Raw genomic sequence first — 57,671 nt, forward strand, 5'->3', positions numbered from 1 at the left:
TTAAAGGTATTTATATTTTAATTTATTGTACCTTATAACAGACGTAAGTGCTGTATCTTAGCTATTAAAAGGATTTGCTCTGAAGCTGGGCGTAACATGGCTCAAGAGCGAGTGGGATTCATAGGTGTGGGATCTGTAGGAATCAGTTCTCTGCGTCTGATGTTGAAATGTTTGCCACATCCAAAAGAGATAATACTTTGTGATATTTATAGTAAGCTCGAATACCTTAAAGAAATTCGGCAAGAACTATTCAGAGATTTAGGGTTTCAAGGAGACGTGCGTATAGCAGGAACGCAGACAAAAGTTCCGCCAGAAATTTACGATGCAACTTTTCTACTTTCTTCTTGTTTTGAGAACCTAGAACCGACTATTGGAACCTTTGACTGGAAGACATCTTTTAAACATTATGAACTTCTCAGTAATTTAGGATTTATGTCTGCTGACTTACATTGTGGAGACTACGTGCTACCAGAAAAATTAATTTGTAACTTCCGGCATCGTTTTGGCAATTAATTAAAAATCCATAGAAATAGGTGGATGTGTAAGAGGATGTTTGAAAAATTCTGTTGTCGGTCGTGGTTTTGAGGCTTTGTATGCAGAGAGGTTTAAGTGATGAGGGGGATGTGGTTCGACTTCGCTCACCAACCGGGAGATGAGGGAGAGGCAGAGGGGCAGGGGGAAGGGTGCAGAGGAGAAAGATGTAATTTTGTATTCTCTCCCCTGCTCCCCTGCTTCTTCTCCATGCCCAATTCCCAATGCCCAATTGATGAAAAAATACATACCTTGACGAGTTTCGACTACTTCGACTTACCTCGACTCTGCTCAGTACAAGTTCGCTCAACTCTCGACCACTCAGTTGGTTGAGCGAAGTCGAAACCAACGGCTATGGTAAATTTATTACTACTAGAATTCACCTAAAGTCGTAATGGTGTTAAACCAGAATTCAGAATTCAAAATTCAAAATTCAGAATCAATTTAGTGGGGGATTTAGACCCGCCACTTTCTTGTTGACCACCAAATTAAAAATTTGGTGGGGGACTTAAACCCACTTATTCATCCGCCAGTCATACAGAATACCTTTCCTGTATTCTGACTCCTGACTCCTGAATTCTTTCTTGTTAAAAATTAATTATTTTTGGACTAAAACTCGATACACTATCCCAATAATTAACCTGGTTAATATTCACCTTAAGCAAAGCAAGATCGAGTTCGTCCAGTCCTTTAGGAAACCAGGTTTGAAGTTCCGGCTTCCATAACTCTCGCATCTTGTTGCGGTCTTTCACGAGTTGTGATGTACCTGAGATAGAAACGTATCGCTGCTGTTCGGGTGACGAAAAACTAACATTTACCTGCTCATGGTGTTCAATCTCAGTCACCTTATGGGAACTAGCATAGCTAAAGAACCAGAGTGTGGCTTCAGAGTTAATCTCACCACTTTTTGACATCGGGTAACTATGCAAACTTCCATCATCATCGACTGTGGTAAACATACCATAATCAATATCTTTGATTAGTTCATGTAGCTTTTGAATCTCTTGAGCGCGGTCTGTAGAAGTTGCCATTGTTTGTACTATTTTCTCTATTTGCTACTGGACTATAATTTTTGATTACAACCAGGTTTTAGGATGGTAAAGTTATTTTTCAGTATTAACCTTTTTAGTTTTAATTGCGTGAGTCTATAGATGGAATTATCCTAAAATTAGCTTTTTTAGTTCTATCTATAGAGATATTGGTTAAGAGTAACTGTTTTGTGAATACACAAAGCCTAGCTTGCTGTGGTCTGCAATGGTATCTATTTTTACTTTTTAGTATGCTTTCTACTCATAACACACTATGTATATTGTCAAAATTAGTATTTACGACAATGCAGACCGGAATTATTACTAGCTGGATTGTATAAGATACTTGTGATAATTTAAGCATTAACCACAATTAGAGGTTGAGAATGGCGAGTACATCCAACGTCCAGATTACCATCGCCCTGCAAAATTCTGATTTAGATGACGATGAACTGCAAGCCGAAACGCAGAGACTATTGCAACAGATGCTGGAACTGGATGAAGTCGAAGATGCTAATCTTTACCGGGAGGCAGAAGCACCAGCAGGGAGCAAGTCATTCACAGGACTGGTTGTGGGTTGGCTAACAGCGCAGGTGAATGCCAAGAATATTAAAACAGTGATGGGATTTTTAAGCGATCGCCTTGGCAACAAAACCATTGAACTCGAAATCGAGGCCAATGGCAAGAAACTGAAAGTAAAAGCCAGCAGTCGGCAAGAACTAGAAGCAGCAATTGAAGCAGCACAGAAATTTGTAGCAGGATAGAGAATCTCAGATGGTTAAGGTAGCGTTACTGATTGGGGTGAGTGAATATGAGCCTGGTTTGAACCCGCTACCAGGTGCTGTAAAAGATGTCGAGGCGATGCAGCAAGTGCTGTTACACCCAGAAATGGGCGGCTTTACTGAGACAGATACTATGGTGCTAAAAAATCCCCAGCGCCAAGATATGGAAGAAGCTATCGAAAATCTATTTGCCCATCGTCAAAAAGATGATCTGTTAGTTCTCTTTTTCTCCGGTCATGGCATTAAGGATGACACTGGCAGACTGTTCTTAGCAACGCGCACCACACGCAAAACTCCCAGAGGAGATTTAATTCGCTCATCGGCAGTAGCAGCCAGTGTTGTCCATGAAAGCATGAGCCTGTGTTTGCTGGGTACAACGAAGCTATGGCTACGCAGTATTCATCGCTCCACTGTTCAATAGCTTTAGAAGCTGTAGTGCTTATTATGCATAGCTTAGAGCTTTTATGAGTGCGATTCGACCATAGTTATTATATTTGCGATTGTTAAATTTGTACCCTCAGAATGAGCCTCTTCAACCTATAGCAGGAGTGTCATTTTCCATTAAGCACCTACGATGAAGAACTAGGTAATCAAATCGCAGTATATCTGCCTTTCAAATTATGGACTGGAAAGTACAGGTGGAAAAATGGCTATAAACCAAGCCGAGATGAAGCAGCAAAAAACCCTCATTTACTAGATGAGAGTCAGTTCGAGAACGAGCAAGACCAAAAGCTAGCTGAAGAATCTGCAAGGAAGCATTTGGGCATACCTGCACCAACCTTAGACGAAGGTCAGTCAATATTACCTCATTAGGTTCGTCTTAATGAACAAGCTTGATAACACCATTTTCAAAAATTTTTGCAACAAATAAACTGGCTATAGGGGCTTACAAATGTACGTCCTTAATCACGTATCTGTAGTACTATGTATGCTCCACACCATTAGGAAGTTCGACAAAATGCAGATTTCTCAAATTTTCAATCGATTAAACAATAGTAAATTTACTAAGTTACTGACTCAAACAGTAGCTCTAGGCTTAGGTGCTTTTGTTCTCCTCTCAAGTACTAATGCTAATGCCGCCGAGCAAGTTATTTTAAAGTATGGTACTTTTCAGGGGCAAGTTTCTGTTCAAGAATTAAGTCAGTTTACAGAAACAGGCAAGACTACCCCGACACTAAAAGCTTATTTAGAGGCAGCCCAACAAGACCCGGCAGTTGCTCGTAAAGCACTGAAAGCCCCAATAAAAGCCGATCCTGCCTTTCTAAATAACTTACTGTCAAGCTGGGCAGGGCCAATTTTAGTTAACCAAATTGGTGAGGTAGTTCACCCCCCCGCAGGACAACTAGATCAGCAGGCGCTGCGAAGTGCTTTAAGTACATCTATTCAACAAAATGGTGAAGTTACACTTCTTGGAGCCATTCAGAATTATCCCAATAATTCTGTTGAACTTGAAGGCGATCGCCTCATCTCTGTTTATGAGCGCCTAAGTAGTCTTGCAGAACTCTTATGATGGCTAGTTACTGCTGAAATTTAATACCGATGAGTCTATCTTAGGGTTCTATCCTTTGACTAAGAAATTCCCTAACGTAATTGTAGAGTTAGGGAAAAGTTTATATGACAACTGACGTTTCTAAAAATATTAACAAGGATGTTAATGGAGCGCTGATAACTGGTGTTCTCCTAAGTATTGTAGGGGTGATTGCGATCGCAGCGCCTAATTTCACCACCCTATTCGCCGAAACCTGGATTGCGGCGATTTTGATTTTCGCCGGATTTACAAAACTAGTGTACGCCACTCAAACCCGCGATCGCGGAGGTTTCATTTGGAAACTTCTATTGAGCGGACTCTATATCGCAACAGGCATAATGCTATTCGTTTATCCTTATACAGGTATTCTCACACTGACTCTGTTGCTTGGTACTTTTTTGGTAACTGAAGGCACATTCGAGTTAATTCTGGCATTCCAGTTACGTCCGCAACAAAACTGGACGTGGATACTAGGTGATGGCATTATTACGCTAGTCTTAGGCGCAATGATTTGGTTCCAATGGCCCTTCAATGCACCCTGGCTTCTTGGGACACTTGTTGGTATCAGCATTATTTTCAGTGGCATTTCACGGGTGATGCTATCGTTAAATGCGCGTTCTACCTCAAATCCTCCTGATCAAGCGGCAAATCCTACTTAGTAGATAGGAGTGGGGGAAGAGGTAGGGGAGCAGGGAGCAGGGAGTAGGGGGGAAAGAAGTAATATTTATCTCCCCCTTGCCCCTTGCCCCCTGCCCCTCTGCCTCTTCTGCCCAATTCCCAAATAAACTTGAGTAGTGAAAGTTTACTAAGAGATTGCAGCAACGATGCCTACGGCTGGCTATGCCTACGCCAAGAAAATTGCTAAATTAACTAAGGAAATCAAAATCAAGGCCAGCTAGCTGCAATCAACGATGGTATCTATTGCTATTCCCTTCTCGGATATTCAAAACCATTGGGCACGCTTATTTATTACAGCCTTAGCCCAACGTGGTATTGTCAGTGGGTCGCCTAATGGCACATATCGCCCCGATAACTCACTCACCCGCGCTGAATTTGCCGCCATCGTCGCCAAGGCATTTGGCACAGTTTCCAAGAAGCGGCAATATGTCCCCTTTGTTGATGTACCCACGAATTATTGGGCAGCAGCTGCCATTCAAACAGCTTACGAAAAAGCATTTATTAGCGGGTTTCCTGATAAAAGTTTCCGTCCCGCCGAGCGAATTACTAGGGTGGAAGTTTTAGTTTCTTTGGTAGCAGGCTTAACAATTGCCACCAAAGTAAAACCTGACCTCCTCTCAGCACTACCACAAATTTATCAAGATTCTATTCAGATTCCTGGATATGGTAGAAATCAGGTAGCTATTGCCACTAGCGCCGGATTGGTGGTTAGTTCCCCAAATATCAAATTACTCAATCCCAATCTTGCAGCTACTCGTGCAGATGTAGCAGTCATTGTTTATCAAGCTTTGGTGTATTTAGGTGAAGCAGAAAAAATTGCCTCTATTTACCTAGTGCAGCCGCCAACGCCAACGCCCACGCCGAAGCCAATACCAATACCAACACCAATACCAATACCAATACCGACACCCACACCTGCACCTGTCGGTAGCGTTAGGGTTAATCATAGTCGGGAATTTCGGGGGGCGTGGTTAGTATCTGTGTGGAATGGTGATTGGCCTTCCAAACCGGGACTTTCTGTTGCTCAACAGAAAGCTGAACTCACTGAGATTATTACTAAATTACAAGCGCTAAACTTCAATGCCCTGATTTTCCAGGTGCGACCTGAAGGAGACGCTTTATATGAATCACAATTAGAGCCTTGGAGTGCTTGGATTACAGGAACTCAGGGTCAAGCACCAGAACCATTTTATGATCCTTTAGCGTTTGCGATCGCAGAATGTCACAAGCGCAATATTGAACTTCATGCTTGGTTTAATCCCTACCGCGCCAGTACTTCCACCGACCCAGCTAAAACAGTCCGTCCCCACATAGCAGCTACCAATCCAGAAAGCGTTTATTTGTGGAAAACTCAACGCTGGATGGACCCAGGATTGAAAATAGTTCAAGACAGAGCTTACAACGTAATTCTCGATGTAGTGAAGCGCTACGATGTTGACGGCATTCACTTAGATGATTATTTCTATCCATATCCCATTGAAGGACAACCTTTCCCCGATGACAAAACTTATGCTGTATATAAAGCAGCCGGTGGTACACTCAGCCTTGGCGACTGGCGACGGGACAATGTTAACAGAATGGTACAGCGTCTTTGGCAGGGAATTAAAACAACCAAACCTGACGTAAAATTTGGTATTAGTCCCTTTGGGATCTATCGCCCCGGACAACCCACTGGTATTACTGGGTTGGATGCTTACAACGTGCTGTATGCTGACTCAAAAAAATGGTTAGAACAAGGCTGGATTGATTACATTGCGCCTCAACTTTACTGGCGCACAGACCAACCACAACAAAGTTATTCGGCATTGCTACAGTGGTGGACACAGGTAAACACAAAGCAAAGACACGTTTACGCTGGTAACAATCTGACAGAACCAAGCAACAAGAGTCGAGAGAGTGATGAGATTGAAAAGCAGGTGAAAATTAGTCGTAGCCAAGCTGGACGGTTGTCACTGGGGAATATCTTCTTTAATCTCGGTGTTTTGACGGAAAATAGTCAGGGCATTGCTGATAAATTCCAAAGTCTGCTTTATAACAAACCTGCGCTACCGCCAACTTTGCCTTGGCAGGATACAACACCACCCCCTCCACCCATTGGATTACAAGTCAATAACCGCAAACTGAGTTGGCAACCCGGAGATAATCAGCCAGTTCGTTCTTGGACACTTTATCGGCTGAGTGGCGATACTTGGACAATTGGGCGAATTTTATCTGCTGGCACAACCTTCGCTACCGTTCAACAAGCGGGAACTTATGCAGTATGTGCGGTGGATAGATTGGCCAATGAGAGTGTGGGAACAGTTATTACAGTGAGTTGAACAAAAGTGCTGTCTATGAGTGCGTAGCCTTAACCGTCGCAGGCGATGTCTAGGACGGGTAAGGCGATCGCTGTTATGCTGTTGTGTAGTATGAATGCGTAGATGTAGCCCGTCGTAGACATCGCATCTTTAAAAAAGAGTGCAAAGTGCAAAGTAATCAACCTGAACCAATTAAGTCCGATTGGATAGTCAGCCTTTTAGGAAGAGTTAAAGCTCTGGAAGTAAATCCCCATGAAGAAGCATTAACCTCCATTTTGGTTGAACAAGCTTTGGAAAATGCCAAACGCACTGGTTGAACAAGCTTTGGAAAATTCCAAACGCACTGTTACCAATCCTGGTATATCGCTGGCAGCAGCTTTTGACCTGATTGTAGCTGCTGAATATTATACAAAATTAACCAATAAAGGATGGCTTTATTGTCCAGTAAATAATATTCCTCTATTAATTTACCCATACACTAATACTTGCCCAAGATGTGTTTTACAAGGTAATTTTTACTATCATCAGGCAAACAAATTACCATCTGGAACTATTGGCAAAACCACAAGCCGTTTGCTGTGTGTATTTCTAAAGCATTTATTTAAAATTAATTCGAGGAATTTAAAAATTCATCATGGTGCTGAACCAGTTGACGTAATAATTCATGATGAAAAAGAGAGTGTAGTCTTACTTGCAGAAGTAAAAGCTGCACCATTGACAACACTTCCTTTAGCAGCGAAGGTTGAGGTACAAACCGAGATGGGAGAAAATGGAGAACCAATACCTTGTTCGCATTCTCCTACAGACAATTCATTTCTAGCATCATCTAACTTGCATATAATTTTGCCCAAGTTAGAAGAAGATTACTGGAACTATGAACTTGTGGATTTAGGAGTAAAAGCAAGCCATAGTTCTTCGACATGGGCATACGAACAAATTGGCAGAAGTTTTGGTATGGATAATCAACTATTTTATCGATATTTTCAGTTTTGGAATATTGCCTATTCTGCATATAATAAAGCAGCACGGGGTAGGGGAACTATACCTGAAGCTGTTTACTGGTTAACAAATGCTTGTGGACAACCTACTCCTAGACCTTTAACTTGGCCAGTGAGAAAGAGTGGTGATGGGTACGAATCCGTCTCTGATGGTAAATCTAACGTAGGAATGGATAGAACTGATGATATTAAAAAAGGAATTTATCAAGTCTTAAAAATTGCTGCTACAGGAAAGCCAAAACATAGTCAAATGGCAGTAAAAACTGCTTTGCTGTCTAACATTCACGCTGTACGTCACTATAATGATTACCTGCTCGAACTTCAGGATGTTATATGGACACTAGATGAAACAGGAAAAGCGAAAAAAGTTGCAGACTTGCCACCGGAAAAAGAGATTTACAATCTTTTTGATGGTATAATCACCTTCACCAAAAGCCATGTGAGAGATGACTGGATTTCAGAAAATTTCCAATTTTAATAGTCCGTGTAAATTGGTTGCAAATCACATTGCTAGACGGGTTGGTTCAGATGTACAAAAGCGTATCGATGCTTTAAAAATTGGGCAAAAAATGCAGGATTTGCCTGAAGAACTTTGGCACAATAGCTTTAAGTTTTATCTCAAGGACGATCCAAATCGTCAAGGTGGGCCAAATTTAAGAATAATTCGTCTTGATCCAGATAAACCCTCATTAACAGTGACGGGGTACATTTTCAATAAATTCGTCCATCCTTATGAAAACCGATTTATTACTGTGCGAGAGGCAGCTCGTTTACAAGGGGTTCCTGACGAGATGAAGTTTGAGGGAACACTAACAAGTACTCAGCTTCAGGTAGGTAATGCTGTACCTATACCGCTTGCAGAAGCCGTATTTGAATCTTTAGTTCAGCAAGCAAAGTCGCTAGGATTTGAAAATCGTTCCCTTAAAGCTTTCAGCCTATTTAGCGGCGCAGGAGGTATGGATATTGGTGCTTATCTTACAGGCAGTATAGAAACTAAGCTAGCTCTCGATAATTGGTCAGATGCTTGTGCAACATTGCGTGGTTTTTTTGGTGATCATATTTGCGTTTTGGAAAATGATATTTCCACTGTAGAAAACCCATTAAGTCTATGGCAAAAGTTCTCCGGTGAAGTTGAGAAACCAGATATTGTATTTGGTGGGCCACCTTGCCAAGCCTTCAGTCAGGCAGGTAAACAAAAAGGCTTTCAGGATGATCGAGGTGGTATGATTTATGAGTTTTTACGTTTTGTCGAGTACTTATACCCGCCCTTTTTCGTTATGGAGAATGTATCTAATCTCAAAGGGATTGCAGGTGGTACACTATACCAGCAAATTTGCAACAAGATGGCGAATTTGGGTTACAACATCTCAGTCGGTGTACTTTTAGCTGCTGATTTCGGTACTCCCCAGTTAAGGCGGCGATTATTTTTTCTTGGTTGCCGAAAGGACATTGGTAGTATTCGCTTACCTTTATCTACTCATAGTCCTGAACTTGAATTATTTGGGCTACTACATTACGTAACTGTTGCTAAGGCTTTTGTTGACTTGCCAGAAGCAGAGTTTAGCCGTTAATTCTCTAATCGTAAGCCTGACAAGAAAGATTCTAAAGGGATTGAGCTACGGTCAACTAGCCATATTATTAACTCACATATTGACTAACTCAGACATATAATCGACTTTGTACGGTGGAATCATGGGTATGCCAGCATCACGAAAGCTTGTCCATAATCACTGGATGGAAAATTAGGGATTAACCTTTCGGTAGATTTAGACAGAATCATCAAAACTGTATATTTGGATGGGGTAACACATAATTTGCCACAAAACCTCATGCTAAATCAGTAATTTCAATATAAACAGATGAAATTTTGATTGAATTCTAGTTAATTTGTTCCTTATCCTCATAAGCCATGACATCCCCTGAGCCTCAAACTGATTTTGGCGAAAAAGCTCCACAAACCTCATTTGAGCCACCTTCTGGAAAACGGCGGTGGCTTTGGTTAATTTTACCTGCACTACTATTGTTAGGGGGTGGAACAGCCCTCGTTTGGCGTTTGCTTACTCCGCAAAATTCAGCGCCTTTAACTACTAACGCTCAACCTCAAGGGGTAAGAGTCAAAGTATCCACCGTCCAAAGCGGCATAATCGAGGAAAGTTCAGATTTTATTGCTAGCCTAAAATCCCAGCGCTCAGTCATCCTCCAGCCAAGGATTCAGGGCCAAGTTACCCAAATATTTGTGAAATCGGGAGATCCAGTAGCCGAAGGAGCGGCAATTATCCAAGTAGATCGTACACCACAAGCAGCGATCGCTCCTAACAATGCTCCGCCTCCAGCATTTTTATTGCAACTGGAAAATGCCCGCGCTGTACTCAAATCTCTGGAAGCTCAACGCTCGTCCTACGTTGCGAATGTGCAATTGTATCAGCAAACCTACGAAAAGTATTCCATCCTAGCTGAACAAGGAGCCGTGTCTCGACAGACTCGCAATCAATTTGCCGAACGGCTTGCCAATGCTAAAACTAGTCTTGATGCAATTGATTCCAGAATTCAAGCCCAAAGATCCAACATATTGCAGGCTGAAAAAACCTTGCAGCAAGCTAATGTAAATACTCAAACACAACAAATCCAGTCTGACAAAATTACCGCTCCCTTTAGTGGCACAGTTGGCAATATGGCTGTGAAAGTAGGTGATTTAGTTAATACTTCCACACAATTAGTTAATATCACCCAAAATCGACCTTTAGAAGTCAACATCTCTGTGCCATTACAGCAAGGGCCGCAATTGCGTAAGGGAATGCCAGTGGAAGTCATGAATACACAAGGTCAAAAGCTGGGTAGAAGTAGGGTATTTTTCATTGCACCTACTGCTAATAATGAAACACAAGGTATATTAATCAAAGCACTTTTTGACAACCCTAACGGTCAGCTACGTGCAGATCAATTGGTAAGGGCTAGAGTATTTTGGAATCAGCGCCCCGGAATTTTAATCCCCACAACTGCAATGACTCGTGTAGGTGGCGACACTTTTGTTTATGTAGTTGAAACCGAAACATCTCCCCAAGGTGTATCTCAACAAGTAGCTCGACAAAAGCGCGTGAAGCTAGGCGAAATCAAAGATAATAATTACCAAGTGATTGAAGGATTGCAGCCAGAAGATAAAGTTATTATCTCAGGGTTGCTCAATCTTAGAGATGGTGCTGCGATCGTTCCAGAATCTTAATTAAGGGGATGGGGAGTGGGGAGTGGGAAGATGTGGTTCGACTTCGCTCACCAACCGGGAGATGAGGGAGTAAGTTTTTCCCCTCTGCCTCTTGCACCTAATGACAAATGACAAATGATAAATGACTAAATTTAACCTTGCTATAGTACTTTGGTGAACCAAAATAAAACTCGATTAATCTATGTCATCAATAGCCGGAAAAGTTGCAATTATCACTGGGGCATCGAGGGGAATCGGACGAGCGATCGCCTTAAAATTAGCTGGTAACGGCGCATCTATTGTCGTCAACTATGCGGGTAATGCAGCCAAAGCACAGGAAGTTGTTGCAGAAATTGAAAAATTGGGAGTAGAAGCGATCGCTATCCAAGCCGATATTAGCAAAGTACCCGACATCCAACGGCTATTTGAGCAAACACTTGAGCGCTTCGGTAAAGTTGATATTTTAGTTAACAATGCCGGAATCGCCTTCTATAAACCTATTACTCAGGTTACAGAAGAAGATTTCGATGCGATTTTTGCCATTAACGTCAAAGGTACTTTTTTTGCTTGCCAACAAGCCGCGCAACACTTATCAGAAGGGGGACGGATTATCAACTTTTCGTCATCAACTACGGTGATGATGCTGCCAACTTATAGTGCATACGTAGGAACCAAGGGTGCTGTTGAACAAATCACGCGGGTATTAGCTAAAGAATTGGGTGCAAAAGCGATCGCAGTTAATGTTATTTCTCCTGGCCCCACCGATACAGAACTATTCCGAGAAGGCAAAACCCAAGAACAGATAGACCATTTGTCTCAAATGGCTGCTTTTGGCAAACTGGGAGATGTGCAAGAAATCGCCGATGTAGTAGCATTTCTCGCTAGCGATGAAGCCAGATGGATCACTGGGCAAAACATCCGTGTCAACGGTGGAATCGCATGAGGCGATCGAAGCTTGCCTCATGAACTCGATCAATAGAAAAATTTAAGCCATGAATTCTAATATCAATCTTTTCGCACCAGTTCAGCTTGGCCCCTACACCTCAATACTTTTCGGATAAGCCTAACAATCTTTCTTTTAGTCTGGGAAAAGGTTACTGGGCTTTTAAACCACTTGAGTAAAAAGTTGCAGTTTAAGACGACAATCAATTAGGCACTGTCTTTAGTACATAAACGCGAAGTGTTTTAAAAAACGCTTCGCGTTATCGATTATTTATACACAGAGTAGCATCATGAATTTACCAGAAGATAACAGCAAATTTGAACGACAGAAACCAGTTTACCTAGAGCTAAATTTTCAGATTATTTGTGCGGTTGTCTTGATTGCTGTTATTGGAGTTTCCAGCGTGACTCCAGCTTTTCCGAAGCTAGCTAAAGACTTAAATATCAACCCAAAAAATTTGGGTTTATTGATTACGGCATTTACATTGCCATCTCTTATTTTAGGGCCGATTATTGGTATTTTTGCCGATAGATTGGGTAGAAAGATAATTATAGTTCCTTCACTATTTATATTTGGCATAGCTGGTACAGCTTGCGCCTTCGCCCGCGATTTTAATTTATTGCTATGGTTGCGTTTACTGCAAGGAATTGGTGCTGCTTCTTTGCTTTCTCTGAGTATCACCTTAATTGGCGATTTATACACCGGAGACAGACGGACTACGGCAATGGGTTACAATGCCAGTATTAGTAGTGTCGGAACATCAAGTTATCCAATAATCGGTGGTGCATTAGCAACAATGGGCTGGTATTATCCCTTCATGCTGCCCATAATAGCGATACCTCTTGGGTTGTTGGTGTTGTTTGCACTTAAGAATCCAGAACCAAAAGGCAATCGCAACCTCAAAGAGTATTTAAGCAATGCCTTAAAAGTTCTTAAAAATCGTCAGCTATTTGGACTTTTTATTGCCAGCGCTGCTAACTTTGTTTTCCTTTATGGTGCTTACGTTACTTATTTACCCCAGTTAATTAACGATACCTTCAAAGCGCCACCTACCATTATTGGATTACTACTTTCTAGTGTTTCTGTAGCAATTACCATCACAGCTTCCCAGTTAGGTAGATTAGCTAGAAGATTTCCCGCCACAAATTTAATTAGTGCATCTTATGTTTTTTATGGTTTAGCTATGTTAATAGTTCCTTTTGTATCAAATATCTGGTTACTATTAATTCCTAGTACAATTTTTGGTATTGGACTTGGTATCGGTTTTCCTAGTATCCAAACACTTTTAGCAGATTTAGCACCAAGAGAATATTTGGCGACGATTATATCTGTAAACGGGACATTCTATGGACTAGGGCAAACATTAGGGCCGTTGTTGATGGGCTATGCCTTTGGTTTTGGCGGAATTAATAGTGTGTTTTATGCGGCAACGGGTTTTGCCATTTTGATGTTTTTTGTGTTTAGGTATTGTACTTGTAGGTGAAATGATTCTGACCACCAAAGTTTAGATTTTGGATTTTAAACAAGATCAAGTTAATCCCAATTTTAAGCCAGAATTGGGATGGTAATAATAACTTCAATTCCTGCGCTAAGTGTTAAATTCACAAAGAGGAAACTGTTGTGTTTTTCTGTGACTAAGCTGAAAAGCATCTAAGTTGAATAATCAAATTAAACATAAATCTTGTGGGGTGGGCAACATGAACGCCCTAATTATACAAATTAAATGCGGAACAGCTTATCTGAAGAGCGATGCTAATCTGTAGTAAAGACTTGAGTAAAAATTTATTGTTCTCAAATTAGTAAGCTACTTTCCCGGTGGACACAATTGCTGCACTTTTTGAGGAAGTTGCCGACACATTTGCTGGAATCCTTGAGGATTAATTTGCCACCAAGCAAATAATCCTAAACTTGTACCCCCTACAAGCAACCCTAACACTCCCCCCAGCATTACCAAGCGTTTACGCCGATTAGGTTTTGTAATTAAGGTTGTTGGAATTTCTGGGCTTATAACTGATTCCTCTGAAATATCTAAATCTAAATCCAAATCTAGATCCAAATCTAGCAAAGTTTGCGAACTTTCTGTGAAGGAAATTAATTCCTCTTGTTCCTTTTGTTCCTCTAATTCCTCTTGTTCTTCTTGTATCTCTGCTTCTATAATCTCTTCTGGCAACGTCGGAGTCACAGGTACTAAATATTCAGGAGAGACACGGCAATAAGTGAGAACAACCGACGTATTATCACGCCCATTTTTTTCGTTTGCCAAATTAATCCAGTTGTGGACAGCATCTTCAACTGTCATCTGACCTTTTAACACGGGTATTGCATAATCTTGCCAATATTGTTCCACCCGATTATTATCACTTAAACCATCAGAACACAGTAGTAATATGCCATCTTCTTCCACAATAAATCGCTGAATCTTGAGACGTAAAGATTCTGCATTTCTTGTGCCCAACGCTTGAGTTAAGGCAGTAGCATCTGTTCTTATTAATGCTTTTCGATACAAACTTTTGGCAAAGCGGACTTCTCGCGTCGCCACATCATCATCTACTGTGAGTAGCTGACAATAGTTGCGAGTAATCCAATAGGCACGGCTATCGCCAACATTAGCCAAGTAAAGTTCATGGGTATTATTTGATTGCCACCCAGTACTTGTCTGTACTCGTTGTGGAACTTGCAACGCCATAACAATGGTTGTAGCCATGCGTTCTTTACCTTGGCGTTTTTGTTCATTATTGCGGGCACAAATTACATTATTTACCACCCGCAAGCTTGCTTCTAATTGTTCCTGCAACAACTTTGGTGATACAAGTACAGCTTGTTCTGTAACCTCCGCTAGTAAGGCGCGAATTTGCAACTTTATAGACTGGACTGCCAACTTACTGGCAACCTCTCCGCCTTCATGCCCGCCAATGCCATCGCAAACAATCGACAAGTGCGAAAATAAAGGCTCATCTAAATCATTCAAATTATTTGGGTAGCAAGCGTCTTCATTTTGCGCCATAATTGGGCCAATATCTGTAGAGCCTGCCACCTTCAAAACTAATGGCAATTCTGCCGCAGATGCTAGTAATAAACCATTGAGTTGAGTAGCAATATCATCCAACTCAACTTCAGTTTCACACATCTCCTGGACTAAGTTTTGTAACCCTTTAGCTACTGATGTCTTTGCAGAAGCTACCCAAAACTGCCAACACTCCCCCAGATTTTTTAAACTCTGCTTCTCATCTTCTGGTGTTTGGTAGAGTTCCAATAGTCGCACACACCAACCTTGGACTCTCAAGTTGTCTACTACCAGTAAACTGCGGCTAAGTCCCAATTCTGATAAAGGTGTCCAAAGTTGGAGAATTTGCCACAGCCAATAAACTTGTCGTACCGCCGTTGCTTGCTCCCAAGCCTCAACAATAGTTGGATAGATATTTCCTGTGTCATCTATCGGCACATTTTCCAATAAGAGGATATCAGTTGTATCTTCCTCACCATCACTAGCAAATCCATAAGCCTGGGGCAGATGTAACCGTTCTTGATATAACCGTAGATAAGGAATTACTTCCTTTGGCAATTCTTCAGGGATATCTGGTGGTAGTCCTGGTTGAGTATCCAGCCAAATCTGGTGAGTAATTACCCCATATCTGTCTGCTACTTTTGTGCCTGGTGTAATTTGAGCAGACAATGAACCAGTAGCCCAAAGATAGCGGTGAACCAAGGGAGTTTGGCAACTGGCACAAACTCGATCTCCCATAGGATTAATGGGGCTATTACAGCCTGGATTTATACAATAAATTGTTAGTTGAGTAGAAATCATAAAAGTATAAATTTAAAAAATCAATCAACTCATGAATTTCGATTACATTTAGCTGGCAATGACTTGAAGGCTAGAATAGACTGGATTCGTGTACCGCTAGCTACACTTAATTACTGAAAGTAATCAAAATTATTGGTAAAAAGACCAAGTTTTGCTTTCTGTAAATAACTTACGTCTGGCTGTATCTAATCGTAGAAATGCATTTACGTCAATGTAGAGTCTAGGATGGCACTATGCCAAGTTTGACCTTAATCTGGCTTCTGGCGGGAGCAGTTTTGTGTCTCATGGAACTGTTCTTACCATCGGCGTTTGTCGCCTTCATGATGGGAATTAGTGCTTTTGTGGTGGCGCTGCTGTCTGGAGTGGGTTTGGGAAGTGTATGGTTACAAGTTTTAGTTTGGCTATTATTTTCCACATTTCTAATCGTGCTTTCTCGTCGGTTTTTGCAACCACGACAACGCAAATCGAAAATTCAGGATGCAGTCATAGCCGAAACTTTAACAGAAATTCCGCCTGGTAAAACAGGGCGGGTGTTGTATGAGGGAAATTCCTGGCAAGCACGATGTGACGATGACAAATTTACCGTAGCACCCCATCAAAGAGTTTATGTGGTTAGGAGAGAGGGTACTACTTTGATTGTGATACCAGAAAATTTGTTGAATTCTTAGTTATTAGTCATTTGTTATTTGTCATTTGTCATTGGCCAAACAGGGCATGAAGAAGAGACAAGGGAGAGGGGGGAGACAAGGAAGAGACTATTCAATAATTCCCCCTTGTCCTCCTTGTCCTCCTTGTCTCCCTGCTCCCTCACCTCCCCACTCCCGACTCCCCTTTCGTTTTGAGTTACATTTAATACTTAAAAATTAGGAGATTCACAATGGAACAGTTTTTTTTGCTCGTATTTTTAGCCCTTGGTGGTTCTGCTGTGGCGGGATCTGTGAAAGTCGTCAATCAGGGCAATGAAGCTTTGGTGGAAAGATTGGGTAGTTATAACAAAAAACTGGAACCAGGACTGAACTTTGTCATTCCTTTCCTAGATAGAATTGTCTACAAAGAAACTATCCGCGAAAAAGTCTTAGATATTCCTCCTCAACAGTGCATCACCCGTGACAATGTTGGCATTGAGGTAGATGCAGTGTTTTATTGGCGCATCGTGGATATGGAAAAAGCCTGGTATAAGGTAGAAAATCTCCAGTCTGCAATGGTAAACATGGTGCTAACTCAAATTCGCGCCGAAATGGGGCAACTGGAGTTGGATCAAACTTTTACTGCTCGTTCTCACATAAGTGAACTTTTGTTACGGGATTTGGACGTTGCTACTGATCCTTGGGGTGTGAAAGTGACACGGGTAGAACTGCGAGATATTATTCCGTCTCAGGCAGTGCGAGAATCGATGGAATTGCAAATGTCGGCAGAACGACGCAAAAGGGCTGCAATTTTAACTTCTGAGGGTGAACGCGAAGCTGCTGTTAATAGCGCTAGAGGTAAAGCTGACGCGCAAATATTGGATGCGGAAGCTCGTCAAAAATCGACGATTTTGCAAGCGGAAGCGGAACAAAAGGCGATCGTTTTGAAGGCTCAAGCTGAACGTCAGCAGCAGGTTTTGAAAGCGCAAGCGATCGCAGAATCAGCAGAAGTTATTTCCCAAAAAATCCACACTAACCCCAATGCCAATAAAGCAATAGAAGTTCTGTTTGCTTTAGGCTATCTCGATATGGGCGCGACAATTGGTAAAAGCGATAGCAGCAAGGTAATTTTTATAGATCCACGCTCCATTCCCGCCGCCTTAGAGGGTATACGTTCTGTTGTTTCAGATGGTCAGGTTAACCCTAACGAGTTGTTTTCTAAGCAAATCCCAGGATTAGAAAATAATCGTCCTAGTTAGGAATGGCGAGTGGGAAGTGGGGAGATGAGGAAGATGAGGAAGATGGGGAGCAGGGAGCAAGGGCAAGGGAGAAGAGTTTTCCCTCTGCCCCCTGCCCCTCTGCCTCTTTTCCATGCCCAATACTTCGACTTCGCTCAGTACAAGTGCCCCATTCCCAATGACAAATAACCCAGAACAAGTTATCAGCGCTATTATTGCGATCGCTAATCCTGTGGATATGTCGCGGGTTTACTTGTACGCGATGCGGCGGAAAATGGAACGGGATATTAAGAGCGATCGCACGTTTACTTCTTGGGCAGAAACGGCTGCGGCACTGAAGCGATTTATAATCGTTGGAGAAATTGGGGGTGACTTTTGGTAAAGCACCTTTAAGAAAAGCGGTGATGGATTTGTTGATGGGGATGGTTGAACACACTTAAAATGGGAATAATAAAGTGTCTGTATATACTAAATAGTTAGAAATACAATGCAACCCCAACGTACTGCTGTGATCTTGATTGGTTATCAAAATGACTACTTTGCAGCCGATGGTATTCTACATAATGTCATTGAGGAATCCTCAAGAGCCACCAAAGTATTAGAAAACACCGTTGAGCTTGTGCGATGTTTGCTACAAACTCCAGTGTTGATGATTGCCACACCGATTTTTTTTACGCCAAACTACCAGGAATTGGTTGAACCTGTTGGCATTCTCAAGACTATCAAGGAAGTTGGGGCTTTTCAAGTTGGTACGAAGGGATCGCAGATGATTGATGAGTTGCTACCCTTTCGCAGCAGAATTCTCGAAGTTCCCGGAAAACGAGGATTTAATGCTTTCATGAATACTAACTTAGACACGATTCTCCATGAAAAAGAGATTACTCATGTAGTTCTAGCTGGTGCAGTCACTTCGGTCTGTATTGATTCTACAGGTCGTTCTGCCCATGAGAAAGGCTATCAGGTTGTTCTTTTGTCTGATTGCACTTCTGCTCGCACGGTGTTTGAGCAAGAATTCTACCACACTCACGTTTTCCCCTTATACGCCGATACGATTAACCATACCGAGTTACTTCAGCGTTTGATGAGTACAGCAGAATGTCAGATTTAAGCAATGAATTGCATACACAGATTCAGTACAGTTTGATTGAGAAATTGTCTGAATCTGAGCGGCGTTACCGGGAATTGGTGAATAGTCTGCGCGAAATTGTGTTTAAGTGCGATCGCTTGGGTAATGTCAACTTCCTCAACCGAGCCTGGACAAATACCCTTGGTTATGGGATAGCAGATGTCATCGGTAGCGCTTTAGGCAATTTCATTGACTTGGACGATCGGCACTTGTGGTCAGAAACTCTAGAAAAGCTACAAAGCGGAGTAGAGGTTTGCCAAAAACTCCGCTTTTACCATCAAACTGGTGTAATTGTTTGGTTAGAACTGTCTGCTCAATCTCAAAGTGAAACAGAATTCTCTGGCTCACTGATCAATATTAGCGATGTCTACGACGAGCTTCGCTTACGCAAACACGCAGAAGCATTACTGAAGCAAACGAATGAGGAACTGGAAGCGAGGGTAGAACAACGAAATATTGAGCTAATTCAAGCTAATCACGACCTAAAAGTTACCCTTGAGAAACTCAAATATACTCAGGCTCAACTGGTGCAAACTGAAAAAATGTCGAGTCTGGGGCAATTAGTTGCAGGGATTGCTCACGAAATTAATAATCCAGTTAACTTTATTTACGCTAATCTCACCCATGCATCTGAGTATACAAAAGTCTTATTACAAATCTTGCAACTCTACCAGCAAACCTATCCAGTTCCCTCGCCACATATTCAAGAAGCAATAATAACCTGGGATTTGGACTTTATTCAAAAAGATTTAGGTAAGGTGATGGAGTCGATGCAAGTTGGCAGCGATCGCATTAGAGAAATTGTGCTGTTACTGCGAAATTTTTCTCGGTTGGATGAAGCAGAAATCAAAAATGTTGATATTCACGCAGGGATCAATCACACAATCACACTTCTGCGTCATCGCTTTCAAAGCGAGTCGGGAAATATGGTAATTCAAGTAATTAACAACTATGGAGTAATTCCCCAGGTAAAGTGCTATCCCGCACAACTGAATCAAGTCTTCATGAATATTTTAAATAACGCTATCTATGCTTTAAATGAGGCAATTGCTAACCTATCAATTAGACAAAATTCTCAATCTCAACCGTTCCTTCCTACTATTTGGATTAGTACTGAGATCGTTGATAAAACTTGGCTTAATGTTCGCATTAAAAATAATGGTCTGGGTATTCCCGATTCGGTAATTTCCAAAATATTTGATCCGTTCTTTACAACAAAGCCTGTTGGTAAAGGAACTGGACTTGGCTTATTTATTAGTTATCAGATTATAGTAGAAATGCACCAAGGCAAGTTAACATGCACCTCAGAAACAAGCCAAGGAACAGAATTTTGCATCCAAATTCCCATCTAATAGAACTGATTATACATATTGCTGATTTTATTCAAGTAACTTATTAAGTAGTTTTTGGTCAATATTGATATCTTTTAAAGGACATATTTGTTGGTGAAGTGCATAAAATATAATTTTTGAGATGTGTTTGGTAGAATTAGGGAGTATTAGAGCGTCTGCCTGTGGTTCAAGAAGCCTACTAGTACAGTACGGCGGAAATAAACAGACCATTTGAAATGTCTAAAACCCTTACGCAACGGGAATTACGAATTACGAATTACGAATTACGCGAAGCGGTACTAGTCTGTCAATAAATAATTGATAGATAAATTACCTGTAGAGACGGCGATTTATCGCGTCTCTCTAACTGGCACAATTTTGCTTAATGCGAACCTCAGTTTAATATGGTTCACTGTTTGGTCAAGTTTAGTCCACGGGCTAATTATGGCGGTACAAGCAGTAATTGATCCTGCTGAACGTGGACACCTTTTTGGTGATGTTCCAGCATTGTTATTGGTGGCTATTGTCCTTGCCTTCCTTACGCCGCGTACACCAGATAGTAGTCCAAATCCAAGTGAAAGACCACCCCGCCCAAACGTAAACCGAATAAGCTTAAATATTTTGCGATCGCAGACAATCTCATTAACGGCGACCACTTGATACGATAAAGTACAGAGTGTCACAACTTACTTTCAAGCAAATACAAAAGGAATGCGTATATGGGCAAAGGGAGGTTAGAAGCATTCAGCGATGGGGTAATTGCCATCATCATCACCATTATGGTGCTGGAAATAAAAGTGCCGCATGGGTTCGATTTAGCCGCGCTGCGTCCACTGATTCCGGTATTTCTGAGTTATGTGCTGAGTTTTATTTATATCGGCATCTACTGGAATAATCATCATCACCTACTACAAGCAGTTAGACATGTTAATGGGTGTATACTTTGGGCTAATCTGCATTTGCTGTTTTGGTTATCGCTAATCCCCTTTGTCACCGGCTGGATGGGAGAGAATCATTTTGCTGCTATGCCAGTTGCCCTTTATGGTACGGTGTTGTTGTTTGCTGCGATCGCTTACTTCATCCTTACCCGCGCCCTGATTTCTCACCACGGTAGGGATTCGACATTAGCGATCGCAGTTGGTAAAAACTTTAAAGAAAAAGTATCGCTGGTGTTTTATGCTGTGGCAATTCCACTTGCCTTTATGAACTCATGGTTTGCCTGTGCATTTTACATTTTAGTTGCGATTATATGGCTTATCCCTGACCGTCGCATTGAGAAGAATCTTAGTGAATTTTAGATTTGAAATTTTGGATAATGGAATTGAAAGATTCAAAATTTAAAATAGTGAAAAGAGTTCCAGATGGGTTATGGGTTGTGCTTCTCTCAATTGCGATCGTTGTGATTTGGTGCCGACAGTTGAATCATCTCAGAAAAACGTGAATATTTAACCGCATCGGTAGGGGGATAATCCGCCGACACTGCTAGTAACCCAATTTTTATATCCTCGAAATAAATCACACCCCCAATACGTCCTTCAACTTGGAAAGCTCCATGAAATAAATTATACGGAGCTATGTAGATCAGCAAAAAGTCAGTAATCTTTATTGCTCTGCCAAACATCTGCTGACAAGTTTTGTGGAGGACAGCATTTAGATATTCATTATAGGCAGGCTCACCCAGGTCAGTGAATTCCGGGTGATCCGCAAAATGATCCATATAAAATAACCAGATGCGGGACAAGTCTGCGTCATTCGTCAGTTTTTGCTTAAGTTCCTGAAATCGGTCGATTTTCATAGTCTGGATATTGAAGAGATGGGGCGAGCAGACAGCACTGTTAAAAATCTACCACAGCGATCGCGGGCAATTGATCAGCTGCACGCTCGGACTAGAAAATCTCACAAGCTCATCTAGGTAGAGTTGATTGTGGGAGTGGGGCAATCCTGTGTGTTGATTGACTCAGTATTGCTACGAGTGTCAGATTTTTCAGTACATATAGTAGTAGTTAGTTTCAGGTAATCTTGAAGGAGGCAGATCGCTTTTAGCGTCTCCCCTTGGGAGAAGGCAGGAGGTAGAAGGTTTTATTCAGAAGGGGATTTATTCCTCTCATAGAATTGGTATGATTATTGACCAGTCCCAGTAGTTTGATTTACCTGGCATTGACTGCACAATCCAAAAAACTCTAGGGTGTGGTAAAAAACTTTAAACTTATGGCTAGATTCTAACTGGTCTTCTAAATCATGCACGGGGCATTGATGAATCGGAATTGAGACACCGCATTGCAAGCAAGTAAGGTGATGTTTGTCTTGCTGCGCTAGGCTATAGAGGGCTTCACCATTAGCCAAATTCCGCACTTGTACCATGCCTTCGAGTTTTAAGGCTTCTAAAGAGCGGTAAACTGTTGCTAAACCCATACTCTGATTTGTATTACGTAGTTCTACGTAAATATCCTGGGCAGAAATGCCTTTTTTGATAGTTTTCAGGAGGTTGAAAATACGCTCTTGACTGCGGGTGCGTATAGCTCTCATAGACAATTATTTAAATATACCACTGTAGTTGAAGCTGTTAGATGGGCTAATTGATCAATTAACTTTAACCGCTTCGTAATCTTATTTTCACTCAGTTGGAACAGAAAGTTATAGTATAGCGATCGCAGCATTCAGCAAAAGCCGTGCAAACCAAGTATCTAGCCAAAATTTTTGTGACGCTTCGCCCTTCAGTCTTAGACCCTGCTGGTGTGGCTGTACAATCCGGTCTTCAGCAACTGGGATACGATAACGTTGAACAGGTGCGGATTGGCAAGTACATTGAACTCACCATCACCTCGACTGAAGAGAAGAAAGCTCGTCAAGACCTCGATCGCATTTGTGACCAAATGCTAGCAAATACCGTAATTGAAAATTACCGTTTTGAGTTGATTGAGGTCGAAACCCAAACGGGAGTCTTTTAGGGATTGGGCATGGGGCATTGGGTATTGGGCATGGAAAAGAGACAAGGAAGACAAGGGAGAGGGGGGAGACAAGGGAGAGACTTAATTTTAAGAATTCTCCCTCATTCCCCTGCTCCCTGCCCCCTGCCCCCTGCTCCCTGCCCCCGCCCCCTGCCCCCTGCCCCTGCCCCATTCCCCATTCCCAATCATGAAATTTGGTGTTATTGTTTTTCCCGGTTCTAATTGCGATCGCGATGTTGCTTATGTAACTAGAGATTTGCTCTTACAACCAACTCGCATGGTTTGGCATCAAGAAACAGACATTGCTGATTTGGATGTCATTATCATCCCTGGTGGCTTTAGTTACGGTGATTATCTGCGCTGCGGTGCGATCGCACGTTTTTCACCCGTGATGCAACAGGTTGTCGAACATTCTCAAAAGGGTAAATTTGTCATTGGTATTTGCAACGGTTTTCAGGTATTAACTGAAGCTGGACTTTTGCCAGGAGTGTTAACTAGAAATCGGGATTTGCATTTTATTTGCGATCGCGTCCCCCTGAAAGTTGAGCGTACCAATCTCTTATGGACGCAAGCCTATACCAATAGTGAAGTTATCACTTTGCCCATTGCCCACGGAGAGGGGCGATTCTACGCTGATGCAGCCACTCTCGCAGAAATTGAAGATAACGGGCAAGTCGTGTTTCGTTATGAAGGCGAGAATCCCAATGGTTCACTGAACAACATTGCCGGGATTTGCAATCGTCAGGGCAATGTGTTGGGGATGATGCCGCACCCAGAAAGGGCATCTGACACGATGCTGGGTAATAGTGATGGCTTGAGGTTGTTTCAAGGCTTGGTAGAGAAGGTAGCCGCATTAGCGTAGAGGAAATATCGGGCGGCTAGGTTGGATGTTTGGCGATCGCTCTTTGAAGAAGATTATTTTACAGATAGCGATCGCTCCATCACATCAAGTTTTAGAATTTGCATCACTAAACAGTCGATAGTAGACATCACTTTTACAACTCAACGAGAGAGGCAGTATTCCCCCTGCCTCCTGCCTCCTTCTTCAACGTACCTCTTTAAGAGTATCAATTTGCTTGGTAAACAACTCAGTGAATAAACTCAGCACAGTCCGTTCTTCGCGTACTTTTATGTTGGCACTAATTGACATACCTGATTGCAAAGTGACGTTTTTACCCTTAATTACTAAAGATTGTTTATCCAATGAAATTTTTGCCGGAAATCTATAAAACTGATGTGTTTGGTCTGGCGGTAATGCGTCTGACCCTATCCCCATCACTTCCCCTTTGATATCGCCAAATTCGCTGTAAGGAAAGGAGTCAATTCTCACATCTACCTTCATGCCTTTTCGCACAAAACCGATATCTTTGTTAGTGATGAAAACTTCAGCTATATAGTTTTCCTTTGGGACAATTTGCAGCATTTTTGTAGTCGGACTCGCTACAAATCCAGGGTTTTTTGCTTGTAAATCGAAAACTGTTCCAGCTACAGGCGCACGAAGTTCTTGATACTTAACGTTTAACTGTGTTTGGGAGATTTTGCTATTGACATCTGCCAAACGCTGTTCATTATCTAGAATAACTTTCATGAATTGGCTATCAATTGCGGCAATACGCTGTTTGTTATCACCTATCTTATCCAAAACGTTTTTATCAGAAACAGCCACCGTATTGCTTAATTCTTGCTGGCCCTTTTCTATATCAAACTGGAGGCGTTTTTCTTCCTCACCTAGTTGTGCTACTTCCGCCGTGCGGTTTTGGACTTCTTGTTGCTGGTTGAGATACTGAAGTTGAGAAATACCACCTTCTTCTGATAATATTTTCAGCTTATCTAAAATACCCTGTTGAATGGCTAAACTCGCTTTACTATCTTCCAGCTTAAATTTATTTTGAGCTAGTTGTTTTTTGATTTTTTCTACTTCTAACTGCGCCGCAGCAGACCGAGAATCTAATTCTTTTTTGGCAACTCGTAGAAGTTGTTGCTCATCAATTCCTAATGTAGAATCTCGACCAGAATTTCTTAATTGAGTCCGCAATAATTCATTTTCTGCTACTAATGCTACCCGACTTTTCAGCAGAAAAGCAGTTTCTTGTGGCAAATTACCGCGTAAATATAATATTTCAGATCCCCCGGCGGTAGTTGCCCCCATCAATCGGCGATAAATTTGATTTTCTTTAATTAATGCAACACGAATTTTATTCAAAGAATTTAATTCTGCAACAGGGGCTATGGAATCAAAAGTCAGCAACAAATCCCCTGGCTTTACCTCTTGTCCATCTTTAACATTAACTGTTTTCACTACTCCATTAACAGGAGCCTGAACTTCTTTGACTGTTCCTTGCGGCTTTAATTGACCTGTTGCTGGCACTACTTGCTCAATTTTCGCAAAATAAGCCCAAGCAATTCCAAAGCAGGCTAACCCCATGAGAGTAACCATGATTGTCCGCGACCAAACTGGAGATTGGCGCAAGACAATTGATTGCTCAAATTCCTGACTACTTGAGTTAATTAAAGACTCTTGAGCAGCTTTTTGTTGTTTTGTAAGTACCGATGAATCTTGCTTGGCTCCATTTTTATGATTACCGTTTTTTTGATTGCCTTTGTGGTGATTTCCATTAAGTTGAGTCATAACGATTTTGCGTTTTGGATGTTAGATTTTGGATTTTTTGTCGGGTGAACACTGTTCAAATGATGTAATGTTATGCCGCCAATAATAACTAACTACAAGTTCACATCTTGTTGCTGATACAGATAATAATAATGACCTTTAGTAGCCATTAATTCTCGATGGCTACCTTGTTCTATAACCCTACTATTATCCATCACAACAATCATGTCTGCATTACTGACGGTGTTTAGTCGGTGGGTAATAAAAAATACTGTATCACCCTTAAATGCTTTGGCTAAATTGAGACATATTTGCCGTTCTGTGGGATAATCTAAAGCGCTAGTCGCTTCATCTAAAACTAATAATTTTGGTCGTTGTAAAACAGAACGAGCGATCGCAATTCTTTGTCGTTGTCCACCTGAAAGTGCAGAACCCCGTTCTCCCACCCGCGTGTTGTAACCGTTGGGCAAGTTCATGATAAACTCGTGAGCGCACGCAACCTGAGCCGCTTCGATAATTTCTTCGGTTGTCGCATCAGGATTCGTCAGAGCAATATTTTCCTGAACGCTGCCGTCAAACAACAATGTTTCTTGGGGAACTACGCCAATTTGTCGTCGCAGTGAATAAAGTTCGACTTTGGCAATATCATAACCATCAATCAAAATTCTGCCGGACTCAGTTTCGTAAAGTCTCAGCAGCAATTTCATCATCGTACTTTTACCAGATCCACTTTGTCCGACGATGCCAATAAATTTCCCTGGCTCAAATTCGAGGTTGACGTTGGAAAGTTGCAGAGGGCCACTCGTCCCAAATCGGAAGGAAACATTTTCATACTTCACTGCTCCCTTAATCGTCGGTAAGGGTATATTGTAGCGGTCTGTTTCTCCTTCTTGTGGCGTATCGACAATATCGCTTAAACGTTCTAGAGACAAGGCTGTTTCTTGGAAACTTTGCCAGAGTTGAGCTAAACGCAATATTGGGCTGGTTACATAACCCGATATAATCCTAAAGGCAATTAATTCTCCTAATGTTAATTCCCCTTGGAGTACTAGATAAGCTCCTACCCACAAAACTAGTAAGCTGCTGAGTTTGTTGAGAAAGTTACTGGTAGAGTTAGCGAGGGTGGAAGTTACAACTGTTTTAAAACCGGCAGCGACAAACCGAGCGTAACGCTCTTGCCAAGAAAAGCGCGATCGCAATTCGATATTTTGCGCTTTTACGGTTTGAATTCCTGACATCACCTCCACTAAATAAGATTGAGTTTCGGCGTTACGTTCGGCTTTGGCACGTAACTGTCTACTAATGGTGGGAGAAGCAATTAAGGTAATCACGATAAACACGGGAATCGTGCTTAAGCCTACCAAGGTGAGTTGCCAACTGTAAATCAGCATTACACCGATATACACCACCGAGAACAGAGCATCTAACCCCACTGTTAAGGCAGTACCAGTCAAAAATTGGCGAATATTTTCTAATTCGTTGATGCGAGTGGAAAGTTCACCCACCGGTCGGCGTTCAAAATAACGCAGTGGTAGACGTAATAAGTGGTCGATAATTTGCGACCCTAAACCCATATCGATCCGGTTAGTGGTATCGACAAATAAGTAAGTTCGCAACGTAGTTAGTACTGCTTCAAATAGTCCGACGACTAATAGTAAAATCCCCAAAATATGTAGTGTACCAATACTATTTTGAGTGATAACTTTGTCGATAATTAACTGAACTACCAGAGGATTTGCCAACGCTGCCAACTGCACGAAAAAGGAGGCTATAAAAACCTCGATCAACACTCGACGGTGCTTTGACAAATAGGGCAAAAACCACCGTAAACTAAACCGTTCTTGGGGTGTTTGGTTGGTAGCACTGAGCAGTAATACTCTAGCTTGGGGCGGAAAATTGGTTGGATCAACATCTAATTGTTCAACCAATTGAGCAGGTTTACAGCGCACAATTCCTTTAGATGGGACACCCACAACCACGGTATTTGTATCGGCTGCATATAAAACTGCAAAATTATCACCATAGCGAATCAATGCCGGTGTAGGAATGCGCGTTAATGAGGAGACTGGTATTTCTATTAACTGGGCCTTAAGTCCGATTAATTCTGCCAGGTAAGCAGTAACTTGAAACGATATAATCCCCTGACGTTTGACTTGCTCTGTTAAGATGCGGCGAACCACTTCTCGACGAAACGGTATTTCTAGGTGCTTCGCAATCATTTGGAAACAGGCGAAGGCTGTATTTAGTTCTCCCTTACCACTAAAAAACGGATATTTTTGTTTTGACGAACTATTTGAGGTATCGGGGACGGTCTGGGGAACGATTTCGTCTGATGCGTAAGGGATATCTAATTCATCATCATCTTGGCTATCTACCTGGGTGTTATTTACCGCCAGTACTATTTGATGACTATCTTCTAATATCAAATCTGACGGATGGATACCAAGCAACCGTGAAGGGTTTTGACCTATGACCTGGATTTTGTCTCGGTCGTCGTCTGATTCTAGGCGATCGCCAGGTGATAAATTCGTGACTGTACCACCGCCGCTTACAAACCAGACGCTTTTGTTATCTAGTTGATTGAATGGAGTTTTTCCTGGAGGGAGATAATGGACTTTCGCCTGTGGTAAGGCTTTTTCTGTGAGTTCTCTGAGATTTAAAGTTGCGATCGCTTGTTTTTGCCAATAGGAACCGAGAATATCGAAAACTTCCACCAAATAACTGCGATTCTTGCGAGCTTCGGCAAAAGCCGGGTATGAAGCGAGAAAACTAAAATATGCCGATGCACTCAAGGTTAAACATACTACTTCGGTGGAGGCGATCGCAGTCTCACAGGGGACATCGCGCAACAAACCAATTTCGCCGATAATTTCTCCAGGTTGTAGCAATTTTAGGGTAATTGGCATTTGCGTCTGGGGATCGTATCCCAACAGGCGTACTTGTCCCTCATAAATGATGGTGATGCGTTCCGGGAGACTTTCTTTACCAATGATTTTTTGACCGATGCGATAGCGCCAAGCTTGCAGTTGTTCTGATAGATTAGCGATCGCACCATCGGGTAACTGTTCAAACCCTTCTATGGTAGTGAGAAATTCGAGAAAAGTGTTCTTAATATAAGTCATATAAAACAACGAAAAGTGAGGAATTAAGTGGAAAATATTAGGGGGTATCTCTTTTACTAACAGAGGTAGTGTTTGGTTTTATGCCAGTAGTGGCAAGACTTCTGTATAATTCAGATGCCCAAATATGTAATAGCACAGAGGCTAGGTTCGTCTAATTGCAGACCTGTATTTCTATCACACGGTTACGATTGTTATGCGTTTTTCAGAGTAAAGCATAGTTTAAATAGATCGAGAACAAGTTATCACTTGGTTAACGCTACATAATTTATACAAAATTAAAATCAATATTTATTGCAAGTATGGAAGATGGATATTCATCAAACCAAGACACATAAACGCGGTTGTTAAATTTAGCGTTGCATATTTTAATTTATGATAATCAACATGAAAATATCACAGATGCTTTCCTAAGTAAATACCCTAATTAAGAATTATGTAATAAAAAAAACTTTAAATTTCTGAATTATTTTTTACAAATTCTTGAATATAGGGATTGACAATATCACTAATGGCGAAAGACAGGAGCTTTCCTCGTTAAACAGAACCCATACCTGATTATGAAAGAATTCTCCATCACTTTTTTGGTAGCTTAATTTAATAAAAATTAACTGGAAAAGTAAAGGTGAAGATTTTTTGTCACCCTAGAGGAATCAACTATTAAATTTATGAAGGAAAGACAATAACTGCCTTCAGTAAATTCACCAGTTTAATTAATAGCAAGTCCATCTAATCGCTATGCATAAAACACCCTCATCCCGGTTACAGGGTGAGGTTGTTTTATTCTACTAAGTAATTACTCGTATTTTATACTAGGCAATATTGACACTCAAATTTACCTGCACAATCACATCATTGTAATCTTTATCACCACCATTAGCTAAATCTTCAAAACCAAAGGTGTTATTTCCCAACAATCGAATGTGATCTAACCGATCAGAGTTAGCACCCAAAAATGCGAAGTAAACATTCTTATTAACATTGCTATTGAGAATTGCATCGGGTTTACCATCCACAATAATGGTGCAAACAAAGAATTTGGCCCAAAAGTGCCAGTGTATTGTGCAGTACCTTGGTTGTTCACCGTCAAATCAATGTCTCCAACATGCTTACGTATAGCGGCTTCGGCGTAACCAGCCTGTCCAACAATAATATCTGCTGTGCGATCGCCATTGGTGTCAATGCTACCATTCTCATCAGCCACCTGATAGAAACCGACAAAGTTGTTGTAAGATGCTTCTCTTTTTACTGCAAACTCAGCATAGACTAAGTAAAGCCCATGTGGTTTATACAAAGGCTTTATTGGCGATCGCATTTACACATATATCAAGCCGCCAGTAAAAGTTATTACCCGCAAATAAAACAACCCCATCCCGCAAGCGAGATGAGGTCGGAAAGCTATCACTAAAACAGAATTCAGAAATAAGTTTGATAGTCTACTGAAATTCGGAGAGTCAGAAGCAAAACAGGCTTTATATCTCAATAGGGTTCAGTTAAGGCTAAAACTTTTTGTGAAAGTCAATTTTTTTAACTAACCGCAGAGGCACAGAGAACACAGAGAGAGGGAAAAAATGCTTAACTGAACTGTATTGCTTTATATCTGGCTTAGAGACTTAAGTTTTGTAACTCACTTAGTTACTTCTAAGTCTAGAAAGATTCAGGTTTCTGCAATAATTTGATCTATGCAAGCCTTCATTTTGTCAGATACAGATCGTACATGGGGTTCTTTAAAAATGGAATTATGAATCCCAGAAATATCATAGATATCCACTCCCCCTAATGCCAATTTACCCCAACCCATTTTAGAATCAGCCTCCCGTTGTCCAACTACAAGACCATCTTCTGTTCGGAATATGGTTGCTTTACCTGAGTAAACTTGTAGAACATATTTTCTTAGCGCTTGTCTGGTGGCCTCTTCCACCATGTATTTCCGGTTGGAGTAAGGTAAGGGGCGAGCGAGAATCAGGTGAAAGTAAAAGACAAACCGCCAGAGGATCTCTTTGATCTGATATTTGAGCCGCTCTGTATTTCTTTTTACCTGTTCAATAACATAGTTAGATGCGATTGGCACAGATTCGATATTTCTGGAACCGTAGGTATCAAATAAAACTAGCAAAGCTACTTTTTTACCTTGCATAGCCAATTGCCGAGCCATCTCGTAAGCAATTATCCCCCCAGAGGAGTAGCCGCCGATCAAATAAGGCTCATGGGGCTGAATAGTCTGGATTTGTTGAATGTAGTGCGCTGCCATCTCTTCAATCCGGGTATAAGGAAGTTGTTTTCCATCTAACCCTTGTGGTTGCAGTCCATAAAATGGTTGATCTGATCCTAGATGCACTGCCAATTCCCGGAAACGCAGAACTTCTCCACCCAAACCATGTATACAGAAGAAAGGAGGCTTAGAACCGTTGGGCTGAATAGCTACCAAAGATGACCAAGGAATTGATGTTTCAGACTTGACATCATCTGCTGGCGTTGCCGCAACCCCAGGTTTTGAGCATCTTTCTCGCTCAACGATATTAGCTAATTGCTCAATAGTTGGGGCTTGCAAAAGGATAGATAGAGCTAGATTTTTGCCTACAATTTTTTCAATCTGAGAAAACAGACGTACTGCCAGCAGTGAGTGTCCACCCAAATCAAAAAAGTTGTCTGTTATTGCAATCGGATGAACCCCTAAAACATTTTCCCAGATTTCTGTTAATTGAAGTTGTAATGGATTTTCTGCTGTAGCAAATATTTTTTCTATTTTAGAATTATTTGGATTCAGCGCAGGTAATGCTTTGCGATCAACTTGGCCATTAGCATTCAATGGCAGAGAATCCACTATAGCAAAGGTAGAAGGCAACAAATGCTCAGGCAACTTTTGCTGGAGAAAACTCAGTAGTTGCTCACTCCCAAAAGTCTCTCCTTCTTTAGGGAGAACATAAGCAGTTAAACGTTTATCCCCAGGAACATCTTCTCTGGCAATCACCACAGTGTTCTGCACGCCTGGATATTGACCCAAAATTGTCTCAATTTCTGTCAACTCAATCCGAAAGCCGCGAATTTTAGCCTGATTATCTAGGCGGCCAATAAACTCAATATTGCCGTCACTTAAGTAGCGTCCTAAGTCGCCACTTCTGTAAAGATATGCCCCAGATTCGCTGCTAAAGGGATTGGGGATAAATTTCTCAGATGTTAACTCAGTACGGTTAAAGTAGCCTGGTGCAACACCAATACCACTGATGTAGATTTCGCCAGTAACGCCAACTGGTAGAGGTTGCGATCGCCGATCGAGAATGTATATTTTTGTATTGGCGATCGCTTTTCCTATGGGAATTTCTGACCGAGTGTTACTGGCTTCAGTAGCAGTTGCCGGATCGTAAACCGTGGCGGTTAAAGTTGTTTCTAGCGATCCATAAGCATTAAGCCAGCGTACTTGCTTGCCAACTTTTTCTACCCAAGTTAAATAAGCATTGCGTGAGACTTTTTCACCACCAACTATGACTAAGCGTAAGCTGACTGGCAAGGTTTGTGGAGATACAGATGGCTCGTTAACTAACTCATACCAAAAAGAAGTAGGTAGATTAACAACGGTAATTTTTTGTTGAGCAATGAATGGGAAAAACTGCGCCGTCGATTTTGGTAGCTTTTGAGACTGTAAAATGACGGTAGCACCAGTAATCCAACTGGGGAACAGTGATTCAATGAAAGTATCGTAACTGATACTAGATATGAGTAGTAGGCGATCGCGCTCAGTCAACTCCCAAGTGTCACTGATTGCTAGACTGTGGGTGACGAGATTACGGTGGGTAATGCCTATACCGTTGGGTTTTCCATTGCCGCCGGACACATACATCACACAGGCGAGAGTCTGATCTGTGGTGTAATATGCTGGATTTTCATTTGCGTGTAGTGCGATACCTTCGGTGGGCTTTGCCAACGCTTCCCAATTACTATCCAAACAGATAACTTGTGCCTGATACTCAGAGAATTTATCAACCAATAAGCTTTGGGTTAACACTAAGGATGTTTGGGCATCTTCTAAAATGAAAGCCAAACCATCTTGCCCAGATGTCGGAACTATTGGTACGTAAGTTCCCCCAGCTTTCAAAATACCCAACAGCCCCACAATCATCTCCAGGGAAGGCTCTACATAAAGACCGACGAGTACCCCCGATTTTACCCCTAGAGTTTGCAAATAGTGGGCTAGCTGATTTGCACGCTGGTTGAGTTCCTGATAGGTTAGTTGCTGATTTTCAAAACTTACTGCAATATTATTTGGAGTTCGTTTAGCTTGAGCCTCAAACCACTGATGAATACAAGTATTCTGGGGATAATCAGCCTGCTTGCCATGCCAATCAACCAATACTTGATGTTGTTCACCTGCTGTTAACAGGGGTAATTCAGATATCGGCTGATCGGGATTAGCAACAATGCCTTCGAGTAAAGTTTTGAAGTGTCCCAACATCCGCTCTATGGTACTGGCATCAAACATCTCGGCATTGTAATCAAATACCATGCCCAGACCATTATCCTGTTCCCGCAAGACTAATGTCAGATCGTATTTGGTTTTACCATGATAGATGTAACCAAATAGAGAAGTGATAGTCAAATCAGGTAGTTGCACTGCTCCCATGCCACGACCATTCGACCAAGGAGGATTAAGGGAGAACTTTACCTGAAATAAAGACGAACTATTGCGACTTTGTTGTTCTGGTTTAAGTTCTTCAATTAGCCTCTCAAAAGGTAGGTCTTGATGGCTATAAGCCTCTAAGCAATCCTTACGCACGCGGTCTAACAATTGTCGGAAAGTTGGATTTCCTGCTAAGTTACCCCGCATTACAAGAGTATTAGAGAAAAATCCAATCAGCCGCTCGGTTTCTACTTGTCCCCGGCTTGCACTGGCAAAGCTAATCAGTAGGTCTTCTTGTCCAGAATAACGGTAGAGCAATAGCTCAAACACTGTTAGTAGAGTCATGAACAGGGTGACACCCCATTTTTGACTCATGTCTGTCAGGGCATGGTTCAGCGTCTTTGATAGCAGCAGGGCGGCGCGATCGCCTCGATATGTCTGCACACCATGAGGACGGGGATGATCGTAAGGTAACTCAATGATCGGTAAATTGCCTTCTAGCTTTTGCTTCCAGTAGTTTACCTGTGACTCTAAAACCTCTCCCTGGAGCCATTGATATTGCCAATTGGTAAAATCAGCATACTGTACTGGTAAGGGAGTTAAAGGAGAAGCCTTTCCCGCCGACAATGCTTTATAGATGGTAGTGAAGTCTTGATAGAACAGATCGGAAGAAGCTCCATCACAAACTATGCAGTGCATATTCCAGATTAGCAGATGCTCGCGATCGCTCAACCGCAGCAGCAGTAACCGCAAAATCGGCCCATTGGCGAGATCAAAAGGTTGATGAGCTTCTTTAGTTGCTAGTAGGAGAGCTTCAGCCTCTCTCTTTTCATCTGGTACTTGCCGCAAGTCAATTATTGGCAGCGTCAAGGAAACATCGCTTGCAATTACTTGAGAGGGCTTTCCATTCACGGCTGGAAAAGTTGTCCGCAGAACTTCATGGCGACGGACGACTTCTCTCAAACTTTCCTCTAAGACAGCAACATTCAGATTCCCCGTAAAACGCACCACAACGGGCATATTATTCGAGGAACTGTTAGGTTCAAACTGATGAAGGAACCATATCCGTTGCTGACCAAAAGAAAGCGGCAAGTTGCCATTCCGTTCACAAGCGACAATTGGGGGAATCTGTGAATTGGCAGCTGTAGTAATTTGTCGGAGAAAGTTGATGATTTCGGCTTTTTGAGTTTTTAACTCGGTGAGCAATTCCGGCGTGAGACTATCTTTTGCTGCCCGATAGCGTAAGCGTTCACCCTCTAGCCAAAGTTTGACATCGCGCTGACGTAGCTCAGATAGTAGTTCATCTAAAGTTTTCATAGCTCACCTTCCTCGTAATCATCAGCTGTTTCACTATCAGAAGCCTGAACGCCTTGGGTTGCCCAACGCAGAGTTTCCACTCGTTCAGCTAAATCTGCTATCGTTGGTAATTCAAATAAATTGGACATGAGAATTTCTACTTGCAAAGCTTGGCGCAGTCGAGAAACCACTTGAATTCCTAGTAGAGAATATCCACCCAATTCAAAAAAGTTGTCATAAATCCCAACTCGCTTAACATTCAAAACCTGTGTCCAGATATCTGCAATTTGCTGCTCAATGGGAGTACGAGGCGCTACATAATTTGCTTCCAGTTCTGGACGGAAAGAATCAGGTTTTGGTAGTGCCCGACGATCAACTTTGCCGTTAGCATTTAGCGGCAAGGCTTCCAGCGCCACAAAAATCTTTGGCACCATATATTCAGGAAGCTGTTGTTTCAAGAATCGCCGTAATTCTGAGATTATTTGCGGGTTATCTTGACCAACTTCTGCGACAAAATAACCAACCAATAATTTCTCACCAGGAGTATCTTCTCGAACAATTACTACCGCTTCTTTTATTGCCGGATATTGCAAAAGTGCGGTTTCAACTTCACCCAATTCTATGCGGAAACCGCTCACTTTTACCTGATTATCAATCCGACCCAGGTATTCAATATTTCCATCTGGTAAATAGCGAGCTAAGTCTCCACTTTTATATAAGCGTGATTGGGAATCTAAGCTTAAGGGATTGGCAATAAATCTTTCAGCAGTCAGATCCGGGCGATTGAAATATTCTCGTGCTAAACCATCGCCACCAATATACAATTCACCCGTGATTCCAATCGGAACGGGTTGTAAATGTGAGTCTAAGATATAAACTTGGGTATTAGCAATGGGGCGACCAATAGGAATAGAAGCCCCTGGCTTTAGTGGTGCTGTAATTTCATAACAGCAGGTAAAAGTTGTGCTTTCTGTTGGCCCGTAACCATTAACCAGTTTACAGTTTTCTACTGTGTTGAGAAATTTCTGGACGTGGGTAACGGATAAAACATCACCACCTGCTAACAGTTGACGTAAGGGTTTTAAAGCATCAATTTTTTCATCAACTATCAGATGGAATAAACCCGCCGTTAGCCACAGGGTTGTCACCTGGTATTGCTGAATAATTTGCCCTAATTCGTCTAAAGATGGGGTATGGGGAGGAAAAATTATTAGTTTTGCACCGTTAAGCAAACAACCCCAAATTTCAAAGGTTGAAGCGTCAAAGGAGACGGGACTAATTTGCAGAAATACTTCTTTGGCAGTAAGGCTTACATAGTTAGTTTCTTTGACTAATCTAACGACACCTTGATGGATAACACTAACACCCTTGGGCTGACCTGTAGAACCAGATGTGTACATTACATAAGCCAAGTTGTCAGCCTTGACATTACTAATTAAATTCTCTGGTGTTTTTTGGTTGATAGTATCCCAATCGGTATCTAGACAAATTACGCTTGCTGTGTGATTAGGTAGTTTGTCAACTAGCCATTTTTGAGTCAATAATAATTGGATCTGGGTGTCTGAAAGCATGAAAGCCAAGCGTTCTTGCGGATACCCCGGATCTAGGGGTACATAAGCTCCACCTGCCTTCAGAATCCCTAAAAGACCTACCACCATTTCTAAGGAGCGATCGACGCAGATTCCCACAAGAACATCTACGCCTACTCCTAATGTTTGCAAGTATTGCGCTAATTGGTTCGCGCGAATATTTAACTCTCGATAAGTAAGTTGCTGTTCTTGAAATATCAACGCCACAGCATCGGGGGTACGCTCTACCTGCTCCTCAAATAACTGATGAATGGATTTATCTTGAGGATAGTCTGTTTGAGTCTGGTTCCATGTTGCTAATAACTGTTGCTCAACTGCTGGTAAAATTGGCAATTTAGCAATAGTTTGATTGGGGTTAGCAACTATACCCAATAACAAAGTTTCAAACTCTGCCATGCGGTGGCGGATAGTGTCAGCATCAAATAAATTAGTGTTGTACTGACATTCCAGGGTCATCTGACCACGTAATTCCGTAGCATTAATGAACAGTTCAAAGTTCTCGAAGGCGCGGGGGTTAGAGAAAAATTCTACTTCTAGCCCAGTGAAGGGGAGTTTATCACTATCTAAACCCTGATCGATATTAAATGTAATTGGAACTAAGGGAATATGGCTAGAATCCCGTGCCAAAACTAGTTTTTTGACTAGACTACCAAAGGTAAATTGTTGATGATCGTAAGCGTCTAGTACAGCCGATCGCCGCGATCGCAAGTAGTCGCTGAAAGATTTTTCGCTATCAATCTGGCTACGTAAAGGTAGTAAATTTACACAGTGACCTACGAGATTATATTGCCCCAAAGCAGCTTGTCCGGCGGCTGGAATACCTACAACCAAGTCGTTTTGTCCTGTCAAACGGTGTAGCCAAACCTCAAATCCTCCCAGGATAGTAGTCATAAAGCTACAACCGAGTTTTGTCCCTAGTTGTTTGAGGTTAGCAACTAATTCGGGATTTAAATGCCAATCTTCGCGGGCAGCGTTAAAGGTTCTGAGTGGTGGACGGGGGCGATCGCTGGGGAAATCCAGCACAGGTACAGAGTCAGCGAATTGTTGTAACCAGTATTCTTCTGTGGCGATCGCTTCTGGACTATCCGCCTCTTCTTCCTGCAAAATCGCATATTCACTTAAGTTGTCTGGTTCTTCTAATTCAGGAACAATACCCTGTTGCAAGCCAGAATAAAGTTTACCCAAATCTGGCATCAGCACTGCCCAAGACCAACCATCACAAATAATATGATGTGCTGTCAAAGTAGCTAGATGCTCCTGCGGCTGCAATTTGACAATTTTTGCCCGAAATAGGGGGCCATGTTCTAAATCAAAAGGTTGCTCTACCTCTTGTCGCAAGATACTAGCTAATTTTTCCTGTTGTTCCTGTGGTTCCAGGTTAGAAAGATCAATAATAGGGATTTCAATTTGCCGAGAAGCAACAATGCAGAGTGTATTGCCATCCGTGCTAAAAGTTGTCCGTAGTGCTTCATGACGTTGTACTAACTCTTCAATCGCAGACTTGAAAATTTTGACATCAAGTTCGCCTTTTAGTCGCAGAGATTGGGATTCGTTATAAGCACAATTGGCAGCATTCCCCATTTGCACAGAAGCCCAAATTTCTTTTTGTGATTCTGTGGCAGGGGCGGTTAGAAGTAATTCTCCATCTGCAAATGGATCAAAATCAACCGCAGTTAATGCGGATTGGTAATCTACAGGTGATAAGCTCATAAAACTCTATTATTTTCTCGGTTTATTCAAAGTTAAATTTAAATCTTTCTTGACAAAGTATTGGCATTCAATTCATTGTTTAGCCAAGATTGTAGATTTTAAATAATTACGCATAGGAACTTCTACAAATCTATATGTCAATGATGCAGCCAATATGATAATCATAAGAAATACTCCTAGAGATGTCAAGGCTTCATATTCTGTGAATCTTTTGCCAAAAGCATGGTGAAATTTATAAATCCATAATGTTTTTAACAATTCTTGAACAAACCAATGAACCATGTAAATCGAGTAAGAAATAGTCCCGAAATACAGCATTAACCGTGAATTTAAAAATTTTGACATTGCGCCACTATTGTTGATAGATACAGCCAAAATCAGGAGAGAAAAAGCTGGTAAAATTAGCCAATCATGAAGGCTACGCCAATAATTCCAGTAGTAATTCATAATCAGAATTATCCAAGTTATAGCTATAATTGCTAGTAAATTAATATTAAAATACTTTCTATAATTATCTCTACGATAGACTTTATAAGTTATAATTCCAAGTATGCACTCTAGCCCGCATCTAGCTATGGAAGGTATGCCAATAATGCTATCTAAATTTCCACGGGTAAAGGCGATTAGTAGTAATATACTGAAGAGAGCAGAAACATAAATTTTTAAATCATTTTTTTCGTTATTTCTTAATAATAAAAATAAGATAAATGGAAATATGCAATATATAACAAACTCTACACTAATTGACCACGCTGGCTCATTCCAATAAGTATCGCACCAAAATAAAGGTGGGCAAGTTAAGTCGAATGCTTGGAGAAGGAAAATATTAGCAAAAAGGGCAGTTAAGTTAAATTTACCAGTAAAAGCAGAATTATTTAATAAGAATATTTTTGCAATTTCTAATCCAATAAATAGAGATAAAACAAATATATGTAGAGGATAGATTCTGGCAAACCGCGAGAATAAATATGAGCGATAGTTAGATGAATTAACTTTTAAAGAAAAATCTCCAATATAAACGTGGGTCATGATAAAACCACTCAGAATGAAGAAAAAATCAACACACAAATATCCATTACGAAAAAAATCGCTATATGCTGATAAAGTTGAACCAGTTTTAGGTAAAGTGTAATATGAGAAATGATGTACAACAACAACCAAAGCTGCAATACCGCGCAGAGAGGTGAGCGAATTGATTTGGTTATACATTGATGTTTTTGGCATTTAATTATCTCAAGAATACAAACAGTTAGATATTTTTAGGATAATATTGATGGTTTCATGGGATTTTTGAAATACAAGTATGCTAAACATTATTCACCAGATTATGGTTTTGGTGGGCATTGCCCACCTATTAATAAAAATTATTTTGCTATATCAAATCTGTCAAAAGTTTAGCTTTTACTTTCTAAGTACAACACTGATTCAGTATTAAAAATTTGAGAATTCATAATTAACCATTTGAGAAAATTGAGATTTTTTTGATAAACTGGTTTAGCCTTCTCTCAATGGATTTGACTCTTAATATACCAGAGCGCAGTATTGCAAATTTACTTTTTGGACGGCGATCGCATAAAAGACCCAGAGCAAAGATTTTGATCCGATCTCGTAGCGCAGACTTGCCTGGTGGTGTGGGTTTGAATCCCAGTTTACGTAGATAGCTGTTGACTTGATAGACTCTAGCTTTTAGATCGTAAGGTCGCAGATAAAAGAGAACACTTAAAGCCACAGAAACATTATTACCATTTTTAGCCCAATGAGGGGCCAGTATTGGATGATGGACTCCCTTGCCTGGTTCCAAATGGTAAACGCTTGCTTTACTCTGATTCTCCTCTCTATAATTTGCTACATTCAGATCGCCTATGTAAAATTTTTCAATTTCCTCCTCGCTCAATATGGAACGATCATTTTGATTGAAGAGGCTCATATCTTTTTCGCCCTGAATCTGAAACAGGAAATTCAACTCACTATCGATGTGGTAAGGTGTAATAGAATTTGGAGAAGCTATAAAGATATAAGCACCCAGCCATGTCATCTCCTGGCGGAGAGGTTTACCTATAAGGTCTTCGAGTTCAGTTATGATCTGGTTGAGTAAGGCGGCGTATTCTGGGTCTACTTGAACATCTTCAAGCATTACCCAAGAATCAGATTCTTCAATATGTGCGATCGCTTCTGTGATTTCGTTGATTCCAGGTCGATGATTCCACTTTTGCTGAATAGGGACTCGGCTAGTATAAGACTGAATTTTGTCCGTTCTCCCTTGACTTAGGATAGTATTTGCCAAATCAACTAGGCGGGGGATCTCAAACAAAGGGTGTCCCGCAAGATTATGAGAAAACTTGAAGTGAGAACAGTTAAAGTTTTCTTGGAAAGTTGAAACATCACTTTGAATAATTTGTTTAGAAAGCTTCAGATCGGACTTAATTGAACCAGGTTTAAGTAGATTATCAGTTGACATACAAAACCTTGATCGATGAGTATTTACTATTTGCAAACACGGTTAATTTTTGGTGTTGCTGAATTGGAGTAGGAATTGATATTGTTTGATATAACTTCATACTTTCAATCAGCAACACCAATTTTTTAAAGCACTCAGGAAACACTTGCAACTTGTAAATATTTCCCAGGTCGCTCGGTATCGGGGATATACCAGGCGGGGTTGCCTTGGGGATCTCGTCCTAATTTGGCATTAGGTTGCGGCGGAAGATTACGTAGGCTGTTATTGGTAACTTCGCGGTTTGTTACTTCTATAGGCGGTGCAGACAAAAAGCCAGCAGATTGCATTTCGGCAATACTTTCTTTAAAGGCTGCCATTACAAAAGCTAGATCAGCTTCGGAATGGGCTGTTGTCAAGAAGCAAGGACGGTGATCCCAAGTATGCACTCCCTTATCCCGCAGTAAATAAAATAGCAAGTCTCCATAAGGAAACTCTGGTGCAGATTTCACCATAAACAGGGAGCCGAAGTTATAAGCTGTAAACGGAGCCTGAACTTTCTGGAAATAGCCCATAAGTTCCGCTACAAACTTATCAGTTCTTGCATTAAGATTTTGCTGCAAACTGGGGCCACTCTGTTTTAAATGTTGAAGTACTGCTTTGGCGGCTGCTAGTGCTAAAGGATGGCGGACAAAAGTTCCGGCAAAGTAAGTCACACCTACTTCTGGAACTGAGTCATCTCCAAACTGCCAAAATCCACCATCTAAAGCATCCATATATTGCGATTTGCCAGCAATGACTCCAATTGGTAGCCCACCGCCCACAATCTTACCGTAGGTTGCTATATCAGCCTTTATACCAAAATGCGCCTGAGCGCCGCCGGGATGAATTCTGAATCCGGTAACAATTTCATCAAAAATTAGGGCAATACCAGCTTCCTCAGTGAAATCACGCAATTGCTGGAGGAATTCTTTGGGCTGGTATTCAGGGCGACGGCTTTGCACAGATTCCACCATCACTGCTGCTAACTCATCAGCCCGACTTCTGAGGATTTCTAGAGACTCAGGCGAATCGTAGTCCACCACCAAAATGTTCTCTACCATTTCGGGTGGGATACCAGGAGCAGCAGGAATTGACCGGAGTTTCTTTGTCCCCCGAACAATTACTTCATCCAAAATGCCGTGATAAGCTCCAGAAAATATGGCGATTAAGTTACGCCCTGTGATGGTGCGTGCCATCCGCATCGCTCCCAGAACCGCTTCCGAACCCGTGTTGCAAAAAGCTGCTCGGTCAAAGTTGGTCAACTCACACATCAGCTTCGCCACTTCTCCAACTAAGGGAGTTTGCGGCCCAATTTCCATGCCGAGTTTCAGTTGTGCTTCAATTGCTTCGGTAATGAAAGGTGGCGACCAACCAAACAAATTCAAACCAAAGCCATTGCTTAAATCAACATATTCATTGCCATCAACGTCCCAAAGTTTAGAACCCGATGAACGAGACGCTACGATGGGGTAAACCATCTCTTTCATTGTCGGGTTAAACCCAGAAACAGTTCTTGGGTCTGCCAAATAAGGGCGATGGGATTGAGTATATTCTTTTGATTTTTTAGTCCGTTGTGTGTATCTTTGGATAATTTTGTCTAGATGAGTGCGTTGTTGCGTTGTCAGAGTTTTAGTCTGGGTTTTTTCAATTCGAGCAGCTGCACCAAATGCCTTTTTAGCGCCATTTGATTCCGTGTCTACCGATGCAGGTGATTCTTTGCTGGTTTGGGTTGAGGGGATAGATACAACATTTTGTGGCTTGACACCATTATTTTGAGATGTCGCCGCAGGTACAACTGGGATTGTTACAGATTGACTGCTATTACCCAATAGCGCCAATTGCTGACTCATGATTTGTAGCTGCTGATTAATCACATTTTCTATGAAATTGGATGCAGCAGGTTGGGGAGAAATCTGAGGTGCAGATCCATTTGTATGAACTTCATGCACTACCAAAGTGGGTGATGTGGTTGCAGGTGCCGGTAATGGTACTTCTGGAGTGGGTTCTGCAATGGTTTCTGTTAATCCTAATGCGGATAAAGTTTCGGTAGACAAGGCTGGATTGATAAAGTCAGCCAGTGTTCCTAAATTGGGGTAAATTTCTAGTAACTGCCTAAGTGTTACCTTGACTTGAAATTTTTTCTTTAACGCTAGCCCCACTTGAGTCAGTGATAAAGAATCTAATCCCATTTCTAAAAATGTTGTCGAATCGTCAACACTAGCGATTTCCAATCCTGATGTTTCTTCGATAATTTCTTTTAGCAGAGGAATAAGCTTTTGCTGAGGTGATGTTGTCATAGTTTGGGTCTTTTCTAACTGGGGATTTGAAGGTTTGGGAGTTGCTGCGCGATTGGGATGGGGTAGAGGATCAATCCAGAAGCGTTGGCGTTCAAAGGGATAGGTAGGCAGAGGAATTCGTTGTCGCGTTTCCCTTTGATAGAAGTTGCTCCAGTCAATAGATACTCCTGCTAGCCACAGTTGTCCTAGTGCTTTGAGCAATGCTGTCCATTCGGCTTCGTTCTCAGCGTTATCACTTAGAGAAGGAATCGCTATCTGTTGTTTAATATCTTTTGCTTGTTGGCGGGCTAAGGTCGTAGTTGTAATTCGTGGTCCCACTTCTAACAGTATGCGCTCTGGCTGCTGCCATAAAGTTTGTACACCCTCCGCAAATCGCACAGTCTGACGTAGATGTGTAGCCCAATACATCGGATCGGTTGCTTGCTGGGCTGTAATCCAGTCTGCGGTAACTGTGGAAACAAAGGGAATTTGAGGTGGTGATAATTTAACTTTCCCAACTACCTCAGCAAAGGGGGCTATGATGCTATCCATCATTGAAGAGTGGAAAGCGTGAGAAGTGTGTAAACGGCGACAGACAACTTCTTCACTTTCTAGTTGTTTTTGCAGAGCCGCGATCGCCTCTGTTGGCCCAGAAACGACACACAGGGAAGGGCCATTAATTGCGGCGATCGCTAGTTCTGCACTCAATCGTGGCTCTACCTCTTTGGCTGGTAGGCGCACTGAGAGCATAGCCCCTTCTGGTAACTCCCACATTAAGCGACCGCGATTTGCAACCAACGTCAGCGCATCTTCTAAGGTGAATACACCTGCAATACAGGCGGCAACAAGTTCACCAATGCTATGACCAATCATGGCTTGGGGCTTGACTCCCCAACTTTGCCACAGTTGCGCTAAAGCATATTCAATAACGAATAATGCTGGTTGAGTAAAGCAGGTTTGCCGTAGGGAGATAGCCGCAGTTTCGCGTAGGCGTAGCCCGCCGTAGGCATCGCTCGGTGCGGGATACATGATTTCTCGTAAATCCCTACCCAACAAAGGTTTAAGGATTTCAGCACATTCATCTACTACCTCCTGAAACACAGGTTCGCGGTTGTACAGATTCAGTCCCATGTCCACATATTGCGATCCTTGTCCGGGGAACATGAAGACAACGGCTGGATTGCGGATTTCTGTATGACGGGTATTTACTTGATTGGGATCTAAAGATTGTAACGATGCGATCGCATCTGTGATGTCGTGGCAAACTATACTGCGTCGATAATTTAAGGCTTTGCGCCCTCGCTGTAGGGTATAAGCTACATCGGCTAAGTTAATTTCGGCATTGTACTGGAGATATTGCTGCAAATTTGCTGTTGCAGCTTCTAAGGCTGTACTAGTTTTTGCCGAGAGCAACAATAGCTGCTGTGGGCGAGAAGATCCTGAACTTTGAATTTGTGGCGCTTCTTCCAGCACAATATGAGCATTAGTCCCGCCGACACCAAAAGAACTTACACCGGCTCGTCGCAAAGTTTCACCTTCTGACCATTCAGCTAGTTTGGTATTTACATAGAAAGGGCTGTTGGCAAAGTCAATCTTGGGGTTGGGAGCCTCAAAATTTAAGCTAGGTGGAATCTTTTTATAATGCAGGGCAAGAGCGGTTTTAATTAACCCTGCTACCCCAGCCGCCGCAACTAAATGTCCGACATTGCTTTTAAGAGAGCCGATCGCACAAAATTGTTTAGCATCTGTATGCACACGAAATGCTTGCGTCAGCGCTTCAATTTCAATGGGGTCGCCTAAAGGTGTAGCTGTACCGTGAGCTTCAATATAAGAGATGGTTTCTGGGTGGAAGTTGGCATAAGCTTGCGCCATTGCAACGGCTTCTGCTTGTCCGTCTACGCTGGGAGCGGTAAAGCTTACTTTATCAGCCCCATCATTATTGATACCAGAACCACGAATTACGGCATAGATGCGATCGCCTTCATTAAGTGCATCTTCTAAACGCTTGAGGACAACTATTCCTGCGCCATTGTTGAACATTGTGCCCTGAGCACTGGCATCAAAGGGACGACAATGACCATCTCCAGACAGCATACTGCCTTCTTGAGCCATATAACCGCTATTTTGAGGTGTAGTCATAGATACACCACCAGCTAAAGCCATATCGCACTGATAGCTGCTTAAGGCTTGGCAAGCTTGAATAATTGCTACTAAAGAAGTAGAGCAAGCCGTATTAACACTGACGGCCGGGCCTTTGAGGTTTAGCTTGTAAGCAGCACGAGTAGTCAAAAAGTCTTTTTCATTTGCTAACATTGTCTGGAACTCGCCGATGCGATCGACAATTTCCATACGTCCAGAAATGTGGTTAGCAAAATAAGTATTTTGACCACAACCAGCGTATAAACCAATCAACCCCTCAAAAGACTCTGATTCATAACCAGCATTTTCTAGAGCTTCATAAACCAACTCTAGAAAAACTCTAGCCTGTGGGTCCATAACCACAGCTTCCAGTGGATTAATACCAAAGAAGGCTGCATCAAAAGTTTCTCCCCCAGGAATAATTCCTCTAGCTTTTACGTAGCTAGGATCTTTGCAAAGGTTCGGGTCAATACTGGGATCTAATTCCTCATCTTGAAAAAAAGTCGTTGACTCTAATCCTTCACACAGATTGCGCCAAAACTCATCGACATTGCCAGCGCCAGGAAATCTTCCTACCATGCCGATAATGGCAACACCATCAATAGGATCTTGGTTATCTGAGGTTTGCATATTTACCATTACTTAAACACCTTGTTGATGATTACGGCGACGAGCTTGAGCTGCTTGTTGGCGTTGGGCGCGATTTTGCAGCTTGTCATGAGACGGTTGGCTGTTCTGGTTTGAATGCAAATATTTTGCTAAAGAGCCAATCGTTGAATACTGAAATAGCTTCACAGTAGGTAGTTCAATACCAAGTTCCTGTTTTACTCGCACAGCAATTTGCAGAATTGAGATTGAAGTTCCTCCCAAATCAAAGAAATTATCATCAATCCCAACGCGATCGATTTTGAGGAGTTCAGACAAAATACCTGCAAGCAAACGTTCTAAATCAGTTTGGGGAGCAATGTATGCTTGTTCCAGTTGCGGACGTTCTCTACTTGGTGCTGGCAATTTATGTCTATCTACTTTGCCATTTGCGGTTAGAGGCAGTGATTCTAACATCACAAACGCTGATGGCACCATGTAATGAGGTAGTTGCTGCTGTAAAAAACTCCGTAATTTATTGTGGGTATATCTACTGTTGTAGTGAGGAACAATATAAGCAGTCAACTGCTTTTCACCTGTTTCATCGTGACGAGCTAAAACAACAATTTCCCGAACATCAGGATGTTGTGCAATCTCGCGCTCAATTTCCCCTAGTTCAATTCGGAAACCGCGAATTTTTACCTGATTGTCAATCCGACCTAAGAACTCGATATTGCCATCTGGAAGATAACGAGCTAAATCTCCAGTCTTGTAAAGGCGGGTTGCTAAATTGCTATCAAATGAGTGAGAAATAAACTTTTCGGCAGTCAAGTCGGGGCGGTTCAAATACCCTCTAGCTAATCCATCACCAGCAATGTACAATTCGCCAACTTCTCCAATTGCTACTGCTTGGAAGTTGTTGTCTAATATATAAACTTGGGTATTAGCAATTGGGCGACCAATAGGAATAGACACACCTGGTTGCAGTGGCGCTGTGATAGGATTGCAGCAGGTAAAAGTTGTATTCTCTGTTGGCCCATAACCATTAATTAGCCGACAGTTCTCTACTGTTTGGAGAAACTTCTGTACATGAGGAACAGATAAGACATCGCCACCCGCTAAAAGTTGACGCAAAGATTTTAAAGCATCAATTTTTTCATCCACTATGAGATGGAATAAGCCGGCTGTCAGCCAAAGAGTAGTGACTTGATATTGTTGAATAATCTGCCCTAATTCTTCTAATGATGGTGTATGAGGAGGGCAGATTACTAGTCGCCCACCGTTAAGTAAGCAACCCCAAATTTCAAAAGTTGAAGCGTCGAAGGAAATAGGAGCAAGTTGCAGAATTATTTCTTCATCTGTGAGGTAAGCATAATTAGTTTCTTTGACTAACCTAACAACACCACGATGGATAACGCTAACACCTTTGGGTGTACCTGTAGAACCTGATGTATACATGACATAAGCCAAGTTTTCAACAGTGACGCTAGTGCTTAGGTTCTCTTTTTTATTTTGGGCGATTGTATTCCAATCTGCATCTAGGCAAATTACAAATGCTGTATGAGTAGGTAATTTAGCAACTAGTTCTTTTTGAGTTAATAGTACCGATACCTGGGTATCTGATAGCATAAAAGCTAAACGTTCTTGTGGATACCCTGGATCTAGTGGTACATAAGCTCCACCTGCTTTGAGGATAGCTAAAAGTGCTACAACCATTTCTAAGGAGCGCTCTATGCAAATACCTACAAGAGTTTCTGCTCCTATCCCTAGTGTTTGTAGATATTGTGCCAGTTGATTAGCACGACTATTCAAATCTCTATAGGTGAGATGCTGATTATTAAAGATTAATGCTACAGCATCAGGTGTTTTCTCAACTTGTGCTTCAAACAACTGATGAATACACGCTTGCTGAGGATAATCCGTTTGAGTCTTATTCCACTCGTTCAGTAGGTCTTTTTCGGATTCTTTCAAGATAGGTAATGTTAAATTATATCGTTCTAAGTTATTTTCTGATGATAATGATGTTTGAGACTCAGTTATCAGAAATTGATTTTTATTTTTAGCTAATGAATCAGTTATTGCTTTCATATTTAATTTCAGCAAAAAATGTATCTTTTTGCAAAACTTGTAGTTTTTAAGTAGTGCTGCATTTTTAACAAAATGTAGGGGTTTAAATCCCCGGCTTCTATCAAGCCGCCAGTGTTGTGGCGGGGTCTAAATCCCCGTTACAACACGGAATTGCGAATTGCGAATTGGTTTAACTTAACAAATGTATAGGTTGGTGATGCAGCTAATGTTACTACTAAACTATACAAAATCTGAATTATTACTGAGTGAAGAATACTAAGGTTTGTTCTAAAATTCATACGAAATATGCTTTTATATATTAAAGATATAGATTTTTGGATAAAGCAGTAAACTATGTAAGTTGAGTACAATATTTTTCCGAGATAAATAAGTAACGATGAATGATGATGTATGAAAACTAATATAGCTGCAACACTACGCAAAAATTGTTTAAACATTAGTATTATTCCTTAGCTTTTTTAGTTATATTTTTAGCTTTTAAATTATATTTAAAGACTAATTTGACAAGAAGTCATGCCGCAATCCTACAATGTTTATATGAAAGGGCACTGACTCTTAGATTGAGTTTTTTTATTTTGACCTATTTCCTCAAAATCTGAGTTATTTTCAATACATCTTCATTGAAAATTAAAACTTTAGAGGTGGTTTGCAATGAGAGTATTAACTGTACGTTCGCTTATTTGAGAGGATAAGAAGAATTAATGCCTTGATGGGCAAGGAAGACAGGTGTGAAGACAGTATCAGGAAGATAGCGAAAAGAGAACTAATACTGAGTTGTATTTAAAGATAGTACGGGGGATGAGAGGGATGAAAAATCTTTGCAACAAATAAATCGGTTGTAGGGGCCCCTTCTCGGTTAACCTGTGTGACATCTCTTGGATGGCAACAGGCCCTAATTTACCAACTGCTGCTGTGTTGGAACTCTGCGATCGCGCGTAAGCTAGGAGTGACTCTTCATTTAAAAGGTTGTTACCGAGAAATTTTTCATTGATATCCTCCAGAACAGGATCGCTTTCGATGAATGGTGTGACACTACCATTGGCATTAGGACTGGGGAAACCAGTGTAGACAGTGTTGCGAAAGTCGCCTGTATCCCCCAGGTAATGCCCAGTTGCGATCGCAGAAGCATTGCGAGTGGTAAATGCAAATGACTTTTGGCGAAAGTAACCCTCTCCTGACGGATACTATATAAAAATTTATATTTTCTCATATACAAGAAAAAGCGAGGGAGTGTTACTCCCCCGCATTAGTAAAATCGTTACAGCTTAACTAATTTTTAATGTTGAATTTTAGCTGTAATCATCTTTGGGCTAAACTACACTAGCAGAGAAAACGAAATCATTTGCTGTGACGCTAGTTGATGTAATTCCAACTAAAGAAGCTAACTCAGTAGTTCCAGTTTTCACCAGAGTATCACTACCCTGTTGCAACAGGGTTAAAGCACTAAATTGAGTGACGGCAATACCCCCAAGCCCGATTTTATCAGTGCCGATTGTGAAATCAGTGACGATGTTCTTGCTAGTTGGCAGACTACCATTAGCAATCCAGAATTGATCAATACCAGCACCACCACTGAGGCGATCGCCACCTCCTTGACTAGCAAATAGCACATCATCACCATCGCCACCAAACAGGGAGTCATTGACACCGGAGAAGAGTTTATCATCCCCAGAACCACCATAGAGACGGTTATTGCTACCTTCACTCTTGAGGGTGTCGTTACCTGAACCACCGAATGATAATTGACGCGAACCTTCAACTACTGTGAGAGTATCAGCACCCGCGCCTCCAAATAAATTATTACTACCATTGGCTTCCACGACGGTAACTTCATCATTACCAATGCCACCATTGGCACTTGTGTTGTTAGCAGAGCTATTTGCACCAATCAAGATTTGATCGTTACCCTCTCCTGTGGACACTGAGGAGTCACTACCGACTACCACTATGTCATCGCCTTTGCCAGTCACGATTGTGTTACCCTTAGTACCCTCTACAAAATCTGCTCCGTCACCTGTAAATAAGGTTTGATTTGGCTTGAGGGTGACATCATCACTATTGGTAGAACCAAATTGAAGGTCTAGTGTCGTTAGTCCAACAGTGCGACCATCAAACCCTGCGGCTGTAAAGTAATGAGTATTGCCTACACTTTGAGAATCCAGAATTGTTGCTTGACCATTAGTAGTTTTTTCTGAAGTTAATACTTCTTTAGTAGAGGGAACTACATCCGGGCCTCCCACCAGTGCTTCTGTAATGGCACGACCTTTCAAATCGCCATTACTGGGAATATTCAAACCTAGAATGCTAGCAAGGGTGGGCGTGACATCAGCATTACTGACGGGCGCATAGTCCACATAACCTTGTTTAAAGTCGGGGCCAATAGCCTCCATGTTATTGAAGGTATCACCTCGACCAAAGCTGCCATGCATCCCCTGTCCTTGCTGCAAAGTTGTATCAGCAATTTCTACCTGAGCTTGAGGGTTGTTTGGGTTATTCGGGTCGCTGCTAAAGGTTTTGAAGTTAATCACAATCGATGGAACTGGTGTTTTAGCATCACCTTTTAGCCCGATCGCACTCAATGGTAAAGCACCTGGGATGGTTCCATAGGAATCGTTTACAAAAATACCACTGATGTAGTCTTTTTGCGAAAGCAAATTCACTACCTGTTTAGCTAGAGATGCATTGCCATTAGGTAAATAAATTAGGTCAGATCCACCATTAGCAGCTACAACTATCTTTGTACCTGGGTCAAGTTGACCATTAATTACCTCACCTGTACCGCCAATTACACCATTCCCAGAAATAGGACGTTGACCTTTTGTGGCATCAACGGTCGTATATTGGATGTGGTTGAGGTCTGGGGGAAGGGTTGTAGGATTAGGATCGTATAGGGGTAGACCTAAATCGTGAGCCAAATCAATCGCCACAAAGCCTGCTGGGAGAAATCCCGGATTTACACCTGCATAAGTTTGGGTAGCAGCATAACTTGTAGTTTTCGTCCCTTGGCTATCAATAGCTTGTTTGCTGATAGTAGAAAAACCGTGGTCGGAAGTAATAAAGACATCAGTAGTCTTGTCTAAGCCTGTACTCTTGAGATAGTCAAGAAGTTGCTTTAAATTATCATCAGCATTTTTGACCCCAGCTTTGGAAGTAGGGCCATTAATGCCTGGTGTCAAGGTGTTTAAGCTATCACCTTGATTGTGTTGACTACCATCGGGATCTCTTGACCAGTAGACCAATGCAAATGGTTTACCATCTTCCTGAAACTTGGGTAAAATTACTTTGGTAGTAGCATCTGCAAAGTATTGTTGTTGAGCGACATTGGCATTCAGGGTGCCAGGAGTTGTATTGTTGCCGGCTGGCTGAACTCGTGGTGTCGGTTTTATATCTAAACCAGCAGATTGTAAGCGAGAGACAATATCTGGAGCGAGTGGAACAGCAGCAGGTGAACCCGCAGCTGTAGTCGGTGGTGTTGCACCATTGGTACTGTCATCAATAATTATTGTATTGGGAGTAGGAATAGTACCTGTAGTACCACCTTCTCGGTTAACTTGTGTAACATCTTGGATGGCAACAGGCCCTAATTTACCAACTGCTGCTGTGTTGAAACCTTGCGATCGCGCGTAAGCTAGTAGTGACTCTTCATCTAGAAAGTTGTTACCGGGAAACTTTTCATCGATATCCCCCAGAACAGAATCATTTTCGATGAATGGTGTGACACTACCATTAGCATTTGGACTAGGAAAACCAGTGTAGATAGTGTTACTAAAGTCGCCTGTATCACCAAGATAATGCCCCGTTGCGATCGCAGAAGCATTCGGGGTAGTAAATGTTGGAAATAGTGAATGACTATTGGCGAAAGTAACCCCCTGCTGACGGATGCTATATAAAGTTGGGGTATCAGTGGGGTTTACAGAACCGTTACGTAATCCATCTGCAACAAAAATAATGACATTTCTACCGTTGCCGTTTGTATCAGCCATGTGAATACTCCTTAATTATTATGAGCTACGAGCGATGCTTGCGGCTGGCTACGCCTACGCAGCAATTTTGTATCTGTGAATGAGCAATTAATTACACTCAACCCAAGCGAAAAATTCTTGGCTACAGAAACCTAAGTAGTATTTGGCGACAAAATGCTTAGTGTCCACACAAATTAGTGCAGACCATTAAATGAACTTAACTTTGGTTACTGTCTCAAAAGATAGTTGTTCAATGTTTAAGAAAGGTTATAAACAAGTTAAAATTTTGTACAAAAATATCCCCGACTTTTCAAAGAAGTCGGGGATATGAGCATTTGAATGCTTAATTTAAGCTGTAATTATCTTTGGGCTAAACCACACTAGCAGAAAAAACAAAATCATTTGCTGTGAGGCTAGTTGATGTAATTTTCAGCAATGAAGCCAACTCTGTATTTCCGGTTTTAACTAAGGTGTCATTACCCTGTTGCAATAGTGTTAAAGCACTAAACTGATTAACACCAACACCACCAAGCCCGATTTTATCAGTGCCGATCGCAAAATCAGTCACGATGTTCTTGCTAGTTGGCAGACTGGCGTTAGCAATCCAGAATTGGTCTGCACCAGCACCACCACTTAAGCGATTACCGCCCTGTTGACCAGCAAATAGCACATCATCACCATCGCCACCAGACAGGGAATCATTAAAATTAGAGAAGAGTTTGTCATCACCGGAACCACCGTTGAGGCGGTTATTGCTACCGCCACTGGTAAGGGTGTCATTACCTGAACCACCAAATAATGATTGACGATAACCTTCAATTACTTTGAGAGTATCAGCACCTGCGCCTCCGAGTAGATTATTACTACCACTGGCTTCCACTACGGTAATAACGTCATTACCATTGCCACCATCAGCAGTAGTATTTTGAGCCGGGCCGTTTTGACCAACAAATATCTGATCGTTACCCTCTCCGGCAGACACTGAAGAGTCACTGCCTACTAGCACCGTATCTTCACCGTTTCCGGTTTGAATTGTGTTACCTTTAGTACCTTCTACAAAATCTGCTCCATCACCTGTGAATAGGGTTTGATTTGGCTCAACGGTAATATCATCGCTGGTAGTGGAGCCAAAATTAATTTCTTCAGCTTTTGGTTGACCTAAACCAGGAGCCAGGTTAAGGGGCTTCTCCAACTTCAGCTGTAGAATCTCATTGTTGTCTATGACTGGATTTTGAGGGTCATTTCCAGGACGACCTGTGGAGAAGGGATAATTGTTGTCATTAGCTACCAAAATGGTGTTTTTGTCAACAACTAAAACGTTTTCAATTGTGACAAATGGGAAGTCAAAGGTGGTTTTGCCATCGCCGTTCAGGTCTTTGGGGTCTTGGATATTTAACAAGTCTGCAACTTCTTCTTTAGCTACATAGCCATTAGAATCTGTTTTAGACAAGTCAATTTTGTAGATTCTCTTGAATTTAGCAGCAGTTCCTTGATTGTTATCCCGTTCAATGACTAGGTACTCATTATCATTGATGACTGCTAAATCTCCGATCGCATTTGACTGATTATCCAATCTGTAGTATAGCTTTTTATCAGTGTACTTGTGGCTAGCTAAATCAAATTCGTTGATTCGCAAAGCACCAGGAGTATCGCCTTGAACCGTACCTTCTAGCAGCAGATAGAGCTTGTTTTTGCTGGCGTTAATTGCTCCACCTTCAAAACCTTTAGAGCCACCCAAGTTAGCAAAGGCATCTCCTGAAAGCACATCGGGGTTTTGTGGCGATCGCACCACATTATACTGAGGATCATCTCTGAGTTGATCTCGTACCTTATCTCCGATATCTGGGAAATCTGTAAATAGCGCGTCTACACCTAATTGATAGAACTGCTGGATTTCTAGCTCTAGCTTACCTTTGTAATCTGCTGCTAAATACTGGTCTTCCGCCCGGAAGGTATAGGGGTGAACCTGTAAACCAGCGTTGTGAGCATCTTGAATTAAGGTAGTGGGAGGTAATGTTGTCTTGTCAGCATCATTGACTGCTCCATCGCCATTCACATCATCGGCTTTGCCATCACCATTGGCATCAGTACCTTTGACGCTAACAATCATCCGCTTCCAAGGGCCAATGCCATCAGCATAAGTTGCAACTTCAGCCAAGCCTTCTGGTGTTCGCAAGTCGCCATAAGTGCGAGTGTCACCACTGACTTTCAAATCATAAGGCTGACTCTCGATAATCTTGCCGTTGATGTCAATGTCACTTGCATCTAGCAATTGAACTAGTGGGATATCCACCCCTGCCGCAGGCATGATGGTATCATGCAGTTCTTTGAGGTTGCCCACTTCAAAGGACTGGATGAAAATCCGACTGGGGTCTGTGAAGTTATTTGCTTTGAGCGTATCGATTAGTAGCTGACTGATGTTTCTGTTTATTTTGTCCGTGGTGCCTACATAAGTGGCTTCATCGGCCAAATAGGTTGGATGCTTAGTTTCAGGGTAGATGCCAATCTTTTTACCTGTGTCGGCTTCTACTTGCTTAACTAAATCGATGATTTCTGTGAAAGTAGGAATCTCAAATTGATCGTCAAAGGAGTGATCTCTAAAAGGTAGACGTTCTTCTGCTCGTAGAGTCTTGATTTCAGCTAAAGTGAAGTCTTCAGCAAACCAACCTGTAATTGTGTTTCCATCTAAGCTTACTGTTTTTTTGCGATCGGCAAACTCTGGATGTTTGTAAACATCTGTGGTTGTGTTGCTGAAATTGACAGTACCATCAGCTTTCAAAACTGCTAAAGCAGGCTCATGGCGAGCAATTAGCACACCATCTTTTGTAACTACCAAATCAGGCTCAATGAAGTCAGCGCCTCTCTCAATTGCTTGCTTATAAGACTCTAAGGTGTGTTCTGGACGATAACCACTTGCACCTCTGTGACCAATGACTTTAGGTGCTTCTCCATCTAGAGTCTTGAATTTGTCAGGTGTAGCAATGGGAGCCTCTAATAACTTACCAGTGGCATCAAAATGTAGCAGGTAGGGGCCAAACTCGTCTCCTACCCAGATTGTCCCGTCTTTATCAAAGACGAATGACTCGACATCAAAGTCTGCACCAGTTAGTAATCTTCCAGTACTTCCCTCATTCACAATTTTGAACGGAACTTTGTTGTTCGGGTCAGACAATTGGATGTAGTCTAAAACTTTAACGCTGCCATCCCCATTTTCTGTTCCTTTAAAATTTGGGTCTAGACGATTTATCCGCAGCAGAAAATCTTCGCTATTATCTTTGCTACCGTAGCCATTGTCTGAGAGGAAGTACAAAGAGTTGTTGTTAGCGAACTGTACACCACTAAAGCCTTGAATTGGCTGTCCTGGGAAAGGCCCGGTTCTGCCATTGGCTGAAACATCTGCACCAGAAGCTGGCCCATCACTAAAGGTATCAGCAGGTAAGGAAGCAAAACCTACTAACTCAACTTGGGGTACAGGTGTAGCAATTAATAGTTGACCACCCCGGCTGTGTTCACCATTGAGTACATTCAACTGGTTTGGATCTACCCCATTGACTACACCGCTAGCTTGGACATCAAATAAGTAAGAACTGCGACCTAGTTGAGGATTAGAGGCGGCTTCGATAATACCAGAACTTTCCCAAGAACCAAAGCCACTATTAAAGGCTGTACCTTGGGCATTTTGGTCAATTTCAAACAGAGGTTTAACAGTATCGGTGGGAATATCGTAAGACAAAACGCGATCGTTACGCTGCTGGGCATCTATTATTTCCCCACCTAAACCTGCTGTATCTTCTTGGAGTAAGAGTTTGCCATTTTTATCAACAGTTACGTTGTCATAGCTTACTCCTGTATTTGGGCCACCAGTTAGCACTAATTCAAAGTTGCTAATCTCTGCTGTTGGGTCACTTGCATTCAGGCTGAAGCGATAAGCTTTACCGTAAGGATTTTCAAAAGTGCCATTCGCTAGTTGATCCTCTGTTCCAGTGGTGACAAAGTAGAAAGTACCTGGATTGTTTGGGTCTTCGGTTATATCTTCCAGACGACGGAAGTTTGTAGAACGCAGCACTCCATTGTCGCTACCATTTACCCAATCGCTGAGAGGTTTACCAGCATTGAGTAGCTCATCGTCTGCACGATCTTCTGTACTTTTGGTATCATAAACGGCGGAGCGATCGACCTTAGTCCAAGTAGCTTTTACTTTTGTACCTTCTGCTAAGGTTTCATTGTCATATCCTGTTACCTTCAGGACGTACAAATCTCCGTCTTTCAAGCCATTGGGGTCTTCTGCTGTCTGATTACCAACGAACATATACAGTTCGCCATCGCCATTGTCTTCAGTTGATAGTAGAACTGTTTTACCAGAATTGGTGGCGCGATACTGAGATGCTGCTAGTACGTTTTCTTTGGAGAAGCGACCCAAACCATCTATGGATTGAGCCGTACCATCAGTTGTTACTGCCCAACCCAAACTATCAGCGTTCTGCTCATCGGCGGTAAAGAATATTGGGCCACCTTCAAAGCCATAAGTTGCTAAGTAGGCTGAACAGAATCTACCAAAGTTAATACCTGTTTGGGTTACAGCATCAGATGTAACTGTAATCTTGCCTAATTCATTACCTTTGCTATCAACCGCGTTCTCTATTAGGTCTTTACCACCTACTAGCTTCCAGTTTTTGTCAAATTGCAATAGCGAAATTCTACCGCCTGTAATTTGTCCAGAAATTGTGCTGGAGAAATCTGTTTTAGTAGTGTTGCTCAATTCATGGTTGACAAATACATAGTAAGCATTGTCAGTCTCAAAAATGCCCAAACCGTCAGGGATGCCTGTAAAAGCATACTTTTCAGTGCCACTGGGGACAAAGGAACCAAATTCTCCCTGTAGCAATGGGATTTCATCTCCAACTGTCAGGAGTTGATTCAGTCTGTAATTTGACCCATCGAGTGCTTTAACATAAGCGGGATCGGTCGTTCTGCCATCTTGAACAGGCTTTTGAGCAATTTGGGGAATTGCGGCTAAAAGTTGTCCACCTTCTGCGTGGTTGCCGTTGAGAATATTCTGGTCCGGCGCACCTGCTACATCGTTTTTGACGGTGTGAGCCTGTACATCAAACAAGTAAGCACCGCTACCTGGTAATGATTCGGAGGGAATTTCGATAATGCCAGAACTTTCCCATTGCCCTTTGGCATCTGGGTCGTTATATACAGTACCAGCAGCATCTTCATTCAAAGCAAATACACGAGCGATCGCTTTAGTGGTAGGGTCGAAAGACCAAACAGAAGCTTCCCGGTTCTCTGCTGCCATTACGTCGCCACCATAAGAGGTTTGATCCTCTTGAAGCAAGATTTTGCCAGATTTATCAACTGTAATGTTGTCGTAGCTGACACCTTTGCCGGGGCCACCTGTTAACAACAGTTCAAAATCACTGATTCCGGCTGTGGGGTTGGAGGTATTTAATTTAAAGCGGTAGAGTCTGCCATAAGGGTCTTCTGCTTCGGCAGGATTATCAGTTGCTCCGGCTGCTGTCCCCTGACCTTGTTTATTTTTAGTGCCTGTGGTGACGAAATAGAAAGTTCCAGGATTATTCGGATCTTCGGCAAAATCTTCGATGCGCTGGAAACTGGTGGAATTGCCTGGAGAGTTAACGAAGGTTGTCAAATCTACACCATTTATTTTTGGTGTGCCGTCTGCATTGAAGATGACTGATTTATCAACCTTTGTCCAGGTCGCATCTTTTTGAGTGCCTTCGCTAACTTGACCCTCGAATTCTGCACCATTGACTTTAAGAACGTACAAGTCTCCGTTTTTAAAGCCATTGGGGTCATCTGGGGTTTGTTGACCCACCCATAAATACAGTTCGCCGTCATCATTATCTTCTGATATAAGTAGCACTGTTTGATCGGAGTTCTCTGCCCGATATTGAGAAGCTGCAACTACGTTTTCTTTTCTATAGCGACCTAAGCCGTCAAGCGCGTGTGCTGTGCCATCTGGGGTGACTGCCCAACCCCGACTTGTATCACCACCTTCTTCAGGAGCAAAGTAGATGGGAACCTCTGTACCACTAGCATCTACGAAACCGGACTGGGCTAGGTAAGATGAACAGAAGCGATCAAAAGGACTAATGGTTGCTCCACTGGTATTGGTGTATAAAC

General features: G+C 41.9%; 39 protein-coding genes (1 of these 39 running past the window's edge). 21 read left to right on the top strand and 18 right to left on the bottom strand.

The annotated features are described in order from the left end of the window. The first annotated feature begins 96 nt into the window (after window positions 1-96). Window positions 97-513 (top strand): hypothetical protein, encoded by a 417-nt coding sequence (locus HWQ36_RS11770; RefSeq protein WP_292702332.1) that lies wholly within the window; start codon window positions 97-99, stop codon window positions 511-513. On the opposite strand, the gene HWQ36_RS11775 is transcribed toward HWQ36_RS11770, so the two are convergent. Both HWQ36_RS11775 and HWQ36_RS11780 read right to left on the bottom strand, forming a co-directional pair. Beyond that, on the bottom strand, window positions 514-780 hold the full coding sequence (locus tag HWQ36_RS11775) for a hypothetical protein (protein WP_292702333.1): 267 nt from the start codon (window positions 778-780) through the stop codon (window positions 514-516). It lies immediately after the preceding gene. A gap of 338 nt (window positions 781-1,118) precedes the next feature. Beyond that, window positions 1,119-1,562: a pyridoxamine 5'-phosphate oxidase family protein gene (locus HWQ36_RS11780; RefSeq protein ID WP_292702336.1), complete on the bottom strand. Its 444-nt coding sequence runs from the start codon at window positions 1,560-1,562 to the stop codon at window positions 1,119-1,121. 383 nt (window positions 1,563-1,945) lie between these two features. On the opposite strand from HWQ36_RS11780, the gene HWQ36_RS11785 reads away from it, so the two are divergent. Then, window positions 1,946-2,323 (top strand): hypothetical protein, encoded by a 378-nt coding sequence (locus HWQ36_RS11785; protein WP_292702338.1) that lies wholly within the window; start codon window positions 1,946-1,948, stop codon window positions 2,321-2,323. A 10-nt stretch (window positions 2,324-2,333) separates the two neighbouring features. Continuing rightward, window positions 2,334-2,762 carry a caspase family protein gene (locus tag HWQ36_RS11790; RefSeq protein ID WP_292702340.1) on the top strand — a complete coding sequence of 143 codons (429 nt, stop codon included), beginning with the start codon at window positions 2,334-2,336 and terminating at the stop codon, window positions 2,760-2,762. Window positions 2,763-2,954: 192 nt separating this feature from the next. Here HWQ36_RS11790 and HWQ36_RS11795 read toward each other — a convergent pair whose 3' ends face one another. Continuing rightward, on the bottom strand, window positions 2,955-3,140 hold the full coding sequence (locus HWQ36_RS11795) for a hypothetical protein (RefSeq protein WP_292702343.1): 186 nt from the start codon (window positions 3,138-3,140) through the stop codon (window positions 2,955-2,957). A 159-nt stretch (window positions 3,141-3,299) separates the two neighbouring features. Between HWQ36_RS11795 and HWQ36_RS11800 the strand changes: the two genes are divergently transcribed. The 9 genes from HWQ36_RS11800 to HWQ36_RS11840 all read left to right on the top strand — a co-directional run bounded on the left by HWQ36_RS11800 (window position 3,300) and on the right by HWQ36_RS11840 (window position 13,467). Continuing rightward, the gene (locus HWQ36_RS11800) at window positions 3,300-3,851 is read left to right on the top strand and encodes an alpha/beta hydrolase (protein ID WP_292702345.1); all 552 of its coding nucleotides are present in this window, start codon (window positions 3,300-3,302) and stop codon (window positions 3,849-3,851) included. 104 nt (window positions 3,852-3,955) lie between these two features. Next, complete coding sequence (locus tag HWQ36_RS11805; RefSeq protein ID WP_292702348.1) at window positions 3,956-4,528, top strand: HdeD family acid-resistance protein; 573 nt, start codon at window positions 3,956-3,958, stop codon at window positions 4,526-4,528. 252 nt (window positions 4,529-4,780) lie between these two features. Continuing rightward, a complete protein-coding gene (locus tag HWQ36_RS11810) occupies window positions 4,781-6,865 on the top strand; it encodes a family 10 glycosylhydrolase (protein ID WP_292702350.1) in 2,085 nt (694 codons plus the stop codon). A gap of 146 nt (window positions 6,866-7,011) precedes the next feature. Continuing rightward, window positions 7,012-7,161, top strand: coding sequence for a hypothetical protein (locus HWQ36_RS11815; protein ID WP_292702353.1), 150 nt, complete (start codon window positions 7,012-7,014; stop codon window positions 7,159-7,161). Continuing rightward, window positions 7,142-8,320 carry a hypothetical protein gene (locus HWQ36_RS11820; protein ID WP_292702357.1) on the top strand — a complete coding sequence of 393 codons (1,179 nt, stop codon included), beginning with the start codon at window positions 7,142-7,144 and terminating at the stop codon, window positions 8,318-8,320. Before HWQ36_RS11815 ends, HWQ36_RS11820 begins: the two co-directional genes overlap by 20 nt. Window positions 8,321-8,333: 13 nt before the next feature. Then, a complete protein-coding gene (gene dcm, locus HWQ36_RS11825) occupies window positions 8,334-9,413 on the top strand; it encodes a DNA (cytosine-5-)-methyltransferase (protein ID WP_292702360.1) in 1,080 nt (359 codons plus the stop codon). A gap of 338 nt (window positions 9,414-9,751) precedes the next feature. Next, entirely contained in the window at window positions 9,752-11,062 is a 1,311-nt protein-coding gene (locus tag HWQ36_RS11830; protein ID WP_292702363.1) for an efflux RND transporter periplasmic adaptor subunit, read from the top strand. Window positions 11,063-11,243: 181 nt separating this feature from the next. Next, complete coding sequence (locus HWQ36_RS11835) at window positions 11,244-11,984, top strand: SDR family oxidoreductase (RefSeq protein ID WP_292702366.1); 741 nt, start codon at window positions 11,244-11,246, stop codon at window positions 11,982-11,984. A gap of 289 nt (window positions 11,985-12,273) precedes the next feature. Further along, window positions 12,274-13,467 carry an MFS transporter gene (locus HWQ36_RS11840; protein ID WP_292702369.1) on the top strand — a complete coding sequence of 398 codons (1,194 nt, stop codon included), beginning with the start codon at window positions 12,274-12,276 and terminating at the stop codon, window positions 13,465-13,467. 321 nt (window positions 13,468-13,788) lie between these two features. On the opposite strand, the gene HWQ36_RS11845 is transcribed toward HWQ36_RS11840, so the two are convergent. Beyond that, window positions 13,789-15,789, bottom strand: a complete 2,001-nt coding sequence (locus HWQ36_RS11845; protein ID WP_292702372.1) for a protein phosphatase 2C domain-containing protein — start codon at window positions 15,787-15,789, stop codon at window positions 13,789-13,791. Between the two features lie 233 nt (window positions 15,790-16,022). On the opposite strand from HWQ36_RS11845, the gene HWQ36_RS11850 reads away from it, so the two are divergent. The 7 genes from HWQ36_RS11850 to HWQ36_RS11880 all read left to right on the top strand — a co-directional run bounded on the left by HWQ36_RS11850 (window position 16,023) and on the right by HWQ36_RS11880 (window position 21,408). Further along, window positions 16,023-16,457 carry an NfeD family protein gene (locus HWQ36_RS11850; RefSeq protein WP_292702375.1) on the top strand — a complete coding sequence of 145 codons (435 nt, stop codon included), beginning with the start codon at window positions 16,023-16,025 and terminating at the stop codon, window positions 16,455-16,457. A gap of 209 nt (window positions 16,458-16,666) precedes the next feature. Continuing rightward, on the top strand, window positions 16,667-17,674 hold the full coding sequence (locus HWQ36_RS11855) for an SPFH domain-containing protein (RefSeq protein WP_292702378.1): 1,008 nt from the start codon (window positions 16,667-16,669) through the stop codon (window positions 17,672-17,674). Between the two features lie 157 nt (window positions 17,675-17,831). Then, complete coding sequence (locus HWQ36_RS11860) at window positions 17,832-18,035, top strand: hypothetical protein (RefSeq protein WP_292702381.1); 204 nt, start codon at window positions 17,832-17,834, stop codon at window positions 18,033-18,035. A 105-nt stretch (window positions 18,036-18,140) separates the two neighbouring features. Next, window positions 18,141-18,761 (top strand): cysteine hydrolase family protein, encoded by a 621-nt coding sequence (locus tag HWQ36_RS11865; RefSeq protein WP_292702384.1) that lies wholly within the window; start codon window positions 18,141-18,143, stop codon window positions 18,759-18,761. Next, a complete protein-coding gene (locus tag HWQ36_RS11870) occupies window positions 18,749-20,131 on the top strand; it encodes an ATP-binding protein (protein ID WP_292702388.1) in 1,383 nt (460 codons plus the stop codon). The genes HWQ36_RS11865 and HWQ36_RS11870 overlap by 13 nt, the downstream gene beginning before the upstream one ends. Window positions 20,132-20,428: 297 nt before the next feature. Continuing rightward, window positions 20,429-20,770: a DUF6632 domain-containing protein gene (locus tag HWQ36_RS11875; RefSeq protein ID WP_292702390.1), complete on the top strand. Its 342-nt coding sequence runs from the start codon at window positions 20,429-20,431 to the stop codon at window positions 20,768-20,770. A 59-nt stretch (window positions 20,771-20,829) separates the two neighbouring features. Beyond that, window positions 20,830-21,408, top strand: coding sequence for a TMEM175 family protein (locus HWQ36_RS11880; RefSeq protein WP_292702394.1), 579 nt, complete (start codon window positions 20,830-20,832; stop codon window positions 21,406-21,408). Window positions 21,409-21,494: 86 nt separating this feature from the next. Here the strand turns inward: HWQ36_RS11880 and HWQ36_RS11885 are convergent, their stop codons facing one another. Together HWQ36_RS11885 and HWQ36_RS11890 are read right to left on the bottom strand one after the other, a co-directional pair. Further along, complete coding sequence (locus HWQ36_RS11885) at window positions 21,495-21,905, bottom strand: hypothetical protein (RefSeq protein WP_292702397.1); 411 nt, start codon at window positions 21,903-21,905, stop codon at window positions 21,495-21,497. 326 nt (window positions 21,906-22,231) lie between these two features. After that, entirely contained in the window at window positions 22,232-22,636 is a 405-nt protein-coding gene (locus tag HWQ36_RS11890; protein WP_292702400.1) for a Fur family transcriptional regulator, read from the bottom strand. 143 nt (window positions 22,637-22,779) lie between these two features. Between HWQ36_RS11890 and purS the strand changes: the two genes are divergently transcribed. Together purS and purQ are read left to right on the top strand one after the other, a co-directional pair. Further along, window positions 22,780-23,058: a phosphoribosylformylglycinamidine synthase subunit PurS gene (gene purS / locus HWQ36_RS11895; protein ID WP_094332891.1), complete on the top strand. Its 279-nt coding sequence runs from the start codon at window positions 22,780-22,782 to the stop codon at window positions 23,056-23,058. Window positions 23,059-23,245: 187 nt separating this feature from the next. Next, a complete protein-coding gene (gene purQ, locus HWQ36_RS11900; RefSeq protein ID WP_292702405.1) occupies window positions 23,246-23,920 on the top strand; it encodes a phosphoribosylformylglycinamidine synthase subunit PurQ in 675 nt (224 codons plus the stop codon). A gap of 183 nt (window positions 23,921-24,103) precedes the next feature. On the opposite strand, the gene HWQ36_RS11905 is transcribed toward purQ, so the two are convergent. The 12 genes from HWQ36_RS11905 to HWQ36_RS11955 form a co-directional block, all read right to left on the bottom strand. Further along, the gene (locus HWQ36_RS11905) at window positions 24,104-25,687 is read right to left on the bottom strand and encodes an HlyD family efflux transporter periplasmic adaptor subunit (protein ID WP_292702408.1); all 1,584 of its coding nucleotides are present in this window, start codon (window positions 25,685-25,687) and stop codon (window positions 24,104-24,106) included. A 92-nt stretch (window positions 25,688-25,779) separates the two neighbouring features. After that, window positions 25,780-28,788 carry a peptidase domain-containing ABC transporter gene (locus HWQ36_RS11910; protein ID WP_292702411.1) on the bottom strand — a complete coding sequence of 1,003 codons (3,009 nt, stop codon included), beginning with the start codon at window positions 28,786-28,788 and terminating at the stop codon, window positions 25,780-25,782. An 809-nt stretch (window positions 28,789-29,597) separates the two neighbouring features. Further along, entirely contained in the window at window positions 29,598-29,801 is a 204-nt protein-coding gene (locus HWQ36_RS34350; protein WP_366828870.1) for a DUF4114 domain-containing protein, read from the bottom strand. Then, a complete protein-coding gene (locus tag HWQ36_RS34355) occupies window positions 29,714-30,100 on the bottom strand; it encodes a hypothetical protein (protein ID WP_366828889.1) in 387 nt (128 codons plus the stop codon). The genes HWQ36_RS34350 and HWQ36_RS34355 overlap by 88 nt, the downstream gene beginning before the upstream one ends. A 342-nt stretch (window positions 30,101-30,442) precedes the next feature. After that, on the bottom strand, window positions 30,443-34,717 hold the full coding sequence (locus tag HWQ36_RS11920; protein ID WP_292702414.1) for an amino acid adenylation domain-containing protein: 4,275 nt from the start codon (window positions 34,715-34,717) through the stop codon (window positions 30,443-30,445). Continuing rightward, window positions 34,714-37,995, bottom strand: coding sequence for an amino acid adenylation domain-containing protein (locus HWQ36_RS11925; protein ID WP_292702417.1), 3,282 nt, complete (start codon window positions 37,993-37,995; stop codon window positions 34,714-34,716). The genes HWQ36_RS11920 and HWQ36_RS11925 overlap by 4 nt, the downstream gene beginning before the upstream one ends. Before the next feature lie 72 nt (window positions 37,996-38,067). Continuing rightward, window positions 38,068-39,219: an acyltransferase gene (locus HWQ36_RS11930; RefSeq protein WP_292702420.1), complete on the bottom strand. Its 1,152-nt coding sequence runs from the start codon at window positions 39,217-39,219 to the stop codon at window positions 38,068-38,070. Between the two features lie 229 nt (window positions 39,220-39,448). Beyond that, window positions 39,449-40,453 (bottom strand): hypothetical protein, encoded by a 1,005-nt coding sequence (locus HWQ36_RS11935; protein ID WP_292702423.1) that lies wholly within the window; start codon window positions 40,451-40,453, stop codon window positions 39,449-39,451. Between the two features lie 134 nt (window positions 40,454-40,587). Further along, window positions 40,588-45,525, bottom strand: a complete 4,938-nt coding sequence (locus HWQ36_RS11940) for a type I polyketide synthase (protein WP_292702427.1) — start codon at window positions 45,523-45,525, stop codon at window positions 40,588-40,590. A 3-nt stretch (window positions 45,526-45,528) separates the two neighbouring features. Further along, window positions 45,529-47,559: a non-ribosomal peptide synthetase gene (locus HWQ36_RS11945; protein WP_292702430.1), complete on the bottom strand. Its 2,031-nt coding sequence runs from the start codon at window positions 47,557-47,559 to the stop codon at window positions 45,529-45,531. 1,310 nt (window positions 47,560-48,869) lie between these two features. Continuing rightward, window positions 48,870-51,542, bottom strand: a complete 2,673-nt coding sequence (locus HWQ36_RS11950; RefSeq protein ID WP_292702432.1) for an alkaline phosphatase family protein — start codon at window positions 51,540-51,542, stop codon at window positions 48,870-48,872. Between the two features lie 349 nt (window positions 51,543-51,891). Continuing rightward, window positions 51,892-57,671, bottom strand: partial view of an esterase-like activity of phytase family protein gene (locus HWQ36_RS11955; protein ID WP_292702435.1) — the 3' portion only. Its footprint extends 427 nt past the window's final position; 5,780 of the gene's 6,207 nt are visible here — the last part of the coding sequence; its start codon lies beyond the right edge, outside the window; its stop codon occupies window positions 51,892-51,894.

Source organism: Nostoc sp. NMS2, assembly GCF_017115105.1.
Taxonomy (GTDB): Bacteria; Cyanobacteriota; Cyanobacteriia; order Cyanobacteriales; family Nostocaceae; genus Nostoc.

Bases quoted from the DNA above. Each gene is read 5' to 3' on its own strand.
- HWQ36_RS11910 (WP_292702411.1), bottom strand. From the start codon at position 28,788: ATGACTTATATTAAGAACACTTTTCTCGAATTTCTCACTACCATAGAA.
- HWQ36_RS11775 (WP_292702333.1), bottom strand. From the start codon at position 780: ATGTATTTTTTCATCAATTGGGCATTGGGAATTGGGCATGGAGAAGAA.
- HWQ36_RS11845 (WP_292702372.1), bottom strand. From the start codon at position 15,789: ATGATTTCTACTCAACTAACAATTTATTGTATAAATCCAGGCTGTAAT.
- HWQ36_RS11885 (WP_292702397.1), bottom strand. From the start codon at position 21,905: ATGAAAATCGACCGATTTCAGGAACTTAAGCAAAAACTGACGAATGAC.
- HWQ36_RS11930 (WP_292702420.1), bottom strand. From the start codon at position 39,219: ATGCCAAAAACATCAATGTATAACCAAATCAATTCGCTCACCTCTCTG.
- HWQ36_RS11805 (WP_292702348.1), top strand. From the start codon at position 3,956: ATGACAACTGACGTTTCTAAAAATATTAACAAGGATGTTAATGGAGCG.
- HWQ36_RS11770 (WP_292702332.1), top strand. From the start codon at position 97: ATGGCTCAAGAGCGAGTGGGATTCATAGGTGTGGGATCTGTAGGAATC.
- purQ (WP_292702405.1), top strand. From the start codon at position 23,246: ATGAAATTTGGTGTTATTGTTTTTCCCGGTTCTAATTGCGATCGCGAT.
- HWQ36_RS11810 (WP_292702350.1), top strand. From the start codon at position 4,781: ATGGTATCTATTGCTATTCCCTTCTCGGATATTCAAAACCATTGGGCA.
- HWQ36_RS11850 (WP_292702375.1), top strand. From the start codon at position 16,023: ATGCCAAGTTTGACCTTAATCTGGCTTCTGGCGGGAGCAGTTTTGTGT.
- HWQ36_RS11855 (WP_292702378.1), top strand. From the start codon at position 16,667: ATGGAACAGTTTTTTTTGCTCGTATTTTTAGCCCTTGGTGGTTCTGCT.
- HWQ36_RS11950 (WP_292702432.1), bottom strand. From the start codon at position 51,542: ATGGCTGATACAAACGGCAACGGTAGAAATGTCATTATTTTTGTTGCA.
- HWQ36_RS11820 (WP_292702357.1), top strand. From the start codon at position 7,142: ATGCCAAACGCACTGGTTGAACAAGCTTTGGAAAATTCCAAACGCACT.
- HWQ36_RS11800 (WP_292702345.1), top strand. From the start codon at position 3,300: ATGCAGATTTCTCAAATTTTCAATCGATTAAACAATAGTAAATTTACT.
- HWQ36_RS11870 (WP_292702388.1), top strand. From the start codon at position 18,749: ATGTCAGATTTAAGCAATGAATTGCATACACAGATTCAGTACAGTTTG.
- HWQ36_RS11940 (WP_292702427.1), bottom strand. From the start codon at position 45,525: ATGGTAAATATGCAAACCTCAGATAACCAAGATCCTATTGATGGTGTT.
- HWQ36_RS11925 (WP_292702417.1), bottom strand. From the start codon at position 37,995: ATGAGCTTATCACCTGTAGATTACCAATCCGCATTAACTGCGGTTGAT.
- HWQ36_RS11945 (WP_292702430.1), bottom strand. From the start codon at position 47,559: ATGAAAGCAATAACTGATTCATTAGCTAAAAATAAAAATCAATTTCTG.
- HWQ36_RS11935 (WP_292702423.1), bottom strand. From the start codon at position 40,453: ATGTCAACTGATAATCTACTTAAACCTGGTTCAATTAAGTCCGATCTG.
- HWQ36_RS11790 (WP_292702340.1), top strand. From the start codon at position 2,334: ATGGTTAAGGTAGCGTTACTGATTGGGGTGAGTGAATATGAGCCTGGT.
- HWQ36_RS11905 (WP_292702408.1), bottom strand. From the start codon at position 25,687: ATGACTCAACTTAATGGAAATCACCACAAAGGCAATCAAAAAAACGGT.
- HWQ36_RS11890 (WP_292702400.1), bottom strand. From the start codon at position 22,636: ATGAGAGCTATACGCACCCGCAGTCAAGAGCGTATTTTCAACCTCCTG.
- HWQ36_RS11865 (WP_292702384.1), top strand. From the start codon at position 18,141: ATGCAACCCCAACGTACTGCTGTGATCTTGATTGGTTATCAAAATGAC.
- HWQ36_RS11780 (WP_292702336.1), bottom strand. From the start codon at position 1,562: ATGGCAACTTCTACAGACCGCGCTCAAGAGATTCAAAAGCTACATGAA.
- HWQ36_RS11920 (WP_292702414.1), bottom strand. From the start codon at position 34,717: ATGAAAACTTTAGATGAACTACTATCTGAGCTACGTCAGCGCGATGTC.
- HWQ36_RS11880 (WP_292702394.1), top strand. From the start codon at position 20,830: ATGGGCAAAGGGAGGTTAGAAGCATTCAGCGATGGGGTAATTGCCATC.
- HWQ36_RS11835 (WP_292702366.1), top strand. From the start codon at position 11,244: ATGTCATCAATAGCCGGAAAAGTTGCAATTATCACTGGGGCATCGAGG.
- HWQ36_RS11830 (WP_292702363.1), top strand. From the start codon at position 9,752: ATGACATCCCCTGAGCCTCAAACTGATTTTGGCGAAAAAGCTCCACAA.
- HWQ36_RS11840 (WP_292702369.1), top strand. From the start codon at position 12,274: ATGAATTTACCAGAAGATAACAGCAAATTTGAACGACAGAAACCAGTT.
- HWQ36_RS11785 (WP_292702338.1), top strand. From the start codon at position 1,946: ATGGCGAGTACATCCAACGTCCAGATTACCATCGCCCTGCAAAATTCT.
- HWQ36_RS34355 (WP_366828889.1), bottom strand. From the start codon at position 30,100: ATGCGATCGCCAATAAAGCCTTTGTATAAACCACATGGGCTTTACTTA.
- HWQ36_RS11860 (WP_292702381.1), top strand. From the start codon at position 17,832: ATGACAAATAACCCAGAACAAGTTATCAGCGCTATTATTGCGATCGCT.